General features: G+C 34.4%; 46 protein-coding genes and 1 other annotated feature (1 of these 47 cut by a window edge). Of the genes, 14 read left to right on the top strand and 32 right to left on the bottom strand.

Translation table 11 applies throughout. The annotated features are described in order from the left end of the window. Positions 1-224 precede the first annotated feature (224 nt). Positions 225-1,208: an aspartate--ammonia ligase gene (gene asnA, locus ACVWY7_RS14450; RefSeq protein WP_000284908.1), complete on the bottom strand. Its 984-nt coding sequence runs from the start codon at positions 1,206-1,208 to the stop codon at positions 225-227. A gap of 70 nt (positions 1,209-1,278) precedes the next feature. Beyond that, positions 1,279-1,537, bottom strand: a binding site (T-box leader). Positions 1,538-1,668: 131 nt separating this feature from the next. Continuing rightward, the gene (locus ACVWY7_RS14445) at positions 1,669-1,842 is read right to left on the bottom strand and encodes a hypothetical protein (RefSeq protein ID WP_001983127.1); all 174 of its coding nucleotides are present in this window, start codon (positions 1,840-1,842) and stop codon (positions 1,669-1,671) included. A gap of 100 nt (positions 1,843-1,942) precedes the next feature. Between ACVWY7_RS14445 and ACVWY7_RS14440 the strand changes: the two genes are divergently transcribed. Next, positions 1,943-2,077 (top strand): DUF3934 domain-containing protein, encoded by a 135-nt coding sequence (locus tag ACVWY7_RS14440; RefSeq protein ID WP_000047591.1) that lies wholly within the window; start codon positions 1,943-1,945, stop codon positions 2,075-2,077. A gap of 91 nt (positions 2,078-2,168) precedes the next feature. Here the strand turns inward: ACVWY7_RS14440 and ACVWY7_RS14435 are convergent, their stop codons facing one another. The 6 genes from ACVWY7_RS14435 to ACVWY7_RS14410 form a co-directional block, all read right to left on the bottom strand. Then, positions 2,169-5,363, bottom strand: coding sequence for a DEAD/DEAH box helicase (locus ACVWY7_RS14435; RefSeq protein WP_105989153.1), 3,195 nt, complete (start codon positions 5,361-5,363; stop codon positions 2,169-2,171). Positions 5,364-5,480: 117 nt separating this feature from the next. Beyond that, on the bottom strand, positions 5,481-6,413 hold the full coding sequence (locus ACVWY7_RS14430) for a response regulator (protein ID WP_000500311.1): 933 nt from the start codon (positions 6,411-6,413) through the stop codon (positions 5,481-5,483). Positions 6,414-6,415: 2 nt separating this feature from the next. Beyond that, on the bottom strand, positions 6,416-7,714 hold the full coding sequence (locus ACVWY7_RS14425; RefSeq protein ID WP_105989151.1) for a sensor histidine kinase: 1,299 nt from the start codon (positions 7,712-7,714) through the stop codon (positions 6,416-6,418). A gap of 64 nt (positions 7,715-7,778) precedes the next feature. Next, a complete protein-coding gene (gene malS, locus ACVWY7_RS14420) occupies positions 7,779-9,491 on the bottom strand; it encodes an oxaloacetate-decarboxylating malate dehydrogenase (protein ID WP_002080061.1) in 1,713 nt (570 codons plus the stop codon). Between the two features lie 74 nt (positions 9,492-9,565). Then, positions 9,566-11,005, bottom strand: a complete 1,440-nt coding sequence (gene aspA / locus ACVWY7_RS14415) for an aspartate ammonia-lyase (RefSeq protein WP_000224179.1) — start codon at positions 11,003-11,005, stop codon at positions 9,566-9,568. 24 nt (positions 11,006-11,029) lie between these two features. Further along, positions 11,030-12,301: a cation:dicarboxylate symporter family transporter gene (locus ACVWY7_RS14410; protein ID WP_000713281.1), complete on the bottom strand. Its 1,272-nt coding sequence runs from the start codon at positions 12,299-12,301 to the stop codon at positions 11,030-11,032. A 377-nt stretch (positions 12,302-12,678) separates the two neighbouring features. On the opposite strand from ACVWY7_RS14410, the gene pyrH reads away from it, so the two are divergent. Next, on the top strand, positions 12,679-13,422 hold the full coding sequence (gene pyrH, locus ACVWY7_RS14405; RefSeq protein WP_001248050.1) for a UMP kinase: 744 nt from the start codon (positions 12,679-12,681) through the stop codon (positions 13,420-13,422). 54 nt (positions 13,423-13,476) lie between these two features. Here the strand turns inward: pyrH and ACVWY7_RS14400 are convergent, their stop codons facing one another. The 6 genes from ACVWY7_RS14400 to ACVWY7_RS14375 form a co-directional block, all read right to left on the bottom strand. Further along, positions 13,477-14,688, bottom strand: a complete 1,212-nt coding sequence (locus tag ACVWY7_RS14400) for a phospholipase D-like domain-containing protein (RefSeq protein ID WP_000591909.1) — start codon at positions 14,686-14,688, stop codon at positions 13,477-13,479. 111 nt (positions 14,689-14,799) lie between these two features. Further along, positions 14,800-15,945, bottom strand: a complete 1,146-nt coding sequence (locus ACVWY7_RS14395) for an ABC transporter permease (RefSeq protein WP_105989150.1) — start codon at positions 15,943-15,945, stop codon at positions 14,800-14,802. 1 nt (position 15,946) lies between these two features. Further along, positions 15,947-17,056 (bottom strand): ABC transporter permease, encoded by a 1,110-nt coding sequence (locus ACVWY7_RS14390; protein ID WP_038356797.1) that lies wholly within the window; start codon positions 17,054-17,056, stop codon positions 15,947-15,949. 37 nt (positions 17,057-17,093) lie between these two features. After that, on the bottom strand, positions 17,094-18,032 hold the full coding sequence (locus ACVWY7_RS14385; protein WP_105989148.1) for an ABC transporter ATP-binding protein: 939 nt from the start codon (positions 18,030-18,032) through the stop codon (positions 17,094-17,096). A 117-nt stretch (positions 18,033-18,149) separates the two neighbouring features. Beyond that, positions 18,150-19,256: a sensor histidine kinase gene (locus ACVWY7_RS14380; protein ID WP_071736123.1), complete on the bottom strand. Its 1,107-nt coding sequence runs from the start codon at positions 19,254-19,256 to the stop codon at positions 18,150-18,152. 4 nt (positions 19,257-19,260) lie between these two features. Further along, complete coding sequence (locus ACVWY7_RS14375) at positions 19,261-19,899, bottom strand: response regulator transcription factor (RefSeq protein ID WP_105989146.1); 639 nt, start codon at positions 19,897-19,899, stop codon at positions 19,261-19,263. 283 nt (positions 19,900-20,182) lie between these two features. Between ACVWY7_RS14375 and ACVWY7_RS14370 the strand changes: the two genes are divergently transcribed. From ACVWY7_RS14370 to exsE, 4 genes are read left to right on the top strand one after another with little or no spacing between them, the layout of a single operon-like run. Beyond that, a complete protein-coding gene (locus tag ACVWY7_RS14370; protein ID WP_001195473.1) occupies positions 20,183-20,665 on the top strand; it encodes an RNA polymerase sigma factor in 483 nt (160 codons plus the stop codon). Beyond that, a complete protein-coding gene (locus ACVWY7_RS14365; RefSeq protein ID WP_105989144.1) occupies positions 20,662-21,105 on the top strand; it encodes a hypothetical protein in 444 nt (147 codons plus the stop codon). The genes ACVWY7_RS14370 and ACVWY7_RS14365 overlap by 4 nt, the downstream gene beginning before the upstream one ends. Next, the gene (locus ACVWY7_RS14360; protein ID WP_105989142.1) at positions 21,098-22,168 is read left to right on the top strand and encodes a hypothetical protein; all 1,071 of its coding nucleotides are present in this window, start codon (positions 21,098-21,100) and stop codon (positions 22,166-22,168) included. Before ACVWY7_RS14365 ends, ACVWY7_RS14360 begins: the two co-directional genes overlap by 8 nt. Beyond that, positions 22,165-23,121: an exosporium protein ExsE gene (gene exsE, locus ACVWY7_RS14355; protein WP_105989140.1), complete on the top strand. Its 957-nt coding sequence runs from the start codon at positions 22,165-22,167 to the stop codon at positions 23,119-23,121. Before ACVWY7_RS14360 ends, exsE begins: the two co-directional genes overlap by 4 nt. Positions 23,122-23,151: 30 nt before the next feature. Here exsE and ACVWY7_RS14350 read toward each other — a convergent pair whose 3' ends face one another. Then, the gene (locus ACVWY7_RS14350) at positions 23,152-24,399 is read right to left on the bottom strand and encodes a DUF445 domain-containing protein (RefSeq protein ID WP_105989138.1); all 1,248 of its coding nucleotides are present in this window, start codon (positions 24,397-24,399) and stop codon (positions 23,152-23,154) included. A 142-nt stretch (positions 24,400-24,541) separates the two neighbouring features. On the opposite strand from ACVWY7_RS14350, the gene ACVWY7_RS14345 reads away from it, so the two are divergent. Next, a complete protein-coding gene (locus tag ACVWY7_RS14345; RefSeq protein WP_307879387.1) occupies positions 24,542-24,850 on the top strand; it encodes a CPBP family intramembrane glutamic endopeptidase in 309 nt (102 codons plus the stop codon). Between the two features lie 26 nt (positions 24,851-24,876). Here the strand turns inward: ACVWY7_RS14345 and dsdA are convergent, their stop codons facing one another. Then, positions 24,877-26,211: a D-serine ammonia-lyase gene (gene dsdA, locus ACVWY7_RS14340; protein WP_431174921.1), complete on the bottom strand. Its 1,335-nt coding sequence runs from the start codon at positions 26,209-26,211 to the stop codon at positions 24,877-24,879. A 150-nt stretch (positions 26,212-26,361) separates the two neighbouring features. Between dsdA and ACVWY7_RS14335 the strand changes: the two genes are divergently transcribed. Further along, on the top strand, positions 26,362-26,907 hold the full coding sequence (locus ACVWY7_RS14335) for a helix-turn-helix domain-containing protein (protein WP_000427633.1): 546 nt from the start codon (positions 26,362-26,364) through the stop codon (positions 26,905-26,907). A 50-nt stretch (positions 26,908-26,957) separates the two neighbouring features. On the opposite strand, the gene ACVWY7_RS14330 is transcribed toward ACVWY7_RS14335, so the two are convergent. The 6 genes from ACVWY7_RS14330 to ACVWY7_RS14305 all read right to left on the bottom strand — a co-directional run bounded on the left by ACVWY7_RS14330 (position 26,958) and on the right by ACVWY7_RS14305 (position 30,732). Further along, positions 26,958-27,638 (bottom strand): prolipoprotein diacylglyceryl transferase family protein, encoded by a 681-nt coding sequence (locus tag ACVWY7_RS14330; RefSeq protein WP_000454860.1) that lies wholly within the window; start codon positions 27,636-27,638, stop codon positions 26,958-26,960. A gap of 17 nt (positions 27,639-27,655) precedes the next feature. Next, positions 27,656-28,210 (bottom strand): TlpA family protein disulfide reductase, encoded by a 555-nt coding sequence (locus ACVWY7_RS14325; RefSeq protein WP_000733163.1) that lies wholly within the window; start codon positions 28,208-28,210, stop codon positions 27,656-27,658. 18 nt (positions 28,211-28,228) lie between these two features. Continuing rightward, positions 28,229-28,942, bottom strand: a complete 714-nt coding sequence (gene ccdA / locus ACVWY7_RS14320; RefSeq protein WP_000990441.1) for a cytochrome c-type biogenesis protein CcdA — start codon at positions 28,940-28,942, stop codon at positions 28,229-28,231. A gap of 53 nt (positions 28,943-28,995) precedes the next feature. Further along, positions 28,996-29,808, bottom strand: a complete 813-nt coding sequence (locus tag ACVWY7_RS14315; RefSeq protein WP_000871918.1) for a M56 family metallopeptidase — start codon at positions 29,806-29,808, stop codon at positions 28,996-28,998. Between the two features lie 4 nt (positions 29,809-29,812). Then, positions 29,813-30,226: a BlaI/MecI/CopY family transcriptional regulator gene (locus ACVWY7_RS14310; RefSeq protein WP_000495063.1), complete on the bottom strand. Its 414-nt coding sequence runs from the start codon at positions 30,224-30,226 to the stop codon at positions 29,813-29,815. A gap of 107 nt (positions 30,227-30,333) precedes the next feature. Further along, positions 30,334-30,732: a DUF3942 family protein gene (locus tag ACVWY7_RS14305; protein WP_001983153.1), complete on the bottom strand. Its 399-nt coding sequence runs from the start codon at positions 30,730-30,732 to the stop codon at positions 30,334-30,336. Between the two features lie 393 nt (positions 30,733-31,125). On the opposite strand from ACVWY7_RS14305, the gene ACVWY7_RS14300 reads away from it, so the two are divergent. Beyond that, entirely contained in the window at positions 31,126-31,824 is a 699-nt protein-coding gene (locus ACVWY7_RS14300) for a peptidase E (RefSeq protein WP_000762136.1), read from the top strand. Between the two features lie 207 nt (positions 31,825-32,031). Here ACVWY7_RS14300 and ACVWY7_RS14295 read toward each other — a convergent pair whose 3' ends face one another. Both ACVWY7_RS14295 and ACVWY7_RS14290 read right to left on the bottom strand, forming a co-directional pair. Further along, positions 32,032-33,441 (bottom strand): MATE family efflux transporter, encoded by a 1,410-nt coding sequence (locus tag ACVWY7_RS14295; RefSeq protein WP_000804148.1) that lies wholly within the window; start codon positions 33,439-33,441, stop codon positions 32,032-32,034. Between the two features lie 98 nt (positions 33,442-33,539). Continuing rightward, positions 33,540-34,304, bottom strand: coding sequence for a DUF2087 domain-containing protein (locus ACVWY7_RS14290; RefSeq protein ID WP_001280287.1), 765 nt, complete (start codon positions 34,302-34,304; stop codon positions 33,540-33,542). A gap of 687 nt (positions 34,305-34,991) precedes the next feature. Between ACVWY7_RS14290 and ACVWY7_RS14285 the strand changes: the two genes are divergently transcribed. Beyond that, positions 34,992-35,414, top strand: coding sequence for a PH domain-containing protein (locus ACVWY7_RS14285; protein ID WP_000669055.1), 423 nt, complete (start codon positions 34,992-34,994; stop codon positions 35,412-35,414). Between the two features lie 82 nt (positions 35,415-35,496). Here ACVWY7_RS14285 and fumC read toward each other — a convergent pair whose 3' ends face one another. The 5 genes from fumC to ACVWY7_RS14260 form a co-directional block, all read right to left on the bottom strand. Next, positions 35,497-36,885: a class II fumarate hydratase gene (gene fumC, locus ACVWY7_RS14280; protein ID WP_105989136.1), complete on the bottom strand. Its 1,389-nt coding sequence runs from the start codon at positions 36,883-36,885 to the stop codon at positions 35,497-35,499. A 255-nt stretch (positions 36,886-37,140) separates the two neighbouring features. Beyond that, positions 37,141-38,544 (bottom strand): Na+/H+ antiporter NhaC, encoded by a 1,404-nt coding sequence (gene nhaC, locus ACVWY7_RS14275; RefSeq protein WP_000843972.1) that lies wholly within the window; start codon positions 38,542-38,544, stop codon positions 37,141-37,143. Positions 38,545-38,876: 332 nt separating this feature from the next. Continuing rightward, positions 38,877-39,536, bottom strand: a complete 660-nt coding sequence (locus tag ACVWY7_RS14270; RefSeq protein WP_001104664.1) for a class I SAM-dependent methyltransferase — start codon at positions 39,534-39,536, stop codon at positions 38,877-38,879. Positions 39,537-39,648: 112 nt separating this feature from the next. Then, on the bottom strand, positions 39,649-40,521 hold the full coding sequence (locus ACVWY7_RS14265; protein WP_105989134.1) for a TIGR03943 family putative permease subunit: 873 nt from the start codon (positions 40,519-40,521) through the stop codon (positions 39,649-39,651). Positions 40,522-40,534: 13 nt separating this feature from the next. After that, entirely contained in the window at positions 40,535-41,512 is a 978-nt protein-coding gene (locus ACVWY7_RS14260) for a permease (RefSeq protein WP_105989132.1), read from the bottom strand. Between the two features lie 187 nt (positions 41,513-41,699). Here ACVWY7_RS14260 and ACVWY7_RS14255 point away from each other — a divergent pair, with 187 nt between their 5' ends. The 3 genes from ACVWY7_RS14255 to ACVWY7_RS14245 all read left to right on the top strand — a co-directional run bounded on the left by ACVWY7_RS14255 (position 41,700) and on the right by ACVWY7_RS14245 (position 44,726). Next, positions 41,700-42,887 carry a GTP-binding protein gene (locus ACVWY7_RS14255; protein WP_000723688.1) on the top strand — a complete coding sequence of 396 codons (1,188 nt, stop codon included), beginning with the start codon at positions 41,700-41,702 and terminating at the stop codon, positions 42,885-42,887. Between the two features lie 185 nt (positions 42,888-43,072). Further along, positions 43,073-44,038: a DMT family transporter gene (locus ACVWY7_RS14250; RefSeq protein ID WP_142395521.1), complete on the top strand. Its 966-nt coding sequence runs from the start codon at positions 43,073-43,075 to the stop codon at positions 44,036-44,038. Between the two features lie 16 nt (positions 44,039-44,054). Beyond that, positions 44,055-44,726 carry a GntR family transcriptional regulator gene (locus ACVWY7_RS14245; protein ID WP_105989163.1) on the top strand — a complete coding sequence of 224 codons (672 nt, stop codon included), beginning with the start codon at positions 44,055-44,057 and terminating at the stop codon, positions 44,724-44,726. Between the two features lie 56 nt (positions 44,727-44,782). Here the strand turns inward: ACVWY7_RS14245 and fbpA are convergent, their stop codons facing one another. Further along, positions 44,783-44,953 carry a Fur-regulated basic protein FbpA gene (gene fbpA, locus ACVWY7_RS14240; RefSeq protein WP_000098301.1) on the bottom strand — a complete coding sequence of 57 codons (171 nt, stop codon included), beginning with the start codon at positions 44,951-44,953 and terminating at the stop codon, positions 44,783-44,785. A 194-nt stretch (positions 44,954-45,147) separates the two neighbouring features. Further along, complete coding sequence (locus ACVWY7_RS14235) at positions 45,148-46,047, bottom strand: cation diffusion facilitator family transporter (RefSeq protein ID WP_105989128.1); 900 nt, start codon at positions 46,045-46,047, stop codon at positions 45,148-45,150. A gap of 190 nt (positions 46,048-46,237) precedes the next feature. Here ACVWY7_RS14235 and ACVWY7_RS14230 point away from each other — a divergent pair, with 190 nt between their 5' ends. Beyond that, positions 46,238-47,311, top strand: a complete 1,074-nt coding sequence (locus ACVWY7_RS14230; RefSeq protein ID WP_002080068.1) for a WD40/YVTN/BNR-like repeat-containing protein — start codon at positions 46,238-46,240, stop codon at positions 47,309-47,311. A gap of 39 nt (positions 47,312-47,350) precedes the next feature. Here ACVWY7_RS14230 and ACVWY7_RS14225 read toward each other — a convergent pair whose 3' ends face one another. Beyond that, on the bottom strand, positions 47,351-48,070 hold the 3' portion of the coding sequence (locus ACVWY7_RS14225) for a DUF4179 domain-containing protein (protein WP_000653141.1). 387 nt of this gene lie beyond the right edge of the window; the window shows 720 of its 1,107 coding nt (coding positions 388-1,107); the start codon falls outside the window, past its right edge — the gene reads right to left on this strand; the stop codon is at positions 47,351-47,353.

Raw genomic sequence — 48,070 nt, 5'->3', positions numbered from 1 at the left:
TCACCTGAAAATATTATAGGTTGAATTCTGTAAAATATAAAACCTGTAATTGTAAATTTTTATAGTTTTTTATAGATTCTTATTTACTGTTATTAACTCCTTTAACAAATTACGACATAATAGGAGATAAAAAAGAAAGAAACTATTGGTACAATCCACTGTAAACCACTCGTTTACACAATAAAAAAGAGAGAATAACTCTTTGAGTTATTCTCTCTCTTCTATTAAAACAGATGAATGTTTTCTTTCTTGCAAGCTTCACGTAAATCGTCAGGCCATACAGAAGATTGAACTTCACCGATATGTGCTTTACGTAAGAAGTACATGCACATTCTTGATTGTCCAATACCACCGCCAATTGTTAATGGTAGTACGTCTTCTAAAATACCTTTATGGAAATCATACTCACGTTTGAAGTCTTCACCTGTTTTCGTTAACTGCTCATCAAGTGATTTACTATCAACACGAATTCCCATTGATGATAATTCGAATGAAGATTGTAGTACTGGGTGCCAGAATAAAATATCACCGTTTAATTTCCAATCATCATAATCAGCTGCGCGTCCATCATGCTTTTCACCTGAACGAAGCGCATCACCAATTCCGATAATGAAGACTGCACCGTGTTCTTTTGCAATTGCATGTTCACGATCTTTCGGTGTTAATTCTGGATATTTATCTTCTAGTTCTTGAGAAGTAACGAATACAATTTCTTCTGGTAAATACTTCCCAAGGAACGGATACTTTTCAAATAAGTGGTCTTCTAAATCTTTGAATATTCCATAAATTGTTAGTACTGTTTTTTGTAAGTAATCTACAGTACGCCATTCTTTTTGAACGATTTTTTCCCAATCCCATTGGTCAACGTAAATAGAATGTGTTGCATCAAGTTCTTCATCACGACGGATCGCGTTCATGTTTGTATATAAACCTTCACCAGCTTCATATCCATATTCATGGAGTGCAAATCGTTTCCACTTCGCTAGTGAGTGCACAATTTCTAATTCTTCTCCTGAGTGTAACATATCAAATTCAATTGGACGTTCTACACCGTTTAGATGATCGTTTAATCCTGATTTTTTCGTTACGAATAATGGTGCAGATACACGGAATAGTTCAAGTCGTTTTGCTAATTGATCCTCGAAAAATGTTTTAACTTCCTTAATTGCGATTTGAGTCTCTCTTACTGTCATTAATGATTGATACATGGTGGTTTCCTCCTAAAATGTTTGGATGTTGTGAAAAGAAGCCAACAAAAAAAGCCCTTCTTTCCCAAAAAACTGGGACGAAAGGCTTTGGTTCCGCGGTACCACCCAAATTAGCAACAGAGGTTGCTCACTTATACAATACGGAGATGAAATATCTCGATACTGTTCTTCTTGTAACGGCGAAGTTCCCGGCTAAGTCTACTTTCCTGTAAAGGATTTCGGTTAGCAACTCCAGGAGGTTCTTCATAATAGGCTTCGTATCAGGCTCACACCACCCCTGACTCGCTTAGACTACGTCCTACTACTACTCGTCCTTTCATAGTCGTTTTGTTGTCACATCTCTGAAACATTTTATTAATGATTATTCTATACAAAAAATAAAGAAAGTCAACAAAAAGTTTTAAAATATTTTTCAATTTTTTATTTTACGGCTTTATTGATTGTTTCCAATATACCTTCTTTACTTCTTTTGCCTAGGTATTCTAAAAAACGTCTCACTAACTGAAACTAACGTATATACGACGATTAATGTAATCGTTCGAAATATAGAATCCGCAGTATTTCGTATTATTTTCATTTTCTTTGTAATTCCTTTCAGTTTACTTGCAAATTCATGATATACTATAGCATTCAAGCAGTTTGTTTTCCTTAAAGCAAACATAGTCATTTATAAAGAGTATTTTCTAAATCATTGACTATTATCAAATTAGATTTTTATATAACGGAGTGATTATATGAGTAAAACAAAAGCAAAACCGAAAAAAGGTGTAGGACAAGGTACAGGAAGTAAAGGGTGGAACCGTTGGCAATCAAGTGCAAAAAAGAAGAAAGCTGCAAAGCCATACAAAAGTAAAGGTACAAAGAAATAACATTTAGTTTCTTTACTTTGTACAAAACAAAATATAATTATTACAACGAAAAAGCTATGCCCTCATATATTTGAAGGCATAGCTTTTTTTATTAGATCATTAAAATATCTCGAATTTCTTCTTCTGTGATTGATGATAATTTCTCTTCTCCAGGCTCAATCACTTCAGCAATTAAATTTTTCTTACTCTCTTGCAGTTCATGCATTTTTTCCTCGATTGTTCCGTGAGCCACTAACTTAATAACTTGTACCGTATTTTTCTGTCCCATCCGATATGCCCGATCTGCTGCTTGTTGTTCAACAGCTGGATTCCACCATAAATCGTATAATATAACCGTATCGGCACCCGTTAAGTTAAGCCCCGTACCACCAGCTTTTAAAGAAATGAGAAATAGGTCCCCTTCGCCTTCGTTAAATCGATTACATAGCTCTACACGTTCTTGCGAAGGTGTATTTCCGTCTAAATAAAAGTATGGAATCGCTTGACGATTTAATTCACGACCAATAATGGACAGCATCTTTGTAAATTGAGAAAAAATTAAAATTCTCTTACCGGTACTTCTACATTCCTCTAGTATGTCTAACAGTTGCTCAAATTTAGCTGAACTCCCTTTATAATCATCAACGAATAGAGCGGGATGACAGCAAATTTGTCGCAATCTCGTTAAGCCAGCTAAAATTCTAATTTTATTTTTACGTAACGTATCTTTGTCTAAATGTTTTAACGTTTCTTCTCTTAATTTCGCTAAATAAGCAGCATATAGTCTCTTTTGATCTGGTAATAACTCCGATGACTGTAAGTGCTCTATTTTATCTGGCAGCTCCTTTAATACATCTTCTTTTAGTCGTCTTAATACGAACGGTTTTACGCGCTTCGCAATATCTTCACGCCTTAAATCACTGAATTCTTTTCTTCCTGGTAATAATTCTGGAAATACGACATGAAAGATAGACCATAGCTCTTCTAATGAATTTTCGACAGGCGTTCCCGTTAGTCCGAAACGATATTCAGCTTGAATTGTTTTCACTGCTCTTGCAGTTTGCGTTGTCGGATTTTTAAACGCCTGTGCTTCATCAAGAAATAGTGTATGAAATGGCCTCGCATACGACCTTACATCTCTTCTCAGTAATGGATATGACGTAATTACGACATCAAATTCCGCTACGTCTTTTAAGATTTTTCGTCGTTCTGTTTGATTTCCATCTGCAATAACCGCTCTAATATGTGGGGCGAATTTTTTCAACTCGCTTAACCAGTTGTAAACTAGAGACGATGGAGAAACGACTAATATAGGGAGCTTCTTCTCTCGAATTTCAGGCAAAACAGAATCTATATAAGCAATACTTTGCAACGTTTTTCCAAGTCCCATGTCGTCTGCTAAAATACCGCCAAAACGGTAATAGGCGAGTGTTTTCATCCACTCGAATCCGTATACTTGATACTCTCTCATTACAGCATGTAAAGTTTGCGGCACTGTAAACTTTAATTTTTTCGGGTTTTGAATACTTTCCACTAAATCTTGCACAGACTCATCTAAACTTAAAACATTACCTTCATGAAGTCCGTTCATCCATTTTACACTTCGAATAAGCGGAACATTCACTTCTTCCCCATGTAAAAATTCTTTTCGAATACCTGATTCTTTTACAAACTGATTAATTTCATTAAACTCTTTGCTCTCTAGTGATAATAAAGAACCATTCGCTAGTCGGTAATATTTGCGTTTCTCTTCCAGAGCCACTAACACACCTTTTATTTCCGCTTCCGGTATTCCTTTTATATCAAAACGAAATGATAACCAATCAATTCTTTCTTTTCTTCTCACTCTAATAAGAGGTGCGGTATCGCCTTTATGAATGCGTAATTTAATTGCTGTTGTCGCGTAAATATCAACTAAACCCTTTAAAGTTGGAACGATGTGATATAAAAAGTTATACTCTGCTTCTTCATTATGCATAAAATAACCGCCTTCCGTTTTTGCGAAGGCACTTTCACTCATAATGTCTAAAATCTCTTTTTCCTTTTTCTCATCACGATTAAAGACAGACGGTTGCCCGTCTTCTTCTAGCGGATTAATCACGACGTTTCCATAATGAAATTCGAGACCTGCTAACAAACGATTTTTCACTCGATCTAAATACAGTTTTGCTTTTAACGACGGCGTTTCAACACGATCGGATATTCCTTCATCAATGCGCACTGTTCCAAGTTTCATTAATCCAGGCACAACTTTTGCTACGAAGTGTTCCATCTTATTTTCAGGAATATAAAACTGATTGCTATTTGAGCGACTCATCATTTTTTGCAATTCAATAAGTCGCATACAATCTTCCATAGGTAAATGATATAGTTTCCCATCGTAAAGAGCGTTGTTATACATCTCCATAACTCGAACACGATTTAGGCCGTCTATATGAAGTGTAAAACCGCCATTATTCCCTTTCGTAAACTCAAAATGTAATGGCAATAAACCTTTTGAAATTTGTAACCCGTGAAACAGTTGCTCATTTTGTTTCAGCTGTACATACTCGGCTCTAGAAAGTGCAGCGAGCATATCATTCCACGAAGCTGGCGGTATAAATATCATACTTTCATCTTGTTTCGCATGTACTTCTAGTGCATCTTCATACATTTTTTCATTATGATATATTTTAATGAGGTGTTGTATAATCACGTCCGTTTCTTGTTTAAAACTGTGTATATCTGGCGTGTATGTAAATTCATTGGAACAATGAAAAGTCTCTCTCTTCTCCACTTTAGAAAGAAATTCTCTAATATGATTTATAAGATATGTTTTCGCAAGTTTTAACTGAATTCCAAGAAGAGCCCCACCGCTTTTCGTCGCTACTGGTGAACATATAAACGCAACATCTAATATTTCACGTGTATCAAAACGATGTTGTTTACTTTTTGGCCTCAGTGGTTTGTCTGCAAACAACTGAAACATCCCATTTGTTAATTGATCATTTCTGCTACTAACAGAGCCCATTCCACCCGCTTGCTGGTTATAATTTATTTGTATCAGTACAGCTGCAACATGTTGACAGTACGTTTGGAAAGAGGCTAATGAAGGACAACTACATCTCGCAACAACATCACCTTTTTTAGCTTTTTCTACTGTAACATGAAAATCTTCATTCCCTTTTACCGTCGCCTCGCAAATTTCTTTCGTTTCATCATAGTGATTCACGATTACTTTATTTGATTTATAATAAGCTTCGCCTCTTTTATATGAGGTTTCTCCGCAAACTTCTTTAATAATCGATTTATTTAATGTAAAACTCATTGTTTTGACACTTCCTTAATGTAAAACCATTTTCTCTTACTTAACATTTTACATGCTTCACGAGAAAATATAAAATGTTGATTTAACAAAAAAAGATGCTTATTTATAAGCACCTTTTCACTCTATATCCATCAGTCGTTTCGCCTCAAAATACAACACCTGAATAAATTTTTTCGTATTAATTCGTATATGGCCAGAAGTCGCTACCTCATCCTTTGTCATTTCTGTCATCCGTTTTCTAACTACAGTGAAATCAAAAAACTTCGGAGCATAACTTTCAAATTTCGGATTTGAAAAGTCTGTTAGTCCAAGGGAAGCTAAATGATTTAATGATTGATAAATTGCTCTTCTTACACGTTGTTCAGATGCTTTTCTCTCCTTCTCTATATCTGCATCTGAAGCTAGTTCCCCTAATTTTTTTACTGTTATTTGGTGAAAGATATCTTTTAAAGCAGGAAATCCAAATTCAAATGTTTGCGCCTTTTCTTGTCCATATAAATATTCCAGCATACTAAGTAAATCTTTACTTCCATTCTCTCCCGCAATACCGAGTTCTGATAGTAAGAAGTGTCCTGAATCTGATATCTTTTTCCCTTCTTGCGCTGGTTCATTACGCATTTGCGGCTTTTCCCACTGAAACACATTATTCAATGATTTTTGAATGTCATATATAGAACGTTCCAAACGAATACGTTCTATCACTTTTCGTACAACAGATACTACTTCAATTTTGTTTAGTGGTTTTGTAATATAATATTCCACACCAAGTGTATACGCCTCACCAATGAGCTGTTTCGATTCAACTTGAGAAATCATAATAATTTTCCCAGTAAATGAAGATGCTATATGGCGAACTGTTTCAATGCCGTCTCTCATCGGCATTAGTAAATCAATAAATAAAATGTCCACTTTTTTATAATTTAACTGTTCTGCTTCAATAAACGCTCCATCTTCCGATTCTCCAATTACTTCCCCAAGATCGCCATCCTCAATAATTTGCGAAAGCATCGAACGGAAAACTTCATCATCATCTACGATATAATAAAACAAACCTATTCCCCTTCCCGCTTTAAACTGCACTCCGGTAAACAAACGATAAACTTACACCCGTTCCCATTTTCATTGTCTTCTAACCTTACTTCTCCGCCGAGCTCTGTTACCATTTCGTCTATGTAAGAAAGTCCAATACCTGTGGACGGTGTTCCTGTTTGATCATACTTTGAAGTAAACCCGGGCTTAAATACTAATTTCTTATACTTTTGCGTTATACCAGGGCCATCGTCAATTACTTCGAAGATTACATGTTGCTCTCGTTTATATAATTTAATATGAATGAGACCTCTATCTTCAATTGCTTCTACTGCATTCGCAACTAAGTTATTAAAGATTGATAGTACTGTATACACGTGATATGCAGCGTGTTCACCTTCTATATGTTTAGAAAAACGTATATCTTTCCCTAACATTGCAGCATACTTTTCATTTATTCTTACAATCATTTCTATAAGCTCATGACCTTCTACATACTCCGCCACATTTTTATCTAATAGCAGTTTAGATAACCCTGCAAAAATCCTTTGATTATCCTTTTTTATTTCGTGCACTTCTCCTGCTATTTTCAATGCTGTTTTACTGCTGGAATCATCGTTCGCTTGTAAGTTTCGATATAGTTGATATGCTTCTTGTGTAATCAACTCTGCATTTTGTAACGTTTTTTTCAAATGAACAGATTCTACATATAAATTTGAAAGGTGCATAAACATTTTTTCATTTTCTTTTCGAACTTGTGATTCTTTTAATTTCGTTTCATATAAATTCATCATATTTAAAAAACCGAGTGCAAAGAAACTACGAAAAATAGCAATAATAATAAGTTTATTTACTTCAGAAACTGTTATCGTTGTACCGAGCACTACCATATGATAAATTGCGAGTTCTGACATACTTGCAATAATTTCAATTGTAATTCCAAGGCACCCTATAACAATTGGTTTCTGATGAAACTTATTCACCCTGCAAAGTGAAAAAAGACTTCCATAAATAAAATAATAAAAGAACACAGGATAGCGCAAATAAAATGATTCTGTCATATGAAATGAACCTTGCATGATCCAGTCAAGGCATACGCGGAATAAAACGACACATATACCGACAAGAATACCTGCAGCCGCTGCTGGTATTCTTCTTAAAAATAGTAATAAAAAGAAGAAAAGCGGCGTCCCAAAGCTAACGCGAAACATATCGTTAAAAGGATGAAAATTAAGCTCTCCAGCAATCGGAACAACTACCATTAATATAATTAAAAGGGATATATCTTTCTTCCATAACTGATTCCAATTCAAAGGTGCCACTTCCTATACTTTTTGTCAGTAGTAAAAGTGAAAGCCCGCTTATTTTTATAAACGGGCTTTATTTCTATATTGTAACCTTTTCTACCGCTTTTATTTGGCGATACTCTGGCTCCCAAATTGCTTCTTTCACTGCAATCTTGATATCGTTATCACTTAAGTTCTCTCTAGCAACACCTTCTGCAACAGCAACTTTCGCTACTTCAATTGCAACCATTTCCGAGATATTACGTAACTCTTCAACTTCTGGTAATATAGGTGCACCTGGCTGACTTGTATCTACCATGCTTGCAACTGCTTCAGCTGCTGCTGCGAACATTCCATCCGTCATGACGCTTGCACGTACGACAATTGTTCCAAGACCAAGTCCAGGGAAAATAAGTGCATTGTTTGATTGTCCAATCACATACGTTACACCGTTATATGTAACTGGTTCAAATGGACTTCCTGTTGCAACTAATGCTCTTCCTTCTGTCCACTCAATTAAATCAGCTGGTTTCGCTTCAGCAAGTGGCGTCGGATTCGACATCGGTAAAATGATTGGTCTTTCTACGTGAGAAGCCATTTCTTTAACAATCTCTTCTTTAAATGCACCTGCAACCGTTGATGTACCGATTAAAATTGTCGGTTTTACATGCTTCACGACTTCAGCAAGTCCGATTACACCATTTTCTTTCCACTCACTTACTTCCGCTTCTTTTCTTGCATACGGAATTTGGAAATCAAGAAGATCTTCCATGTTATCTGTAACTAATCCGTTACGATCAATACACCAGAAGCGCTTATATGATTCTTCTTCTAATACGCCGACGCGTACCATCGCATCTCTAACTTGATCTGCGATACCGATTCCAGCCGTACCAGCACCAAACACAACAACGCGGTGTTCACTTAGCGGTACACCAGAAGCTTTCACTGCAGATAATACAGCAGCAAGTGAAACTGCACCTGTTCCTTGAATATCATCATTAAACGTACAAATATCATGACGATATTTATCTAAAATTTTTCGTGCATTTCGAGAGCTAAAGTCTTCCCAATGTAAAAGTGCTTTCGGGAATTGTTTATTTACCGCTTGTACAAATGTATCAATAAATTCATCGTAAGCTTCACCTGTTATACGGGGGTGACGATTTCCAATATAAAATGGATTATTTAATAGTTCCTCACGATTTGTACCTACGTCTAAAATTACCGGTAATACGCGGCTAGGATCGATTCCAACTGCTGCCGTATAAACAGCTAATTTTCCGATTGCGATGTTGATACCACCAACGCCCCAGTCACCAATTCCAAGTATGCCTTCTCCATCTGTAACAACGACTAAATCAATATTTTCTGCTGTTGCACCGATATTGGCGAATGCTTCTTCAATACCTGACGGATCGTTAATTGATAAATACACACCACGTGGTTTACGGTATTCATGACTATATCTTTGGATTGCTACACCAACAGTTGGTGTATATACGATTGGTAACATTTCGCGTAAATGATCTGTTAAAATGCGATAAAATAACACTTCATTTCGATCATGTAACGCTGTTAAGTATACATTCTTTAATAAATCATCCGGCTGAGAACAAAATTGTTCGTATGCTCGGCGTGCTTGTTCTTCTAAAGTTAAAACTGCTGGCGGTAATAACCCTTTTAAACCTAATTCTTCTCTTTCTTCTTGCGTGAAAGCGACCCCTTTATTTAAAAGTGGTGTTGATAATACTTCTACTCCTCTTAATGTCGTTTCTAATGAACCATTAGAAGCTACTGTAAACTTGCTCATAACATCCCTACCTCTATTCATATATAGCATTTCTATATTGTAAACAAAAAAGAGGGGCTTGTCCCCCTCTTCTTTTAATTTTTCTTTAAAAGAGTTGCTCCTGCAATCCCTGGGTGTGTCATTTCAAATGGATCTAGAATTAACTCTAAATCTTCTTGTGACAATACACCATTTTTCACACAAAGTTCTCGAACGGATTGCCCTGTCGCGATTGCTTCTTTCGCAACGCGAGCTGCTGCTTCATAACCGATATGAGGGTTCACGGCTGTAATAATTCCTACACTCTTCTCAACATACTCTTTTAAGCGATCTTCATTCGCTTCAATTCCTTTTAAGCAATTATCTGTAAAGGCACGGAAACCGTTATTCATAATGCTAATTGATTGTAGTAAGTTGAAAACAAGTACTGGTTCCATCACGTTTAATTCTAATTGACCTGCTTCTGAAGCAAGACAAATTGTATGGTCGTTACCAATTACTTGGAATGCAATTTGATTAATTACTTCTGGCATAACAGGGTTTACTTTCCCTGGCATAATAGAAGAACCTGGTTGACGAGCAGGTAGCATAATTTCCGCTAAGCCAACACGTGGACCTGATGCCATTAAGCGAAGGTCATTCGCAATTTTAGACATATTCATCATACATACTTTAAGTGCTGCAGATACTTCAGTATAAGCATCCGTATTTTGCGTCGCATCTACTAAATCTTCTGCACCAACAAGTGGTAGTTCACTAATTGTAGCTAAATGTTTTACAACTGCTTCAATGTATTCTGGATCTGCATTTAAGCCTGTACCAACTGCAGTTGCTCCCATATTTACTTCATATAAATGTTGACGCGATTGTTGAATTCGTTTCATATCACGTTCAAGTACACGAGAGTATGCTTTAAATTCTTGTCCAAGACGAATTGGCACAGCGTCTTGTAAATGTGTACGCCCCATTTTAATCACATGATCGAACTGTTCTGCTTTTAATTCAAATACATCGTGCATATAACCCATCGTTTGTAATAAACCTTCTAATGCGTTTAATGTTGCGATATGAATCGCCGTTGGGAATGCATCGTTTGTTGATTGTGCCATGTTTACATGACTATTTGGACTAATATAATGATAGTCTCCCTTTTCCATTCCTAATAATTCAAGAGCACGATTGGCAATGACTTCATTTGCATTCATATTCATTGAAGTACCTGCTCCGCCTTGGATTGGATCTACGATGAAATGATCATGCCATTTTCCATCCAGAATTTCTTGAGCAGCTTCTGCGATCGCGCCGCCCTTGTTCAATTCCAATCTTCCTACATCTGTATTCGCAAGTGCTGCAGCTTTCTTTACAATTGCGAACGCTTTAATTAAGCCTTCATGAATTTTGTATCCTGTAATTGGGAAGTTTTCAACTGCACGCATTGTTTGTACGCCGTAGTATGCATAGTTTGGCACTTCTTTTTCACCTAAAAAATCTTTTTCAATTCGAACACCATTTTTAACTTCAGTTAATGTTGCCATGATTATTCACTCCTTAACAATTTCTTATGCTGCTTTTGTTTCTTTGACTGTTTCTACATATTGTTTTGCTTTCTCATTATCGAATTCGCCTTCCCACTTCGACATAACAATGGCCGCTAATGCATTTCCTAATACATTGACAGATGAGCGAATCATATCTAAAATGCGGTCAATTCCCGCAATTAATGCGATACCTTCTAGTGGTAACCCCATTGAACCTAACGTTGCTAATACAACAACGAACGATGCACCTGGAACTCCCGCCATACCCTTGGATGTTAACATGAGAACGAATAATAACGTTATTTGCTCTGTCAGTGACATGTGCACACCGTACATCTGTGCAACAAACAATGCCGCTAACGCTTGATAAATAGCCGATCCAGTCAAGTTAAATGTATAACCTGTCGGAATAACGAAAGAGGCAACTGCCTTTGGACAACCGAATTCTTCCATTTTTCTCATTATATTAGGTAAAACAGCTTCTGAACTTGCTGTCGTAAATGAAAGAATAAGTTCTTCTTTTAAAATTTTCATTAATGTAAAAATGTTTACGCCAACCATTCGGGCATTAATACCTAATACAATCACAACGAATAGTATAACAGTTACGTATACAGCTAGCACTAGTTTTCCTAAAGGAAGTAGTGTTGCTACACCAAATTTTGCAACCGTAACCGCAATTAATGCAAATACACCAAATGGCGCAAATTTCATCACTTGATTTGTAACCCAAAACATCGCTTCGAGTACACCTTCAAAGAAGTGGAAAACTGGTTTCCCTTTTTCTCCAATTGCTGCAACTCCTAAACCGAATAATACTGAGAAGAAAATAATCGGTAATAAGTCACCTTGTGCAATCGATTCAAATACGTTTTTCGGTACGATATGAACAATTGTCTCAGCGAATCCTTGCTTCTCTGTAGCATCTGCTGTTTGTTTATAAGAAGAAATATCACTTTGCTGTAAGTTGTTCATATCAACGCCAGTACCTGGTTGGAAGATATTAGCCGCAAGTAATCCCATTAAAATAGCGATTGTTGTAATAATTTCGAAATAAAGAATTGTCTTACCGCCCAGTTTCCCAAGCTTCTTCATATCTCCTACACCAGCTACTGCAACAATTAATGCTGAAATAACAATCGGTACTACAATCATTTTAATTAAGTGAATAAATATATCCCCAACTGGTGTGATATAAGAAATAGCCGTTTTATTACCATAGAAGATTGCCCCTACTACAATCCCTAAAACAAGTGCAACAAAAATTTGTGTTGCCAATCCGAATTTTTTCATTTATGTTCATCCCCTTTATGCGAACGCTTTCATTTCGTATTTATAAAAGCTTACTCACACATCATATAGGGGAACCTACAAAATCATACAAAAACCTACAAGTTCGTCACAAAAAATTCGAAAATTTTTCTTTTCTTTTTCATTGACACCTTTTCGTGAAAAAGAGATAAAATATACTTGATAAGTAATCAGATTGTTTCGTATAATCAAAAAGATATATACTTACAACAAATCGAAATGAAAAGGAGTGGATGATATGAAAAACTATACAAAGCAATTCGCCTTATCTTCTTCTTTTCTTTTTCATTTTCTTAAAAAGGAACAAGGGCATTTGCCTTTGTTCCTTTTTTATTGCGATTTATATAGGGGGAATTGTTATGAGACCATATAAACGTGTCTTAATTAAATTAAGCGGCGGTGCACTTGCCGATCAAACCGGAAATAGCTTTAACTCCAAACGATTAGAACATATCGCAAATGAGATTTTATCCATCGTTGATTTAGGTATTGAAGTATCTATCGTCATCGGAGGCGGGAACATTTTCAGAGGTCATTTAGCTGAAGAATGGGGCATTGATCGTGTAGAAGCTGATAATATCGGTACATTAGGTACCATCATTAATAGCTTAATGCTACGCGGCGTTTTAACAAGCAAAACAAATAAAGAAGTTCGCGTTATGACTTCCATCCCGTTTAATGCTGTAGCTGAACCATACATTCGCTTGCGTGCAGTCCATCATTTAGATAACGGTTATATCGTTATTTTTGGAGGCGGTAATGGGCAACCGTTCGTTACGACAGATTACCCTAGTGTTCAAAGAGCCATTGAAATGAATAGTGACGCAATATTAGTCGCCAAACAAGGAGTAGATGGCGTCTTTACTAGTGATCCAAAACATAATAAAGCAGCAAAAATGTACAAAAAACTAAACTATAACGATATTGTTAGGCAAAACATACAAGTAATGGATCAAGCCGCTTTACTACTTGCCCGTGATTATAATTTGCCAGCACACGTCTTTAACTTCGATGAGCCTGGAGTGATGAGACGAATTTGTTTAGGAGAGCATGTAGGAACATTGATTAATGATGACGCTTCTTTACTTGCGCATGAGAAATAATTATTTCTCATTTTAAAAGGGTGTCTATAAAAGACACCCTTTTTCCATTAACCTTTATAAATAAAAATCCACCATCCCAGCAAATTTCTCCTTACAACGCTCCCAAAAAGATAACTTCTCAAAAAATTCTTTCGTCATTTCTTTTGAATCACGAAAATCCTCTGTTAACGCCTTATTAACTTGCCCTACAATAGGACCTCCATGAATATAAAAATTCATTTCATCATTTATATTGAAACTACGCGAAGTAAAGTTTGTTGTGCCGATAACGGTTAATTCATTATCAATAAGCATTAATTTGCCATGGAACATTCCTTTTTTATACCCATATACAGTAATCCCATTATTAACAGCTTGACGTATGTATGGATACGCCGCTTCTTTTATAAGAGGTAGATCTGGTTTATATGACCAAAGTATTTTTACTGTAACACCACGCTTTTGTGCTGCGATTAAAGCATTCATGGATTCTTTATTTTTCGCTATAAAATACGGCGTTGCAATTACAATTGAGTGCTGAGCTTGTTTTATAAGATCTATATATTTTTCAGCGACGTGATGCCCATTATAACTAACCATAGTATGTAGTGTATTCCCTTTGCTAGCCTTATTCGTACTCCTCTTTATATCTTCTTTCGTATCTCGTTTCCAATCTAAAGCAAATTGTTCCTCTAAGTCTTTTGCACCTTCACCTTTTATCCGTACATGATAGTCTCTCCAGTACCCAAAGTGTTTATCTTTCCCTAAGTATTCATCCCCTATATTAAAACCACCCGTATAACCAATCTCTCCATCAATCGTTGTAATGCGGCGATGATTACGATGGTGAAGTGAATAAAACCCGAATGGTAATTCCTGTTTTCTACTATATGTAAAATGTACACCATTTTCCTGTAATTCTTTTTTCATCTTTCTTTCAAATGATAAATCGTTAAGTAAATCGACAGATAAATATACGTTTACTCCTTCTCTTGCCTTTTCTTTTAATAAGTTTAAAAAAGTATGACTACTTTTATCATCCGATAAAATAAAAAAATAAGTGTAAATAGATTGTTTCGCTTCTTTTATATCAGTAAATAACTGTTTATAAAATGACTTTCCTTCTACATATAATTGAAAATCACTATAATGAGGTGCATACTCTGTCGGCATGTTTTTCCCAGCTTCCATTTTCCTACCTAAAGTAACATCAATATGCATACAAATTAAAATAAAAGCGAAAATAGCAATAATAATGGAAGTAACTCGCAATATTTTTTTAATCATGTTCATTTCCTTCCGCTCATTTTTCTTTCCACCCTACTATTTTGGCATTCAAATTTAGATTTCATGCTTCATACAAAAAAGGATGCGACTTAACGTCACACCCTTTTCATATTAAACAAAGTTTCTCGCATCATTATTTCTTCCAAACTTATAAATAGCAATTAAGAAGAATGCTACCGCAAAGGCAAATAAGATTAAAATGTTTACATACAACTCTGAAAATGGAATTCCTTGCTGTAGTTTTGCTATCGTGTCTAGTAACCAACGCTGCGGAAGGAAATCAGCTACTTTTTGTACCGCTTTTGGCATAATGTCATATGGAAAATAACATCCGGCAAGTAAACATGTTGGTACAATGACCAGATTTTGCATCGTATTTGCCGATGCTGAGTTTTTCGAAAAAGCAACAAGAACTAATGATATTCCAATCGCTATTAAAGCAAATAGCATTAGTACGCCAATCATCACTATGAAAGGCATATTGATATTCGTATGAAAAACATTCGTTAGGAATAGGATTGTAATTAAAATTTGTATTGTTAGTATCATCATATTGACCCCGACATTAGATAATATGAATTTCTTCCCATCTATCGGCGTTGTTAAGAGCCTAAAATACGTTCTATTTTCTTTTTCTTTTAAAATATATCCTGATAAGTTCGCTGCTGAAAACAGCATAAACATAATAAGGTAACCCATCGTTTGGTTTGTCATATCTTTATTTTTCGAAGTATCTGCAAGTGTCTCAGACTTTACTTTAAATGAATTCTTTTGATAACCAGCGTACATACTATTAAACGTACTTTGATCCGTCCCTGCCACTTTACTAATCGCTACAATATTATCAATATAGTTATATAAATATGATTTTATGAATACTGTTACTTGATCCCTTTTAATTGATGAAATCTCAATATGATCAGGTTTCCCTTCTCGAACACTTTCAGAAAAACCAGAATCTAATGTAATAACACCATCAAGTTTTTTGGAAGTGAGTTTATCTTCTACTTCAGATTCTTTAATTTTACTTACCTTTACATGATTTAACCCTTCTAGAAATTTCACCGTATCATTTGCTATAGGTTGATTTTCTTTATTTATAACCCCGATATTTAACGTCCCTTGCCCTACATTCCCATACATTGAGAAGGAGATTAATGTTCCTATTATCGGCAAACTAATAATAATAAGTAAACTTTTTTTATTTTTCAAAAGTACAGATAACGTTTTTTGTATGAGCCATAAGATATCTTTCATACTATAGCCCCTCCCGTCTACGTAATGCAATAATCGCAATTAATAAAAAGAGTGCTGAAATGCCAAGGTTTAAAGAGATTACCGGCAGTGCTGCTCCTACATCATTTGCATAAATAATTTTCATAACAGCTGTATTTGCCCACGTTAACGGTGATAAATTTGTAACGAAATTTTCTTCTACTACGAAGTATGCACCACCAAAAATAGAAGCTAATTGTACGACTACAAGAATAATTGCTCTCGATGATTCAGCTGTTTTTGTAATATATCCAATTCCTAAACCGAAGCTAATTGCTAGAAAGACTTGTGTTAATAAAATTATAAATATAATTCCAAGATGGTCGCCCCAATTCGCTTGAAAAACAAATTTGCTAAATAACATGACGAGTAATATACAAAGGGCATTTGCTACTAGGCTACCAAGTATTTTTCCAACGAATATTTCAGCCTTACTTATAGGCGCAGCAATAAGGCGATCTCCCGTTTTACGTATTCGTTCTTCTCGAATTAAAGAACTCGCTCCCATCGCAGCATATAGTGCAATCATCGTCGTCATTACAACCGCATAGTAATCCATAGAACCTGGTTTTTTCGCAGCTTGTAAAGATGTTTCTTGTATATAATCATTATGATTTCCGTTTGAAATAACTGTGCTTACCTTACGAGGATCTACTTTTGCAACTTCGGCCGCTACATTGTACTTATCAACAAATGTTGTAAGCATCCCTTCCACAATACTTCCCTCGACACTACTTCTGTCACTTCCGTAAAATTTTGCATCATCTTTATTTAATTCTACATAGGCAGCATATTTATTTTGCTTCACCGCTTCCTTCCCATCTATACCTTCGGAAGCTTTTTTAAAATGAATACCCGATTTATCCACTTTTTTCGCAAATGCTTCAAATGCTTGAGAAAACGCACTACTTGCTTCATCTTTATATAGCACCTGTATATCTTTAATTGAATGACTATCACTATTAAACGCATTACTTAATGCTGTTCCTAACACAAGCATAAGCACAATCGGAAATGCTAGCATAAAAACTAAAGTTCTTATGTCCCTGAAATCTCTTTTAATATGCAAAATTGCAATATTGAAGATGTTCAATTGATGAACCTCCCTTTACCTTTTCTCCATTTACCATTTATTTATCTCGTAAGTTTCTACCAGTTAACGTAAGAAATACTGTTTCTAAGTTTGGAGCCTGCTCCTCTAATGAACGAATTTCAATGTCATGATTAATGAAGTGCTGAATAATTTTATTTAAATTGTTTAATCCTGCATCCGAGTTTACTTTAATTACGTTCTCTTCAATTTGAACAGCTTTCACACCGTTTATCTCTTTTAATTTTTCTACATCTAAATTTTCTACTGACTTTACTTCAATCCAAATGTCTTTCGTATCGGTAATAATCGCTTTTAACTGTTCTTTCGTTCCTTCTGCAATCACTTTACCATGATCGACAATTGCGATTTTCGTACAAATCTCTTCTACTTCTTCCATGTAGTGGCTCGTGTAAATAATCGTACTTCCCATTTCATTTAATTTTCGGACAGACTGAAGGATATAGTTTCTTGACTGCGGATCAATTCCAACTGTCGGCTCATCCATAATAATTAACTTCGGTCTATGAGCGATTGCACAAGCTATATTCAGTCTGCGTTTCATCCCGCCAGAAAAGTTTTTCGGGAAACTTTTATGTTTATCGCTAAGTCCCACAAATTGAAGTGCTTCCTCCACTCTTGCTTTTAGTTCAGCTCCTCTTAACCCGTACAGTCCAGCAAAGAATTTCACATTTTCATAGGCAGTTAACTCTTCATAGATTGCAATATCTTGCGGAACGACACCAATATTCATCTTCGCAAATCGATTATGTTTCTTTATATTTTTTCCTAATATACTAATTTCACCTTCATTACTTCTTAACAACCCAGCGATCATATTAATCGTCGTACTCTTACCAGCACCATTTGATCCTAAAAAGCCAAATATTTCTCCTTCGTTAATAGATAAAGACATATTATCTACCGCGATGAAATCACCAAATTTTTTCGTTAAATTTTTTATTTCTAATGTATTCATCATTTCACCCCTATTTCGGTTTCTCTGCTTTTAGTATAAACAAAAAGAATGAACCTGCTCAGTGCAGAAGTTCACTCTTTTCACATGAGAATATTCACTTTTTTCCTATGAGATGATTCATCCTCCTATCGGCAACAACATTGTTACCGAAAAACCATTTTTCCCATCTACAATAATTTTCCCGTTTACAGAAGCTGTTCGCTCCTCCATCCCCATAATACCGAGACCTTTTTTCACAAGCTCTGCACCTTTTCCGTTATCCTTCACTTGTACCTTCACCATCTTATTAAGTACATGAACATCTATGGAAATGACTGTTGCATCAGCATATTTCATCGCATTTGTTAATGCCTCCGTAACATTTTCACCGATAATCTTCCACTGAATCGGTGAAATCATATCTAAATTCCCTTTATATACGAAAGGAATATTTATATCATGCTTACCGGCAAATTCCTCTATGAATAATTTCATACGATGAATACCAATTTGCTCTGTTGGTGGCTTCATATTTTTCAATGTAATCCGAATGCTTTCAATTCCATCTTTTGAAATATAAATTGCATTTTGTAATAACTCAGCAGACTTTTCTTTATCTATTTCCATTAACCTCTTTGCTGCTTCCATTTGAATGAGTGCGCCCGTCATCGAGTGTCCAATTTTATCATGAATTTCTTGTGACAACCGATTTCTCTCTTCTAACTTAAATGTGTACTCTGATTGTCTTATGTACTCTTTATTTTCATGTAAGCTTTTCGTAAGTCGCTGCATATCTTTTCGCATCTTATCATTTTGTGATTCAAGCTTTACTACACGCGATATATACCGTTCTGCCATAGTTAATACGATGAAAGAAAATGCAACAATTAATCCATATGTCATTCGAATGCTTTCATCTGTAAAAATAATAGGAATCATCATAATGATAAATAGCTGCCATTTCTTCTCTATATAAAGAAATATAATTTCATATAAGTTCAATGGTAAAAACAAAATAAAAAACGGATGAATCTTCCATGTAAATAACATAACTAGACCAATTGATACGCAAGTTAATATGTTTTTGTACGTATCATTTTTAAATATAGAGATCAACACGTTTACAGAAAGAAATAAAAGTAAAGTAAGTATAATCCACGGTAAGTTCACAACATTTAAATAAATGTAACTGAACACAATATATATAAAGACAATTAATTTACTTACAGTTAACCAAAATTCCATAACATTAATCTACTTTCCCTGTTAAATAATAAATCGCAATTTGTGTACGATGTTCGAGTCCAGTTTTCCCTAAAACCGATGTAATATAATTTGCGATTGTTCCTTCTGATATGAAAAGTTGCTTTGAAATTTCTTTATTCGAAAAACCTTTCGCAATTAACGCGATAATACTAAGCTCTCTCTCTGTAAAAAGACTTGTATCTATTTTACATTCGTCCTCTTTGCTTCCCATTAAATTGCATTTAATTTTATCAAGCACTACATCTTGCATAACAGTTTGACCGTTATATACTCCCTTTATCGCATCACGAATACGCTCTGGATCATTATTTTTTAATAAATAACCTTTCGCTCCGTTTTTTACTGCGTCCAAAATATATTCATCATCATCGAACGTCGTTAAAATAAGCGGTTTCGTTTCTGTCTCTTCATAAATCAATTTCGTTGCCTCTACCCCGTTCATATTTGGCATACGAACGTCTAAAAGCGCGATATCAACGTCGTTCTTTTTACAATATTCCACTGCTTCTTTCCCATCATTTACTGTATCTACCACTTCAAACTCTTCATATGTATTTAAAATAATTTTCATACCTTCTCTTATAAAAGAGTTATCATCCGCTATTAATATTTTAATTTTCATGTTTGTTAGTATGGAACTCCCCCTACTAACATTCACATCCTTTCTCTGTGCAACATTTCCCACTTGCTCATTATATACTTCTTTTTACCATTTTTTCACACCTTTTTTCATATAGCCTCCTTCTTAAAAATATATTATTCTTTTTTTACAACATGTGTAGGGTGACTTATCATTCTTTACGTCTATATAATAGAATGCGTCAAAAAGGAGGGAGAGACCCATTGAGGAAAAACAATTAATTGAAAAAGCACAACAAGGAAGCGAACATGCTTTTCGTATCCTTGTGCAAACATATCGTCATTATATTTTTCAAGTTATCTTTTCTATTTTAAGACATGAAGAAGATGCGAAAGATGTTACACAAGAAGTATTCGTAAAAATTCACGCCTCTCTCCCTAATTATCAATTTCGCGGATTGAAAACATGGATGGCTCGAATTGCCACCAATCACGCTATTGATTATAAGAGAAAGAAAGCTAGAGAAAATGAAGAACTCTCCTTATGTAAAGAAACTGAGGAAAATATAAAATCCTCTCATAATATTGAGGATTTATTATTGACGAAAGAGCAAAAATTACTCATCGCTCAAAAACTGAGAGAACTTCCCGAAAATTACCGTGACGTCGTTCTCGCACATTACTTAGAAGAAAAAAGTTATCAAGAAATTGCTTTGCAGGAAAAAATCGAAGTAAAAACAGTCGAAATGAAACTGTATCGAGCAAGAAAATGGATTAAAAAACATTGGAAGGAGGAAGAGTTTCTATGATGCATTATTCAAAAGAAGATTGGCGCAATTATACATTAGATTCTATAGAAAGCAATGAACGTGAATCTATGGAAGAACACCTTTATGAATGTGATCATTGTTTAGCACTTTATATGGAAAGTATTGATGAACAACAGGAAAACCTTCCAATGATAAATGATGCTTCATTTACGAACGAAGTTATGACACAAATTAATTTTGAAACGCTACAGTCTAATGAAAATATGAAATCAAACCAACTAAAGCGTACGATTATCCATTACATAATTGCAACCGCGGCTACAATTATTTTTATGGTAAGTGGTTTATTCCAATATATTTTTACAGCGACATCAAATTTCGAGAAATCTTCAAAACATAACGAGTCTTCTATCTCACAACAAATTGTAAACAAATCAGTAGACACATCAAAAAAAGACGGAGGTTCAAAGCATGAATAAAAATCCCTTTTTAGCACTTGTATTAGGGCTAATTCCTGGGCTTGGACATTTATATTTAAAGAAATTTGGACGATTTATTTTATATAGCGGAGGAGCTTTATTACTATTTTCTTTCGCAGTTTTTTGCGTAGTAGAATTAATAGATCGTAATGCTGTTTTTCTTTCTCTATTTTTACTAGTCGTACTATGGACGATCAACTTATTAGATTTAGTTATCACCATTATAAACCAAACGAAAAAACAAGAAGCTGGAGAATTGATAAATCCCTCTAAAGAAAGCGAGCGATTTTATATCATTCTCCTATCCATCATCCCTGGACTTGGTCATTTTCAATTAGGCCTTATGCAACGTGGACTTACATTTTTAGTAGCTTGCACAGGAATCGGAAGTATGATTATTTTCGTTGCACTTTTAACATCGCAAGAAAGTTTTCTTATCTTCCTTATTACATTACCTGTTTTATGGATTTACAATTTCTTCGATGTTGTTCAGCAGCTCCAGAAAAAAGAACGTGGCGAGCAACTAGATGATCGTACTATTTTCGAAGAGTTTGAAGAGCATCGTGAACAAGGAAAGAAGAATAAAACATTCGCTTCTATTTTAGCGATGTTCCCTGGAGCAGGACATATGTATTTAGGTTTGCAACGCCGTGGTCTTCAGCTTATGGCAGCCTTTTTACTATCAATTTATTTACTCGACTTATTAAGACTTTCGGCGTTTTTATTTTTAGTACCAATCATTTGGTTCTATAGCTTTTTTGACGCTTTACAGCAAACCGCAAAGTATGGAAAAGAACGTGTACATGACGAACCTATCATTGATTATTTTATCAATCATCAAAGATGGATCGGTATTGGGTTAATTACACTCGGTGGTTATTATTTATTAGATCAAACACTCCTTCCTATTTTGAATAATTACTTTGCAACTATATTTAACATTCATCTTAGCGAGCTGTATTATCGCTATTTCCAAACATCTATCGTTGCACTCCTCTTAATTGGTGGCGGCTTTAAATTGTTACTTGGAAATAAAGAAAATAAAGGTGGTACGAAAGAATGAGAACATGGCGCGTTGGAACATTTTCAATGGGGCTTTCTATTATTGCATTAGGTTGCTTCTTACTATTTTCAGTTATACAAGGTACTAAGGTATTAGATTCCTTAACAGCATGGTGGCCTGTTTTACTTATTATACTTGGCGTGGAAATTTTACTATACCTTCTATTTTCTAAGAAGGAACAATCCTTTATTAAATATGATATTTTTAGTATTTTCTTTATCGGCGTTTTAGGAAGCGTTGGAATTGCTTTTTACTGTTTATTATCAACTGGATTGCTAGAAGAAGTTCGTCACTCTATTAACACAACGAGGCAAACGAGTAATATTCCAGATGGACAATTTGATATACCTGAATCTATCAAAAAAATCGTAGTAGATGCAGGACATCAGCCTCTAACGATAGAGGGAAATAATACAAATCAAATTCATCTTCTTGGAACTTATGAAATAACGACGAAAGCAAATGAAAAACTCAATTTAAAACAAGATGATTTCCTTTCAGTTCAAACGGCTGGAGAAACGATGTATATCACTTTAAAATCATTACCTGTTCAGCATACGTTATTTAATTCAGCACCACAGATGAAACCAACGCTTGTTCTTCCTCAAAATAAAAATGTGGAAATCCGTGCTTCCAATAACGAACTATCTCTTTATCCAGGTCAATTACAAAATAATTGGTTTGTACAAGAAAGTTCAAGAGTGTCTGTCCATCTTGCAAAAGAGAGTGATGTATCTTTAACAGCAGTAACGAATCAAAAAGAAACACATGGCAGCTCACCTTGGGAACAAGTTGAAGATGTAACGAAAAAAGAAGATACTACTTCAGAAGAAAATCTAGAATTCAACGGGCAAGAACATTGGTATAAAAATTCGATTAAAACTGGAAACGGAACGTACAAGTTAAACATTGAGAAAGCTTACAATTTAAATATGAGTGTTATTGAAAAGTAAAAAACCTTCCACAATTGTGGAAGGTTTTTCTCATATAATCGCTTTAATTCCTTCTAACACTAATCCAATCATAAATCCGCAAACAGCTCCGTTCACTCGAATCCACTGTAAGTCTTTACCGACGTTATTTTCAATCATTTCAATTAATGTTTTATCATCTAACTTATCAAGGTTTTCTTGTACAAGTTTTCCGATTTTTGAATGGTTATTTTCAACAAGCTTCACAACTTGTTTTTGTAACCATTCTTCTATTTTTTGAACAGTTTGTTCATCTTCTTTTATTTTATTCATTTGTGTTTGTAAAAATGGAATAATATATTTATCAGCAAATTCTTCGTTATTTACAAAGGTAACTGCTCTTTGTTGTACTTTCCCAAGCATTTCTTTTATTTTGTCAGTACCATCCCAATTCGCAATCCATTTTTCTTTCCAATTTTCTAACTCCTGTAGTAAAGCTTCATTTTCTTTTACATTTATAATTTCTTGACGAATTTTCGCTAATATAAGTTGTCTCGTGCTATTATCAGCATCTTGTAAGCTGTTAATATTACTAATAATAAACTTCTGCAAAATACCGCCAATTTTATCTTCATCTACAATATTCATAAATGATTTCAAAGTAAACTGCAAGAATCCATCTACTTTTATATTTTCCATCGCCTTCATACCTAAGCTTCCGAGCTGGTAACGCGCTTCATCTTGCGCTGTCCAGTCTTTCACTTTTACTAATATGTAATCAAGTGTCTTTTCATCATATTCTTGCACAACTAATTGATCAACAAGCACTTGTAAAATGTTACTTGTATTAATTGTATGCAAATACGCCTTTAATTCTTTTTCAATAATAACCGCTAATTTTTCCGTATCTATTGAAACAATCGCCTTTTCAGCAATCGTTACAATGCCTTTTTTCACAGCATCAGACTGCATTTCTCTCTCTGCAATTTGCAGCACCATTTGTGCTAACTGCATCTCTTTTACTTTATTCGTAATACTTTCTTTCGTTAGCCACTCATTTTCTAACGTATTAATGAGTCCTTTCGTTACTCGTTTACGATTTTTAGGTAACAAAGCTGTATGCGGAATTGGAATTCCCATCGGATGACGGAATAATGCTGTAACTGCGAACCAATCCGCAAGTCCACCAACTAATCCAGCTTCAAATCCTCCTTGTATAATCTCACCTGCTACCGTTCCTTGAAATGGAATAGAAGCCGCAAAACCTACTCCCATAACCCCAAGCGAAATACCCGCTATATATTTAGTCTGTAATGACATCGTATACACATCCTCTTATTATGTAAAATAAAGCTTTTTGTTGTATTTATTTGATATTAGTTCTTTATATCTATACTATAATGAACTAATGCGAAAATAACAAAGAATTTATAATAATACAAGTCTTGGATTTCAATTAGAAATGTTTTATTTCCTTTATTACTATTTAATTAATATCGGTTTTGAAGAGGAAATTATATTCAGAGGATACCTTTGGCCAAGATTAGTTGTCTTATTAGGTAAGTTTTGGGGTACATTTCTTACTTGTGCATGCTTCGGGATTGCCCATTCATTTATGCCAATTATTTTAGGCGACACCTCTCAAGGAATTGGAGATTGGGTAGGAGCTGGCCTTGCAGGACATTTGCTTTATGCCTTTATTTACACTCGTAATAATAATTTACTCCTTCCTATTTTCATTCATGCTTTTTTAGATATGCCCTATAAGTAAAAATGAGGCTATTTACAGCCTCATTTTTATTTATACATTAATGCCTCACCTGTTTTATAATACCCATTCATCACATCTTCTGGAACCATACTACCGCCCGTTCCCCATACAATATGAGTACCTTTTTGCATCTTCTCCATTAACTGTTGCTTTTGTAAATACGCATCTTCTTTACATACTTTCACTGGTCCTATCATACCTGCTAATGCAGAAGGCTCTAAATAAATATTCTCTGTATCAGCTAGTTCTTTTAACAATCTATATAACTCTCCATCGCTTACTGTGTAATTCCCACTCAAAAATGGTTCCATCGTTTTACCAACAAATCCAGATGGCCTTCCTACCGCAAGTCCGTCCGCGTCTGTTACATTATCAATTCCGATATCTTGAACGGCGATTTTATCATGAAGTCCTGTCATTAACCCGATTAACATACATGGAGAATGTGTTGGCTCTGCAAAGAAACAGTGTACGTTGTCTTTATACAATAACTTTAAACCAAATGCGACTCCGCCAGGTCCGCCACCTACTCCGCATGGCAGATAAACGAATAAAGGATGCTCTTCATCCACTACAATTTCTAACTCTTCTAATTGTTTTTGTAAACGCGATGCTGCTACTGCGTATCCTAAAAATAAATCATGTGAGTTTTCATCATCTACAAAATAACAACTAGGATCTGCATCTGCTTGCTGGCGCCCCTCTTCTACAGCTTTACTATAATCAGCTTCATATTCAATAACATTTACACCTTTACTTCTTAATAAATCTTTTTTCCATTGTTTCGCGTCTGCTGACATATGAACAGTTACGTTAAAACCTAGTTTCGCACTCATAATCCCAATGCTTAGCCCTAAATTCCCTGTAGAACCGACCGCAATTGAGTATTTTGCAAAAAACTCTCTACATGTATCACTATCTAAAATGGAATAATCATCTTCTTCTGTTAACATACCATGCTGCAAAGCTAATTGTTCAGCATGTTTCAACACTTCATAAATGCCGCCTCTAGCTTTAATTGATCCTGATATCGGGAGATGACTATCACATTTTAATAATAATTCTCCTAAAATAGGTTGCTCGTAATTTTTCTCTAAAGCTTGTTTCATAGAAGGGATTTTCAATAAAGGTGATTCAATGATGCCTTTCGTCTCTTTCGTTTCAGGAAAAACTTTCGCAATGTATGATGCAAAGCGCTTTAACCTCTCCTCCGCATCTTTTACATTCTCTTCACTGAGTGGCGAATCTTTTATTGCCGTTTCATACTTTTCCATGTTCGGATTCACCCAAAACACTTCTTCTATTTCAATTAATTTATTTAATAGTGGATATTCCTCTTTTAATTTCTCTATTTCCTTCATTCCTCTTCCTCCTCATCACCTTGTAGCTTACGATTTAATAAATTATAATTAAATTAATTTTAATATAGTTTAACATAAATTATCCACTTTAGTTAATTTTAATTTAATTTATTTAAATATAATTTAATAATTAGTAAGGAGATTTTCATTATGGAAAATATAGATATTGGTAAAAAAATTGAAAAACAAAGAAAAGAAAAAGGTTTAACGAGTAAAGAACTTGCAAAGATGGCTGATATTACACCATCTATGTTAAGTCAAATTGAGCGTGGATCTGCTAACCCTTCTATCCAAACATTAAAAGTACTCGCTAAAGCTCTTGATGTTCCAACATTTAGCTTTTTACTTGAGGATACCAATACAGACGATTTAATTGTACGTTCTCATAAACGCAAAAAAATGATTATCGATAATTTATCATATGAAATGCTATCACCTGATTTCACAGGAAATTTAGCAACAGCAATTATGACCATCCCGCCGAATACAGCTTCATCAGAAAACGTACTAGAACATAAAGGTGAAGAATTAGCATTTGTATTAGAAGGGAAAATCACATTACATTTAAATGAAGAAGAATACATATTAGAAACGGGTGATAGCGTAAAAATACCCGCTTATTTAAAACATAAATGGGTAAATCAATTCGAGAAAAATGCCATTGTTTTATTTTCTGTTACTCCGCCGATTTTTTAATAGATGTAATAAAAATAGCCACGTGCGGATTCCTCCGTACATGGCTATTTTTATCTTTTCGGCACGAACAAAATCCCTAAACTCATAACACAAAAACTTAGTATTTGCTGCATCGATAAACCAAATAGAACCGAATTCTGTTCACTAACAAGCGAAATAATAATATGAGCAAACCCCTCAATAATTAGAAATACACTTATATTCTTTCCATTTCCAAGCCTTTCATTTTTCATCCATAACAAGCCCACTATACAAAGAGCCAGAATGATCTCGTATACGAATATAGGATGATATAAAAAATTAGATTCATATACTTTCACACCCCAAGGCAATGTCGTTTGTACTCCTACTTTTTGGTGGAATAGAAAATAAAAAATAATACTCATACATAGCGCAATAGGTAATGCATCAAGTAAAGTACGGAGCGAAAATTGCCCCTTTTTACTTTTCCAAACAATGTATACACTTGCAATTATGCATCCTACTACAATATGTTTCGTACTTCCTATAGCTAATAATGCTTGCAGTGGCGACCTAATAGCCCATACTGGATTTAAAATTGCCGGTGCAAATTTCCATACAAATGCGATGATAAGAAAAGCATTTGTTACTGCATCCATCATTTTTTCATATGGTACACTTTCGTTCTTCATCTTTCGTTTCATCAACATAAATCCAAATAAACTTCCAATTATAAGAGATACGGGTTGTAACCTTACGATCCACTCCATCACTATGAAATCCCCTCTTAACTCTCAATTAATTTCTTGAATTTCTCTTCTAATTGATCTGGAGGTAGTACGCCTCGTACTTGCTCTACGATAATTCCATCTTTATTAACAAAAAATGTCGTTGGTAAAGAAAACACTTTATAATCTAATCCGGCTACTCCGTCCATATCTAGTAAAACAGGAAACTTAAATCCGTGACGATCCGCAAAAGCGCTCGCTTCTTGCACTGGATCTCCTATTGTTGCATTTACCGCAAAGATTTCAACATCCTTTTTATATTTATCATACATACGAACTAAGTCAGGTGCCTCCATTTCACATGGACCACACCATGATGCCCAAAAATTAATAAGATATGGTTTACCTTTTGCATCATGTAACGAATACAGCTTCCCATCTAATCCTTTTAATGTTATGTCTGGTGCTTTAAATCCTACTTGTGGTAATACTTCTGTTTTCTGTAATTCCGCTTGTTTCGCTTTTCTTTCTTTTTCTTCTTTCTTTGAATTATAAAAATTAACTCCGGCCCAAATTAATGCTCCGGCCAGTATAATAGCAATTAGTTTCTTCACTTTTTTTCCTCCTCATTTTTAAAAACCTGTAAATCCGCCGAATAGACGAATAAAGAATGCTGTAATTTTCGTCATTTGATTTGTATACAATAAAATACCTGTTACAATCATCATTCCACCGCCAATTTTCATCATGACATTGGCATATGTAACAATCCATTTTATCTTCCCAATAAAGAATGCCATCACGAAAAATGGAACTGCAAATCCAAGTGTATACGCTGTAATATAAAGAAGTGCCCCTTCAGGATTCGTCGCACCAAGCATGAGTACAGCTGAAAATATTGGTCCAACACATGGAGTCCAACCCGCTGCATATGTCATACCGACTAAAATCGAGCGAATATATCCAGTCGATTTACTTCTATACTGCACCTTTTTCTCTGCCATAAGCCACTTAGGCTGAAACAAGCCCGTCATAAATAGCCCCATTAAAACAATAAAAATCCCACCAATTTGTTGAATCAATTTTTGGTTAGATGAAAATGTGATTCCAATCCAGCTTACTGATAAACCTAACGCGTAAAATATAACCGAAAATCCGATCATAAAAAATACAGTATGTATAATCGCTGATTTTTGCATAATCCCACGATTTTCTTTTAAATCTTGAATAGACACACCTGTAATATAAGATAAATAAGATGGATATAGCGGTAAAGAGCATGGTGATATAAATGACAATACTCCTGCCCCTGCTACAAGCCAAATGGTTAAATCTGCTGCATTCATTTTATTCCTCCTAAAACACTACAATAAGTAGTGTTAATTCTTAAAAAAAGAGGCTATATGCACTCTCCGACAATCAGCACAACCGACATACAAAATAAACCTAATGTTACATATACCGAATTCGTATGTAACGGAATAGTAAGCTTAACAACTTTTTCATTTAACACTTGCTCGATTCGTAAATTAATTGCTGTTTTTGCAAATGAAGCTGTAACACATCGATTTTCCATTGTCTTTATTTTAATTAATTTTAATAACGCGCTACCTAACTCAAACGAAGACTCCATTTTTTGCATCGCATATTTATCAGCAGCTAGCTCCTGATACGTGTGATACCGCTGTAACAACCCTTTTAAGACCGGTATGTACATCATTCCTTCTGCTAATAACGTAAAACAAAATAATTTTAACGGATCATGATTATTTTGATGATATTCTTCATGGAAAATAATTGCATCCATTTCTTCATCTGAAAATGTTTGAATCATCCCTTCTGATATGACAACTTTCGGACGAAATAGCCCAATTGTAAATGCCGCAACTTCCGCAGTCGGCAATATATATATTTGCTTTCCTTTTCGGATGAAAGGGATAAGTACTTTTTGTAATCTTTTACTATAAAAAAATTGTCGCCATATCCTTTTACACACGATAAACACAGTAAGTAGTAGAAATCCAGCGATTATAATACGAATGAGCGATAACTCCTTCATATGTTTTTCTAATTGAAACAAGCAAAAATTTGAAAGGAAGAACATCTTATTTTGAAACAGAAATGGATATGTAACGTAATACACTAGCATACTGAAAAAGAGTATACTAACAATTCCTGCTAACAATACGATTTTACGCATTTGCCATTTCATTTCATTAATCCTCTTTTTTTAACTGACTCAATTTGTCTTCTAATTTTTTTATTAAATTCGGATCAGCTTGCTCTAATTCATCTAGCATATGATTTACAACTAAATCTCCAAATTCCCCCATCAATTCCTGTGTCATTTTCTTCGTTTGATTGGATAAGAATTCATCTTTTGTCTGTACAGCACGATATATGCCACTTCTTTTCACAGTTTGTTTTTCTAGGTGTAATTTCTCTACTAACCTGTTCATAACTGTCATCACAGTGTTAAAATTCACAGGTGATTCTTCACTTAATTTCTGCTGCACTTCTTTAATCGTAATTCCTTCGCTAGACCAAACAATCTCCATAATTTTCGCTTCAAGCGGTCCAAAGAAATGATTTAACCCTTGCTCATTTAGCTTATAGTTTTGAGTAAACATCGCATAGCTCCTTTCACACTACGAATTGTAGTATAAATTAAACGAAAGGTCAAACGCAAATGATATATACGAAAATTCACTACCTATAAATACATAGGCCATTCCATTCATTTTAAACCTAATTTTTCTCCAAATGTATCAAAAAGATACTGCTCTAATATTTGTACACTGAACTTCTCATTACGCCCAAGTGCAAACAATTCCCGATCTTTCGCTACAATCGTATCTAACGGGATAACGACATTATCTACTATTTTTGTAATTTCAATGATGTTACTTTTTACATTTACCTCTGTTTTAAATTCAATGTTTTCTAATACGATATGCGAGCGTCTTCCTGATGCAAAAAAAGTAAAGTTAGGATTTTTATAAATACCAATTTCACTCTCTAGCGGATATAAATACTGAAAAATGATATCTCTATGTCCATCTTTTATTATTTTTTCATCCTTCTCATCATCCAAGTATTCTTTCACCTTCGTTGTAAATTCGAATCGAAAATCCACTTTTTTCACGCTCCCTCTTTGTATTTTCATATTAAATAAATATATTGAAATAATTTTACCATATTGTAATATAAGTTCCTATTAAAAGTAAAAACTCATTTGTAAAATCTCTATTATTTCCGATTCCTTTTTAAAGTATAAGCACCCATTCAATATGAATACATGCTTCTTTATATCCATTTAAACATATTGTTTCCATATTTTGAAACAATAGTATGAAGTATTATATATTAATAAATTGTTTCTAATTCATTTCCCAATATAACCAGCCTTTGCTTTACTATTCCGATATATTTAAACTATATTTTCTACTTAATCATTACATCACAGAAGGAATGTAACTCTCTTCTATCGAATTTTTATATAACGAAAATGATTAGGTGGTGCTTTACTATGAAATTAGCTGTCATTGGTGGCGGTGATTTACAAGATTCCAATCACTCGCCTATTAATGAGCGACTTATAGAATTAACAAATAAACAATATCCGAAAGTATTATTCATTCCTACAGCTAGTCATGATGATGAAAGCTATATAAAATTATTTTTAGACACATTTGAAAAACAATTACACTGTGACGTACAAATTTTACGTATTATAGCTGATACACCTTCTAAATATGAAATAGACGAAATGATTCAGTCTGCTGATTTAATTTATCTCGGTGGCGGGAACTATATTCAAATGGTTACAGAATGGAAAGAACATAAACTCGATGAAAAATTACTATTGGCTCTTGAGCAAGGAACGCTCATTGCAGGATACAGCGCTGGTGCTATGTGCTGGTTCACATCTAGTATCCGCTCAGATTATGAAGGTTCTGGTTATATAGAGAGCAACGGCTGGGGAATTGTGAACAAAAGATTTTGTCCACATTATAATCAATTAAATAGAATGAACGCCTTCCATTCCTTTTTACAAAATCATCAAGGTAATATAGAAGGCATTGCTCTAGAGGATAATTGTGCCTTATATATTACAGAAGAATCTTTTGAAATTATCGGTGAACCAGAAAAAGCTTGGGAGTTTTATATGAGTGATAACAAACTCATTAGACAACATTTTGATATTACTTTAAAAAGCTATTTATAAAGTGAAACTTTAATCAGTGGGGGTTTTGTTCATCCCCCACTGATTATTAGTTGAACCAATCGGGCATTTACGGGCAATTGATCTCCCACCTAACTTCTTTGCTCCAGCCGAATTTTGAGGTGGGAGTCTTACTGCCCGTTAATGCGGGATAAAGATACCTTTACAAAAAAGTCCCTAAGTATAATAACTTAGGGACTTTTTCAATATTTAACTCACTAATCTTGTAATTCGTTTCTTCTGCCATGAAAGCTTATAATATGCATATTGTAGTATTAAACTGACAATAAACGCTGCTGGGTACCCAATCCATATCCCTTCTATGCCAAGACTTGTATGGTAAGAAAGGTAATACGCTACAGGTACTTCTACAAGCCATATTGATACGACGCCGATAACAGTTGGCCATAATACTGTACCACTCGCTCGCATTGTCGCACTAATAATTTGCGCATGCCCGAAAATTAAATAACTCCATAATGTAATCATAACTAGGCTATGAGCAATTTCAATTGTAGTTTGACTCGTTAAAAACAGTGATAGAATGTCTCTTGAGAACAAGTAAATAAGAGATATTAGCACACCACCGATGACGTAGTTCATAATAATTCCGGCCTTCACAACTTTCTGCAATCGATCAAATTGATTCGCACCAATTGATTGTGCAGCAAAAATGGAGACTGTAATACCAAGGCTAACTGCTGGCATTTGTACATAACTTGCAACTTGGTTCACAACCCCATAAGCTGCTGTTGCATCCGAACCGTAACGATTTACAAACGCGATTACCGCAATTTCTGATAATGAAACTAATATCATATTAATACTCGCTGGAATACCGAGTCGTAGCAATAGCTTTAATAAATCCCAATCCATTCGAAGATATTTCCTTACCGTACTATCTAATTGTAGTGGGTGATTTTTTTTCTTTAAATACACTAACATGACAATAAACGTAATAACTGTAGATATAACAGAAGCATAGGCTGCTCCATACACATCTAATTTCGGAGCTCCTAACCATCCAAAAATAAGAATCGGTAATAAGATCATATTTAGCGCTGTACTTACAATTAAAAAATAAAATGGCGTTTTAGAATCTCCTGTCCCTCTCATAAATGTTGTGTATGCGAAATATAAAAATAATACTGGCATCGATATAAATAAAATACGTGCATAATGTACACTTATTTCAATAATATTTTCTGGCGTTCCCATAAGGCGCATAATATCCATCGCAAAAATACTACCTACTATCGCCAACACAACTCCAATAATAAAGGTAAATGTTAGCGTCGTACCAACAATCGCTTTTAAACGATCTTCGTTTTTTGCCCCAAACGCCTGACCTATTAAAATGGAACTACCAGAACCAATACCAATTACAAATGAAACGAGTAAGAAAAATAGTGGGAAGAATGCTGATATGGCCGCTAAATCATTCACTCCAAGCCATCTCCCTACTACTACCATACCAAATAATTGTCCGACCGATTGTAATACATTACTTAATAGTAACGGTACTAAAAACATGGACATTGATTTCCATATCGGTTTACTCTCATTTTCTAACTTATGTGACTCCGCACCTTCTTTATTGTTATCTGTAGGTGGTTTCAAGTTTCATTTCTCCTTTTATTAAAAATCTGTTTTTCAACTTACATCTCTTTGTATATTTGTTATAACGATGTGCTTCTATTCATTTTCTTCTCCGTATATTATAACTTCACCCAATATTGGCTTCCATCATCTGTTCTATCTAAAAAACCATATTCAATTAAATATCTTCTTAAAGTCACAAAATCTGGGTATACACTTTCTATGATAGTATTTACTTCTTTTTCCGTGTACTTTTTATTACTATCAAACTTCGTCACTAAATGGCGTAATATAATTAATTTACGCTTTTGTTTTTTCGGGAATTTAGAAAGCGGTCCATCTAAGCCTTCTGTAAAATGTGCTTTTAATACTTCATCATTTTCTTCTTCTGTAATATTGTAACGATCATCTACCATCGTTGCTGTTCTATGAATAGGTACAAATTTCGTTTGTACTTTCGATTTTTCTTCTGATAGTTCCATTAACGCTAAAAATACTTTCGCTTGTTTCATTTTCTCTCGAAGTGTAAATCGATGATTGCGAATAGTTGAAGTACTTCCGCCATCCATCTCTTTTACAATCTCTTTATCATTCAGCCCCATATGGAAAAACTGAACCATTTTCTTTTGCAAATCAGTTAAACCTGTATACTTCTTATCAAGGTTTAATAAATAATCAAACATAGACGTATGCTCGTTTTGCACATGCAATTGTACAAACTTCTCTGCTTCATACAAAACTTGATTATCTTGATAAATAACCCCCTTAATAAACGTTTCTCCACAAGCTAAACAAATATACTCTTCCGTTTCCTCATCAAACACATACCCTTTTTTCAATTCCTCTACCGACGCATCCCAAAACTTCTCTGAAATATCGCTCATACTAAACACTCCTTTAAAATGTCCATTTTAAAATAAACAAATTTCAATAACGTTTATTATCACTTCATCATCTTAACACAAACGAAATAAACATTTCAACGTTTCGTTTACCTATTTTGCAAACTTTTATAAAAATATCTATTATATATTCTTTAAAAAGGACATGAAGCAATAAAAAGCGAATGTATTTAATAAATGGATTACGATAGGATGTGAAACAAAACATGACTATTCTGCACGACCCTTGGTTTACTGTTAAACAAATTGCCCAAAATACATATGCAATTAGTGAATATGGACATTGGGAGAAAATACATTCAATTTTAACTACAAAAAAGGTGTTTCCGTATACGAAAACACCTTTATCTTTTAAATATTCTATTTACAGTCTCTACTAAAACCTTACTTGCTTGTACAAATGTATGCTTTCGGTTTCTATCTTCAACAAATGTATTAGCACAACTCCCCATAATCATCATACAACTAATTATGACTAACGCTATCTTTCTATTTTTGTAAGTCACTTCATGCCACTCCACTATTAGAAAACTTCTTTTGAATGTATTCCATCAAGAAATTTTACATGAATAATAAGTCGAAGGAATATGCAATTCTGCATATTTACACGTTTTATCAAGATATTATGATTTAATTTAGTTAAGGAACACGTATACCGAGATGACTAACTTGAAATTTAAAGCGAAAAAAAATCCGTTTCACGTCATTTTCATTTCATTATTTATCATAATTTTTTTCATTTCGCTATTCTTCCAAAATGAAAATTCTATTTTCTTCACTCTCATGATGCTTATAAATATCGTAAATCTTTCTTCCTTCTATTTTTCTCACTACCATATAACTGCTTCCTCTCTTATTGTAAAACACGGTTTCGTATTTCATACTGAAATTCCATTTGAAGACATTCGCCACATTAACTACTCTGGCAAAAAACTTCATTCAAAAAAATGGACTAGACAGCGATTAGAAATCCATTACAATTTATTTGACTCAGTAACAGCTTTTGTACCCCAAGAAGAAGAAAAGTTCATTTCACTCTTAAAAGAACATTGTCCACATATGAAAGTATTGAATATGCCTGCTAACAAATAATATATTTTGGTACTTACAGTAATACAAATAGAAAAGATATATATTGAAAGAGCCAAGATTCTAAAGAATCTCGGCTCTTTTATTACTCTTTCGGAGCAATCATTTTTTTCGGATCGACAATTTCATCAAATTGCTCTTCTGTTAGTAGTCCAGATTGCAATGCTGCTTCTTTTAAAGTTAACCCTTCTTTATGAGCATGCTTCGCAATTTTCGCTGCATTTTCATATCCGATATGCGGGTTTAATGCTGTAACAAGCATTAATGAACGATTCACATTCTCTTTAATGACTTCTTCATCAGCTTCAATACCAACTGCACAATTATCATTAAATGAAACAATTGCATCTGCTAATAAGTGAGCGGATTGTAAGAAGTTATATGCAATAACAGGTTTAAATACGTTCAACTCAAAATTACCTTGACTCGCAGCAAATCCGATTGTTGCGTCATTTCCCATCACTTGCGCTACAACCATCGTTAACGCTTCACTTTGCGTTGGATTTACTTTACCTGGCATAATAGAGCTTCCTGGCTCATTCGCCGGAATAATAATTTCTCCTAAACCACTACGTGGACCACTTGCCAGCCAACGTACATCGTTAGCGATTTTCATTAAATCCGCAGCTAATGCTTTTAATGCACCGTGAGTATATACAACTTCATCATGGCTCGTTAATGCATGGAACTTATTTGGTGCAGAAATAAATTGTTTACCTGTAAATTGGCTAATTTCCTCTGATACCATCTCACCAAATTTAGGATGAGCGTTAATACCTGTTCCAACTGCTGTACCACCAATCGCAAGCTCTTTCATATATGTATTGCTCTCTGCAATCATACGCTCTGTTTTTTCAAGCATACGGTGCCATCCGCTAATTTCTTGCCCTAAAGTTAACGGTGTCGCATCTTGTAAATGTGTACGACCAATTTTTATAATATGTTCAAATGCAGTTACTTTTTCTGCTAACGTTTCTTTTAATTTCGTAATAGCTGGTAATACGTGATTTTCTACTGCAATTACACATGCTACATGAAGCGCCGTTGGAAATGTATCATTTGAACTTTGAGACATGTTCACATCATCATTCGGATGAATATGTACGTCAGATCTCTTTTCTTTCAAAATTTGATTCCCACGATTTGCAATTACTTCATTCACATTCATGTTTGACTGTGTACCACTGCCCGTTTGCCATACGACAAGCGGAAAATGTTCATTCCATTTCCCTGCGATTACCTCGTCAGCTGCTTCCACAATTGCTTCTGCTTTTTCTTCTGATAGCTTTCCTAATTTTTGATTGCTAAGCGCTGCACTCTTCTTTAAAATTGCAAATGCTTTTACAATTTCAAGCGGCATTTGCTCTGTTCCAATCGGGAAGTTTTCTTTACTACGTTGTGTTTGTGCTGCCCATAATTTATCAGCTGGAACTTTTATTTCTCCTAATGTATCTCTTTCAATTCTGTACTCCATGTTTTCATCCCCTTGAAAATATAATACCTACATCTCTTATAATAACAGACTTTCTCTTAAATGATAAGAATTCTCACTCTTATATATAGATATTCTATATTTATTTAAAAAAATTCCTCTTGACCTAAACTTAAGTTTAGGCTGTATCCTTTCCTTTGTAACCTACTATAACACTACTGGAGGAATTCAATATGAAAAAATATGCTTTCATAATAAAAAATCACCTTCTACAACACGTAGAAGGTGATTTTTTATTTATGACGCTTCTTTTCCTTTTTCAGCATCATCTACATACCAAATGAACTTGCCTGTATATCCGTAAATAACTGCTAAAATTAACGATACGAAGCTTAACCACATAAATGGAATGTATGATATCGTCGCAACACCTAAAATACCAGCCATAAAAATACCGTTATCCGACCATGGAACCATACCTGAAGTTAATGTTCCACCTACTTCTGAGTTACGCGCTAATACGCGGCGGTCGATTTTTAGTTTATCATAACTTTCTTGCATAATTTTCGGTGTTAAAATAAGTGATACGTACATCGCACAGCCAAATATGTTCGCTAAAAATGCAATGATTAATGTAGATAACGTTACATTACCAGCAGAATTTAATTTCTTTTCGAATTTTGATACGATTACTTTTAAAACACCTAATTTTTCAAGTAATCCACCAAACCCTAAACCGAAAATAATTACGGCTACTGAACCGAGCATCCCGTTAATTCCGCCACGGTTTAATAACTTATCGACAAACTCAACGCCTGATTGAATTGAGAATCCGTTATATGCTGTTCCAATTGCGTCTCCAAAGTGCATTCCTTGGAAAACAGTTGCCCAAATTGCGCCAAGTAAAGCTCCCATTGCAATTGTAGGCATAGAAGGCTTCTTCATTGCTAATAGTACAATGACAATAATCGCCGGAACTAACATCCATATTTTAATATCAAAGTGCTTTAATAATGATTCCTTTAAAAATTCTACTCGATTTAAATCTACGTTATCTCCGCCATACATCCAACCAGCTACAGTAAACATAATGCTAGTAATAATATACGCTGGAACGTCTAATACAAGCATAGCTCGTACGTGTGCAATAACATCTACTTTTGCCATAGATGCTGCCAATACTGTACTATCAGAAAGTGGCGATAATTTATCCCCGAAATAAGCACCTGAAAGAACTGCACCAGCAACAAGTGGTAATGGTAACCCAAGACCTTCACCAATTGCCATCATAGCAATACCTGCTGTTCCTACCGTTCCCCAAGATGTTCCTGTTGCGATAGAAGTTATCGAACAAATAATTAATGTTGCTAATAGGAATATGCTAGGGTGAATAAATTCTAATCCATAATAAATTAATGTTGGTACTATCCCACCAGCAATCCATGTTCCAATTAAAGCACCTACTGCAACTAAAATGAGTATTGCTTCTAATCCGTTAGAAATCCCTTTCGTAATTGCATCCTGCAATTCTTGATAACGAAATCCTAATCTTAATCCAAGCGCAATTACTAAAAACCATGAAATAAATAGCGCTAATTGAATTGGGAGATCAAAAATCGTTTGGAAGGAAAAGACAACAGCAAGAAATAGTAATAAAAGAACTATGATTTCTAGCATCGATGGTAATCTTACACTTTTCATTTTTTTCTCTCCTTACAAGTCGATAACATGACGTATGTCGTCTTACATGTATGTAATATACAATTAGCGAAGACAAAACAAAATTTTCATATTATTTCGATTTATTTTTCCAGTATAATATATTGGACACCTTTTCTATTGTAAAAGTAGATGCTACTTTTCGCAATGGAAAATATAAAAAATGTTACATTTTTTATATTTAACAATCAAAGGGTAACTTTTTCAATATTTTCCATCATAAAACGTTTTACTATTATACTCACCGTTTAAAGGAATATCATTATTCCCCACACAAAAAAGCACACATCATTCAAATGATGCATGCTCCACTTTTATTTATACATATCTTGTATTTCTTCTTTATTTTTAAGTATTTCCTCAAACTTATCACTACACCCCTTCGGAAATAACACTCCCAATCCATATGAATGTGCAAATTGAAAATGAGGGTACTTCGCTTTTACCTCATCCCAAAACTTATACACGCCGAAATCACCACTTCTAACTTCAATATCATGAAATAACACAATACCGTTTTTCGCGACTTTCGGTAGCCATGTATTATAATCGTGAGAAACAGCTTCATACGTATGATAGCCATCAATATGCAAAAGATTTATCGTTTCATCTTGAAACCGGTCTACAGCATCATCAAAAGTAGATCGAATTAAATTCCCTATATTAAGGTAGTTATCGCTCACTACTTTTTCTACTATTTGAAAAACCCCTTCTCCATATGGACCTGTATGCCCATCTCCAGCCCAAGTATCTACTGCAAAGCATTTAGTCGATAACCCTCCATCTTTTACTCCCTGACAAAAACTAAAAAAGGAAGCTCCTAAATGTGTACCTAACTCAACTAAAGTTTCTGGTTTTTCAAATCGTACTAAGTCATATGCAAAATCTAAATGTCCACTCCAAGCAGATTGTGACCGAATAATAGGGCTAAATTTTTCAAATTCAAATGATGGTTTATGAGTAACCCAGTTCATCACGTATCTCCTTCTACACATATTTTTAACAAACCAAATTACTCTTATCTTTATTTTTTTATCGTCATGATTATGATTCTATTTCATGAAAATATGAAGAATTCATTCTTTTTTATTGCAGTAAAGCATCATATACATATGGGTCTGCTGGCTTATTAATTTTCTCCAATTTACTTATTTTCACAAGTGGAAATGGCATTCTTTTGTATGTCGTTTTATCTAATATCCCTGTTACTTTCACCCATGTTTCTTCTGGGAATTTTTCGACGTTTTGCCCCGTAACAATCATCCCCCAGACTGATGCATCTGCAATGCAACAAGTTATGCCATATCGAGCCACCACTGTTTTATTCCCTCTCACATCTTTATCCTTATATATAAACCCTGTGAATGTAATTTCTTTCCCTTTAAACCCATTCACATCTTGACCAATTATACCCATTGTTTGAACATAGTCCTTATCCTCTACTTGTATTTTACGCTGTCCTAACATACTTTTTGTCAATTGTTCTTCCACTTGTTCAGTCCCTTTTAAATTCGAAGTTTCATCTTGTTCTTTCCAATCAGAATTTGCCCGTATTCCCTCTTTTTCATTCTTTTCCATACTTCTCGCCTGTACACTTTGATTCATACCCCTTTTTCCCGCTAAACTTCCATCAATTGTTACACTTCCAAAGAGAAAAGCACTAATAATTGGAACAACAAATAAAACATATACAAACAAACTTTTCATCCCTGATTTTGATGCTGTATGATACTTACAACAATTACAATCATCCTGTTTTTCTCTTCCATCTCTCCAAACTTGTAAAGAACCAAGAAGTAAGAGCACTACAAAAGCTATATACGTAAATTTAATCATTTTTGGAGCGATAAAATTATATATATTTCCGGTTACAAGTAATTTAAATAAGAGCATTGCTAAACCAATTAAAATAATGCTACGTATATAGCGATGATATGCCTTCTGCTCCTCTTTCTCCATTGTTTCTCACCTCCTATAATCTTGTAATTTGCACGATTGTGTACACCGATAAAATAATAATTCCAATCAAAAAGAATACAAATTTCTTTTGAAAATATGCAAATAGCATTAATGTATTTTTCATATCAAGCATAGGTCCAAACACAAGAAATGCGAGAAGTGCTTTTACAGAGAAAACTTGTCCAAAAGATGCCGCTATAAATGCATCAGCAGCTGAGCAAATGGATAAAACATAACCAAATCCCATCATAATAATTGGGGCAACTACTTCGTTATTTGCTACTGCATCCAGTACATTCCGATCAAAAAAAGTTTGAAATACACTTGCTAAAAAAGCACCCATCAATAAATACTTACCAGTATCAAAAAACTCATCTACAGTGTGATTCATAACATCTTTCCAACTCTTTTTTTTGCTTTTTTGAACTGAACCCTCTACGTCTTTTAAAACATTTCTTTCGCGATAGCGATAATACACAATTAAGCCTATGAATAGAGCAACAAGAATTGTTATCCCAAAGCGTGCATATACAACGTAATCATTTTTTTGAAACGCATATATGGTAGATAAAAGAACCACCGGATTCATTATAGGTGCACTTAGTAAAATAACAATGCCTACATGAAGTGGTAACCCCTTTTGAATGAGCCTTCTTACAATTGGTATAATGACACATTCACACATTGGAAAAAGAATTCCCACAAATACTGCTGGAATCATTGCAACAATTGGAGATCTCGGCATTACTTTTTGAATCATATCTTCTGTCACAAACACTTGAATGAGTAAAGAAACGATTATCCCTAGTAAAATAAAAGGTATTGCTTCAAAAATAATACTTAAAAAGAGTGTGTTCACATTCAACCATACTTGCGGCATACTTTTGTGCAAATTTGCTAGGCTTGTAAAATCTACAAAAAATAATAAAAAGAGAAAAATAACAATAAGCACTATGCCTGCTAATTCTTTTGAAACTCTATTAAAAACCAACCTTCTCGCCTCCATTTTATTTATATGTAAACATGTGCTTGTCCAAATGCATCTACTACTACAACACAAATGTTATAGTCTATTCCTATTCTTAAATCGTAATCATTATGATTTATTATTGATTTTTCCCTTTCAATCATTTAACATAAAACGTAATCATTACGATTTAAAGGAGAGAAAGAATTTCATGAAAAAAATACCTATCACTGTATTAAGTGGGTTTTTAGGATCCGGAAAAACTACATTACTACATCATATTTTAACTAATAAGAACAACTTAAAAGTAGCTGTTATCGTTAATGATATGAGCGAAGTAAACATTGATGCCTCCCTTATAAAAAAAGGTGGTTTTTCACGTACAGAGGAAAAACTAGTAGAAATTCAAAATGGCTGTATTTGTTGTACACTACGAGAAGATTTAATAATAGAAGTGAATCGCCTTGTTGAAAACGGTGATATTGACTATATAGTGATTGAATCTTCCGGTATAAGTGAGCCGATTCCAGTTGCCCAAACATTTACTTATACTGACGACGTTCTTAACATTGATTTAACGAAAAATTGTCGCCTCGATACGATGGTTACAGTTGTAGATGCAAATAGATTTTGGGATGATTTTGCAGATGGAGAAAGTTTATTAGATCGCAAACAAGCAATCAATGAAAATGATACTCGGGAAGTTATTGATTTATTAATAGATCAAATTGAGTTTGCAAATGTAATTATTCTTAATAAGATAGATCTACTAGAAAAAGAAGATGTGATAGAACTTCATCAACTGCTACAGAAATTAAATCCTAATGCAAAAATTATTGAATCTTCCTTTAGCAACGTACCACTGCAAGAAATTTTAAATACAAATGTATTCAATTATGAGGAAGCCAGTCAATCGGCGGGCTGGATACAAGAATTAAATAGTGAACATCATACACCCGAAACGGAAGAATACGGTATCAATTCCTTTGTATACCGTCGTAAATACCCTTTCCATCCTGAACGCCTTATGAATTGGCTAGAAAAATGGCCTGTAGATGTCGTAAGAGCAAAAGGCTTTTTCTGGCTCGCATCTCGTAATAATATGATAGGTCTTCTATCTCAAGCAGGTTCCTCTATTACAATTCAAGGTGCCGGTGAATGGATAGCAGCATTACCTGAAACTGAAAGAAATCAAATGATCATAGAAGAGCCAGAAGTATTGAAAAACTGGGATAAACAATATGGAGATCGAATAACTGAACTCGTATTTATCGGAATTGATATGAACCGTTCTTTAATTGAACAATCATTAGATGATTGTCTATTAACAGAAAAAGAAATGACACAAAACTGGAATACATTCATTGATCCTATTCCAGCTTTTACTTACACTTCATAATTCAAAATAGAAAGGATTCCGTAAACGGAAGCCTTTCTATTTTATCGTTCTCTTATTTAACAAACTCCTTTCATTTGAATAACAACTTTACATTAAGTAAGAAATTTCAGTTTGTTTTTTATTCATTACGTGATATATTGCATATTGTATACAATATATTTTTTTGAAGGAGGACTCTATACATGATGGATCTAAATCGTTTAAAAGGAATCATTATGGTTGTCATTGGTGCTTGTTTATGGGGCTTGTCCGGAACAGCTGCACAACAACTTTTTCAATATGACAATATTTCTACTGAATGGTTAGTTACAATCCGATTACTTATATCTGGCATTATCTTACTCATTATTGCATCATTCGGAACAAGCAAAAAAGAAATATTCGGCATTTGGAAACAAAGATCTGATGCTTATAAAATGATATTGTTTGGTTTATTCGGTATGCTTGCTGTACAGTATACGTATTTTGCTTCTATTAAAGAAGGAAATGCCGCCGTTGCAACATTATTACAATATTTAGCTCCTATATTCATCACTGTATACTTACTTTTCAAATGGAACGTTCGTCCATCAAAAATTGATTTCATTTCAATTACCCTTTCATTAGTAGGTACTTTCCTCTTGCTAACAAACGGGTCTGTGCATAACTTAGCTGTTTCTACACCAGCTATTATTTGGGGGATTTTATCTGGATTATCTCTCGCTTTTTATAGTTTATATTCAAAGGGATTACTAGAAAGATGGTCTTCCTCTGTTATCGTTGGATGGGGTATGATTATTGGGGGTATTGGTGTAACGATTGTACACTTTATTTCTACGAAAGACTTTATTTTATTATCAACTGTGAAATATGTAAAATTAAGTACTCTACCGCTCATCACATTTGTTGTCATTTTTGGGACACTTATTGCCTTTTATTTATACTTAGACAGCATACGATACTTGACTCCGAAAGAAACGACATTATTCGGTTGTACTGAACCACTCGCAGCTATTATTTCTTCTGTACTTATATTACATGTACCGTTTCAATCTTTTCAGTTATTAGGGGCTTTTTGTGTCATTGTAATGGTGCTCATCTTAAGTCAAAAACCAGATGAAGGGAAACCAGAATTAAAGCTTGTTCATGAGAAAAAGGAAAATATACAATGAAAGGATTGAATTCACTATGCCTATCCCTCAAAATTATAAAAAACAAGGAAGAGTTTCGGCAAAATCACTCGTTTTAAATCAACTACAAGATTGGATTATTGAAGGTGTACTGAAGCCCGATGAAAAAATTAATGATGGGGAATTGGCTGAAGCACTAGGCGTAAGTAGAACACCTGTAAGAGAAGCCCTTCAAATATTAGAGCTTTCTGGATTAGTTGAAATGGTACCTGGGCAAAAAACAAAAATTGCTCCTATTAAGTTAGACGATATACCTATTATTTATGAAACGATGGCTGGTCTTCACTCTATTATAGGTAAGCAAGCACTTCAACACACTACAGAAGCTGATTTGAAACTACTTTCTGAAATAAATAATGATTTTCAGTACTCTATAGAGAAAAAAAACGCAAAGCAAGCTTTAGAATTAGATATACAATTTCACAATGCAATTTCTTCTATTGCTAAAAATCAATATATTGAACCCTTTCTAGAAAATATGCAACTTCACGTTTTACGCCTTGAATATTTATTTTTCCAAAACTTTGTTCCAGCAAGTCAATCTATTGATGAACATCACGCTATCATTCAAGCACTGCAGAAGCAGGATGAAAAACAAATGGAACAAATGATGACTCAAAACTGGCTCCGTCCAATGAAAGAAATACAAAAAATAATTTCTACGAAATAGAAAGAGAGCTGGCTACATAAAATCGTAACCAGCTCTCCTTTTACTAATCTATATAGTTATGCCTGAATATCTGCATAATCTTCCATATCTTCGTATTCTTTTTCTAATTCCTCTAAAGACAGCTCGTATAATTGTCGATCGCGAATTTTAAACACACCTGCTCCAATTAACTCATCAATTAAATGCCTCTTACGATTTTCAACAGCAAAACGGAGTTGACTACTCATCTTTTAAAAAAACTCCTTTCTACGATTATTGAAAATGATAATCTTTATCAATTACCACTTTTGATTATAAAAGATGACTCTTTATAAGTAAAGTAATTTCATGAAATATTTACCTTGCAAAGTATTTGTGGCCACATTATATATATGTATGCCGCGCGAAAAATGTTATGACACTTTTTCTTATCCTTTTTCTTTCATACTTTGCAAGTTGTCTCACTATGATGAAATTCACCATCTATTTCTACTTGAATGGTGACATGTTCTACATGAAACTTCTCCTTTAATACATCCGTAGCCTCTTTTAATACACTTTGTGTTTCATTTCCTTTAATAATCAAGTGGCAAGTTAATACTTGAAAATCCGATGTGACAGACCATATGTGCAAATCATGAACTTCTTTTACAACCGTAATATTTAACAATGTACTTTTTACCTCTTCAACATTTATGTTCTGCGGTGCACCTTCCATTAATATATGGACCGTATCACGTGTTACACGCCATCCACTAATAATGACTAAAATAGACACAAGAATACTAGCAATCGCATCTGCAGCAGTCCATCCGAAAAATTTAATAAGTAACGCAGCAATAATCGCTCCAACTGATCCTAATAGATCGCCTAATACGTGTAAGAAAGCACTTCTTACATTCAAATTCCCCTTTACATCTCCGCCTCTCATTAATATCCAAGCTGATAAAATATTAATAAGTAGACCAAGTACAGCAATAATAAGCATCCCATTACTAGCAATCTCAACTGGTTCTTTAAAACGGCGAATTGCTTCAATAAAAATGTATATTGAAATGACAATAAGGACGACACCGTTACATAATGCCGCTAACATTTCGACTCGCTTATACCCGTATGTTTTCGCAGCTGTTGCTGTTTTTTCTCCGAGCTTAAACGCAAGTAAACTTAAAGCTAAAGATACCGCATCACTTAACATATGCCCCGCGTCAGATAGTAGTGCTAAACTATTTGTTACAAATCCCCCAATAACTTCAGCAATCATAAAACTTGTTGTTAGTAAGAATGCAAGTAGTAACGCTTTTTTATTTTTAGAATGCCCATGATCATGCGAATGTCCCATACAAAATGCTCCTTTAAGTGCAATATCTGTACATTAGTATGAAACAAATTCCCTATCTTTATCCCGCTTCCTCTGTATACACACTTCGATACTTTTCAAACAAGTCCTTTTTCTCAACAAAAAATAAGACTACTTCTTTTTCAGCTTCATATTGTTTACTAATGAAAGAAATTTGAAGGAGGTTATTGAATTGAAACGACTATTTCTCTGTATGGAACGTGAACTTATCGTTGTAAAAGAACGCTATGGTAACTATGAAACCGCATATCACTTACAAAATATGCAACCTACCTGTATCGCTGTTGATCCATTTCAAAAGAATCGTGTATATTGCGGAACATTTGGACGAGGTCTCTGGTTAAGTGATGATAGCGGAGATTCATGGAGACCGATTGGAGATTCTTATCGTTACTTTGATTTTCCAAAAGAAGATGGTATTTTACACTCTTCTATCACTTCCATTACGATAAGCCCGAATGAAAAAGTTAACGGATATGGCGTCGTTTATGTCGGCACAGAACCGAGCGCTTTATTCCGTTCAGAAAATGGTGGTGAAACGTGGACGGAACTGAAAAATATGAAATCATTATTATCTTCTTATACGTGGGCTTTTCCGCCTAGACCTTTCACCCATCACGTACGCTGGATTACAGTGGATCCACAGAATCCGAATACAATTCATGTTTCAATTGAAGCTGGTGCTGTTATTCAAAGTAACGATAAAGGGCATACATGGATTGATAAAAAATTCGGTGCTCCTATCGATGCGCATCAATTACTTATGCATCCTGAAGCACCAAATCGCCTTTATGCATCATGTGGTGACGGATTTATGGGCGGACCTGATCGCGCATACCTTGAAAGTTATAACAGTGGAAACAGCTGGATCTCACGCAGTGAAGGACTTGAACATCATTATTTATATAGCATGGCTATCGATCCAGCTGATTGTAATACAATTCTCGTTTCTGCCGCACCGAGTGCAGATCTCGCTCATCACCGTATTCCTTATGAATCTTATATTTATCGTAAAACGAAAGATACTCCTTTCGAACAAGTACAACAAGGACTACCACCTGCAATTGGTACAGTCATTTCGATGTTTGCGACAAACGAAGCAGAACCACATACATTTTACACTTTAAATAACAACGGCGTGTTTCAATCCAATGATAGCGGCGAATCGTGGGAACAACTAAACATTCCGTGGAAAGATGAGTATAAAACGCAGCATCCGCATGCATTACTTGTTACTACTCCTTAACGAAAAAAAGACTGCCTAATGTTTTAGGCGGTCTCTCTTTTATTTCTTTAAATCAATAACGATATTATCTAAGACAATATCTTTCTTTTTCGCTTCTTTATTCGGCACTTCAATTTTCTTCTCGATACCATTAATAAATTCCACTCCACCAAAGTTTTCTGGTGTATGTACTCGTAAGTTCACATGGGGTGTAACGATAAGCTTCGTAGCGTTTTTGTTCAATTTTTGGAATATAGCACTCCAACTACTTTTGTGCGGTTCTGCTACTGTACTAGTTCCGCCATTTCCTTCACCAGCATATTTATTTCCTAAATCATCTTTTATTTCTAATTCCACATCAGCGCTATCCCATATACTTCTTAATACTTTAGATTCTTCCTGATTGAAAAAAACGATAAATGACATCGGAGTTACTTCCATTTTGTCTATATTTACTTTTATTAATTCATTTTCAGAAACCCCATTAACCTTTACTTCTTTACTCTCCATTGCTTTTAAACTAAGTGCGAAGTTCCAATTCCCCTTAATTGAATTACCTTTATAATCCAACTCAATCTCTTCCATATTCCACCAAACATTTGCAACATCTAACCTTTTACTACTATTACCACTCATTGTAATCATACCTACGTACTTTTTCTCTCCAACTTTTGTTACTTGAGAGCTTCCTCCCCCACCATTAAACCCCATCACCTGCGGATATCCAAATATATTTGGCTTCTCACCTAAATCTTTATCACTCTCAATAGAGTATGTGAT

The sequence above is a fragment of the Bacillus sp. TE9106W genome (assembly GCF_054062215.1).
Note: the sequence above shows the minus strand (reverse complement) of the source record. Positions and strands in the feature narration are given on the sequence as shown.

Excerpts from the sequence above, each read along its gene's own strand:
- ACVWY7_RS14265 (WP_105989134.1), bottom strand. The coding sequence starts at position 40,521 with ATGGAGAAAGAGGAGCAGAAGGCATATCATCGCTATATACGTAGCATT.
- ACVWY7_RS14365 (WP_105989144.1), top strand. The coding sequence starts at position 20,662 with ATGATGCATTATTCAAAAGAAGATTGGCGCAATTATACATTAGATTCT.
- ACVWY7_RS14290 (WP_001280287.1), bottom strand. The coding sequence starts at position 34,304 with ATGAGCGATATTTCAGAGAAGTTTTGGGATGCGTCGGTAGAGGAATTG.
- malS (WP_002080061.1), bottom strand. The coding sequence starts at position 9,491 with ATGAGCAAGTTTACAGTAGCTTCTAATGGTTCATTAGAAACGACATTA.
- ACVWY7_RS14310 (WP_000495063.1), bottom strand. The coding sequence starts at position 30,226 with ATGTTTACTCAAAACTATAAGCTAAATGAGCAAGGGTTAAATCATTTC.
- exsE (WP_105989140.1), top strand. The coding sequence starts at position 22,165 with ATGAGAACATGGCGCGTTGGAACATTTTCAATGGGGCTTTCTATTATT.
- ACVWY7_RS14395 (WP_105989150.1), bottom strand. The coding sequence starts at position 15,945 with ATGAAAGATATCTTATGGCTCATACAAAAAACGTTATCTGTACTTTTG.
- ACVWY7_RS14300 (WP_000762136.1), top strand. The coding sequence starts at position 31,126 with ATGAAATTAGCTGTCATTGGTGGCGGTGATTTACAAGATTCCAATCAC.
- ACVWY7_RS14440 (WP_000047591.1), top strand. The coding sequence starts at position 1,943 with ATGAGTAAAACAAAAGCAAAACCGAAAAAAGGTGTAGGACAAGGTACA.
- ACVWY7_RS14330 (WP_000454860.1), bottom strand. The coding sequence starts at position 27,638 with ATGGAGTGGATCGTAAGGTTACAACCCGTATCTCTTATAATTGGAAGT.
- fumC (WP_105989136.1), bottom strand. The coding sequence starts at position 36,885 with ATGGAGTACAGAATTGAAAGAGATACATTAGGAGAAATAAAAGTTCCA.
- ccdA (WP_000990441.1), bottom strand. The coding sequence starts at position 28,942 with ATGAATGCAGCAGATTTAACCATTTGGCTTGTAGCAGGGGCAGGAGTA.
- ACVWY7_RS14380 (WP_071736123.1), bottom strand. The coding sequence starts at position 19,256 with ATGGAATTTTGGTTAACTGTAAGTAAATTAATTGTCTTTATATATATT.
- ACVWY7_RS14250 (WP_142395521.1), top strand. The coding sequence starts at position 43,073 with ATGGATCTAAATCGTTTAAAAGGAATCATTATGGTTGTCATTGGTGCT.
- ACVWY7_RS14315 (WP_000871918.1), bottom strand. The coding sequence starts at position 29,808 with ATGAAATGGCAAATGCGTAAAATCGTATTGTTAGCAGGAATTGTTAGT.
- dsdA (WP_431174921.1), bottom strand. The coding sequence starts at position 26,211 with ATGAAGGAAATAGAGAAATTAAAAGAGGAATATCCACTATTAAATAAA.
- ACVWY7_RS14410 (WP_000713281.1), bottom strand. The coding sequence starts at position 12,301 with ATGAAAAAATTCGGATTGGCAACACAAATTTTTGTTGCACTTGTTTTA.
- ACVWY7_RS14345 (WP_307879387.1), top strand. The coding sequence starts at position 24,542 with ATGTTTTATTTCCTTTATTACTATTTAATTAATATCGGTTTTGAAGAG.
- ACVWY7_RS14360 (WP_105989142.1), top strand. The coding sequence starts at position 21,098 with ATGAATAAAAATCCCTTTTTAGCACTTGTATTAGGGCTAATTCCTGGG.
- ACVWY7_RS14400 (WP_000591909.1), bottom strand. The coding sequence starts at position 14,688 with ATGATTAAAAAAATATTGCGAGTTACTTCCATTATTATTGCTATTTTC.
- ACVWY7_RS14255 (WP_000723688.1), top strand. The coding sequence starts at position 41,700 with ATGAAAAAAATACCTATCACTGTATTAAGTGGGTTTTTAGGATCCGGA.
- ACVWY7_RS14435 (WP_105989153.1), bottom strand. The coding sequence starts at position 5,363 with ATGAGTTTTACATTAAATAAATCGATTATTAAAGAAGTTTGCGGAGAA.
- ACVWY7_RS14375 (WP_105989146.1), bottom strand. The coding sequence starts at position 19,899 with ATGAAAATTAAAATATTAATAGCGGATGATAACTCTTTTATAAGAGAA.
- asnA (WP_000284908.1), bottom strand. The coding sequence starts at position 1,208 with ATGTATCAATCATTAATGACAGTAAGAGAGACTCAAATCGCAATTAAG.
- pyrH (WP_001248050.1), top strand. The coding sequence starts at position 12,679 with ATGAGACCATATAAACGTGTCTTAATTAAATTAAGCGGCGGTGCACTT.
- ACVWY7_RS14350 (WP_105989138.1), bottom strand. The coding sequence starts at position 24,399 with ATGTCATTACAGACTAAATATATAGCGGGTATTTCGCTTGGGGTTATG.
- nhaC (WP_000843972.1), bottom strand. The coding sequence starts at position 38,544 with ATGAAAAGTGTAAGATTACCATCGATGCTAGAAATCATAGTTCTTTTA.
- ACVWY7_RS14270 (WP_001104664.1), bottom strand. The coding sequence starts at position 39,536 with ATGAACTGGGTTACTCATAAACCATCATTTGAATTTGAAAAATTTAGC.
- aspA (WP_000224179.1), bottom strand. The coding sequence starts at position 11,005 with ATGGCAACATTAACTGAAGTTAAAAATGGTGTTCGAATTGAAAAAGAT.
- ACVWY7_RS14245 (WP_105989163.1), top strand. The coding sequence starts at position 44,055 with ATGCCTATCCCTCAAAATTATAAAAAACAAGGAAGAGTTTCGGCAAAA.
- ACVWY7_RS14385 (WP_105989148.1), bottom strand. The coding sequence starts at position 18,032 with ATGAATACATTAGAAATAAAAAATTTAACGAAAAAATTTGGTGATTTC.
- ACVWY7_RS14335 (WP_000427633.1), top strand. The coding sequence starts at position 26,362 with ATGGAAAATATAGATATTGGTAAAAAAATTGAAAAACAAAGAAAAGAA.
- ACVWY7_RS14235 (WP_105989128.1), bottom strand. The coding sequence starts at position 46,047 with ATGGGACATTCGCATGATCATGGGCATTCTAAAAATAAAAAAGCGTTA.
- fbpA (WP_000098301.1), bottom strand. The coding sequence starts at position 44,953 with ATGAGTAGTCAACTCCGTTTTGCTGTTGAAAATCGTAAGAGGCATTTA.